The organism is Labrys methylaminiphilus subsp. lupini (assembly GCF_051161885.1).
Taxonomy (GTDB): Bacteria; Pseudomonadota; Alphaproteobacteria; order Rhizobiales; family Labraceae; genus Labrys.
The window spans coordinates 3893721-3950165 of record NZ_JBMDIH010000001.1; the positions used below are offsets into that span (position 1 = coordinate 3893721).

Genomic DNA, 56445 nt, shown 5'->3' on the forward strand with positions numbered 1-56445 from the left:
GGCTGTCGCCCCGGCCGAGCGCGATGCGGTTGCCCAGATTGTCGGTGAAGCTGGAGAAATCGACATGGGTCCAGGCGAGCTGCGCCTGCGGCACCACTGCCCAGCCCGAGCCGAGCTCGTAGCGCTTGCCAACTTCCAGGCTCGCCGCGCTCGACCAGCCCTGGTTGCGGCCGTTCTTGTTCGACAGGCTCGAATCGTACCAGGTGAACTGGCCGATGGCGTCGGCATAGAGACCGTCATGGCCGAGCCAGGTCAGGTTGGCGCCGATGCCATAGCCGTGCGTGGTGATCCGGCCCTTGGCCCGGGCTGCGCCCGTCACCGGGTCGTTGCTTACATCGATGCGGGCCGTCGAGGTGCCGATGATCGCATAGGCGCCGATGGTGAGGTCGCCCGCCGCGGTCTCCTTGGCCACGCCTTCATAGCCGGCCTGCAGGAAGCCGATGCTCTGATTGTAGGCCGAGCCCGTCCTGGGCGCGAAGGAGGAATACTGCCCTCCCATCCGCCCCCAGGCACCCTGGCCGATCAGCGCCGGCCCGCCCTTGGCATAGGCCATGGCTCCAGCGGGCGGCAGATTGGCCGCAACCGCGGCCGTACCATCGGGCCAGATGCGGTTGCCGGTGCGCTGCTGCAGGGTGCCGAGCGTCGCCTGCGCGAAGTTCGACAGCACGTCCGCATAGGGCAGGGCCGTCTGGCTGTTGGGCGATAGCTTACCGGTCGAGCGCAGATACCAGTTCTGATTGCCCGCATCGGCGCCCACGCCGCCGAGATAGAGGTTGTAATCATAGGCGCCCGCCGCCACGGCAGCGCCGAGGCTGAAGGCGCCGGCCTGCGAGGTGCCGCCGACCTGGATGACCTCGATGCCGTTGGCCGTGGTCGCCGCGCCGGGGCCGGCGGGGCTGGTGGTGTTGTGGATATTGAGCGTCGTCGTCCCAGAGACATTGCCGTTGACGATCAATTTGTCGGTCGGGGAATTGTCCGAGGCCAGATAGGTGTTGAGCTCGAGCGTACCGCCATTGCCAACATAATCTCCGGCCACCGTCAGGGTTGTGGCTGCCAGACCGCCTTTCAGATTGGTAGCGACAATGCCGGCATTGGTCAGTGACTTCACGGTCTGGTTGAAGCCATTGGCATCCAGCGTGGCGGCCGTGACATTGACGTCGGAATTCGGGCTGAAAGCACTGGCGGCCCCCGCCTGCAGCATGCCGGCCGAAACGGTGGTCAGGCCGTAATAGCTGCTCTGCCCCGTCAGGACGGTGGTGCCGCTGTTCATCTGGTTGACGGCGAGCTTGTAGTCCGGCGAGGCGCTGGTCATCGCCGGCGTGAAGATGATGTCGTCGGTGTGGTTGAAGTTGATCGTCGCGCCAGTCTGGGAATAGCTGGTGACCTTGCCGGCCGTCAGGTTCCCGGCGAGGCCGCCCGTGCCGATATTGATGGTGCCGGTGCCATTGGGCGAGAAGCCGCCGCCGACGCCGACCGTGCCCGTGACGGAGGCAAGACCGCCATCGGTGAGGTTGACGACGCCGGTGGCGCCGCTATTGCCGACCGACATGTCGCCGGTCACGGCCAGGGACGAGCCCGTGCCGGTGACGGTGACGGTACCGTCGGAGCCGTCAAAGCGGGCGATCGTGGTGTTGCCGCTGGTGACCTTGGCGCCGTCCTCGATCGTCAGGCCGGCCTTGCCATTGTCGCCGACGACGAGGGTGCCGGTATTCTCCCAGCTGGAGCCCGCGCCGGAGACCTTGACCGTGCCGTTGGAGGCGACGCCCGTGTTGCTGACCAACTGGCCAAGCGTCGCGGAGGCACTCTTCAGCTTGCCGCCATCCTCGACCGTGAGGCTTGCGGTGCCGAGGCGTCCGACGATCAACTCGCCGGTCGTCGTCCAGCTCGAGCCCGTGCCGCTCACCGTGGCGGTGGTGTCGGAGCCTTCGTAATAGCTCAGATGGGTGATGCCGCTCTCGATCGCGCCGCCCGCCGTCACATCGACGGTGGTTGTGCCGTACAAGATCGAGAGCTGGTTCGACGCCACGAGCTTGGAGCCCTCGCCCGTGACGTTGATCGCGCTCGGCCCGTAGCCATTGTAGCAATTGACACAGAAGAAGCCGGTTTCGGCCTGGCCACCATCCTCGAGGTTGAGTGTACTCGATTCCATCGTCAGGCCACTGGTGGCGGTCCATTTGGAGCCGGTGCCAGTGATGGTCACGAGCGAGGGCGTGCCGGCGTAGCCGATGGAGCCGGACGTGGTGTTGACCTGGCCGGCGTCTTCGATGAGGAGCGATGCCTGGCCGCCCGGCGGGCCATTGGGATTGTAGTATTCTCCGCCGACCGTCACGCTGTAGGAATCCCAGGCCGAACCGGCGCCGGTCACGACCATCGTCGAACCGGTGGCGCCGGGGCTGTTGGCGATCGTGACGAAGGAGGAACTCGAGGCCTTGGCGCCATTCTCGATGCGCAGCGAGCCCTGGCCGGCATCGCCGACGAACAGATAGGTACCGGCATCGAAGCTCGAGCCGCTTCCCGTCACCACCACCGAGCCGTTCGAACCGGCCTGCTGGCCTATGGTCGTCTGGGCAGGGGTATTCGGCGGATTAGCATTGGTGACGCTGCCGCCGTTTTCGATCCTCAGCGAGCCCGTGCCGGAGGCGCCAATCACCAGCGTGCCGTTCGATGTCAGGCTGGACCCGGTTCCCGACACGGTCGCGTTTCCGTTCGAGCCTGCAAAATTGCCAATGATAACGGTGCTGCCGGTGGCCTTGCCACCATCACTGACGTTGAGAGTGCCCTTGCCGGAGCCGCCGACGACGAGCGAGCCTGTCGACGTCATGGTGGAGCCCGTTCCGGTGACGGTCGCGATTCCCGTCGAGTTTGCGAGCTGACCTATAGTGGTCGAGCTGGCCTTGGTCTGGCCGCCGCCGCTGAGGTTGAGATTGCCGGTTCCGGAGCGGCCCACCGCCAGGACGCCGTTGACGTTGACGCTGCCGCCGGCAAGGACATTGACCGTTCCTGTATTGGGCATGCCAATGAAGAGGTTGCCCACATTCCACGGGCTCGGTTGCGTGCCGGGAACATCCACGGTCTGGTTGTTCACCACCGCGTTCTGAGCGTGCGCACCGTTCCAGGGAACCAGCGCGAGAAGGCAACTCGCCGCACCTGCGGCGAGCTTGATCGGTTGCTGTCTTCGCCCAGCAGGAGATGCGCTCGGAGAACCGAGAAGTTTCTTACGTCGAGTTGCCATTTTTTGAAGATTTGACCAGTTGGTGTAATCGCGCACATATCGAGGCTGGCGACATACGCGTATGTGCGATTCAGCACACGTCAGGGTTGCGTCACATCGATCTCAGGGGATGTTTAGCCTGCGCCGTCCGAAGTGCCTTGCCGTCCGCGTCCTGCTGCGTCGTTCAACATGCCGGATTGCAAGGGGGCAGCCTGAGAGGGCGCACTCGTGAACAAGCCGCATCCCTCGAAATGCCGATATCGAGTGAAGCCAGGTTCGACCGAATGGTCAAAGCACGCCAATACTTTTGACCCTCTGGCGGCACCGAGGGCGGCCTGATATCTACCATGAATCACCTTCTCGGCCCCTAGACCCATTGCTGCGACCACGCGCGTTACTTTACGCTGCTGTCGCGGGGCGAAGGCTGACGAGTACGGCCAGCTCCCTTGCGTCATAACGTAACGATATGCACTTATTCGCATAGGTTATGACAGGCCATATTCCAAGTTAGTTTCGGCCATAACACTAAAAAATAAATACTGAATGAAAATTCAAAATACAACACGCTGATATGGACATTAAAGTACATCACTCAGGATTCATATAGAGAAATTGATACAAAAATAGACAACCTGAGGACAAAATGCCAAATCTTTCTAAAGAAAATCTAATATACAGGACAAATCTTCTATTTGTTCTTCTTAATGTCCTCGAGAACGAAGGAATATCAAGAGAGCCTCTCTTGAGAGGAACGGGAATCAAACTGCACAACCCCTCCGGCCCTCAAGCCTATGTCTCGACGCCGCAGCTTCTCGATGTCATCCGAAGGGCCATGGCGATTTCGCCGCGCCGGCATCTCGGTTTGCGTTTCGGCCAGGCGGTAACGATGACCAATTATGGCCTCTACGGCCTGACGATGCTAAGCGCGCCTCGTTTGCGGGATCTCTTCGATTTCATGACACGGCATGATGCGGCTTCCGATGTGATCGTGAGATTCGCCTTCTCCGAAGGCCCCGCCATGGCTGCGATTTCCTTCCACCCTTCCTGCGACAGACATTTGGAGAGCGACCTCCATGTCTTTCTGGTCGAATACGCCCTGGGGGCTTGTCTCTCCTGCGGACGCGAGCTCTTGGGATCAGAATGGCCGATATCTGCCATCGAAATGACCGCGGCCAAGCCGGCGACCTCCACCGTGTATGGCGACACGTTCGGCTGCCCGATCGAATATGGACGGCCGGTCGATCGCATCCTGTTCCATCCATCCCTGCTCGATTTCGTGCCGAAACAGGGTTTCGCGCCGACTTTCGCCCTCATGCAAGGGCTCTATGAGGGCCAGCTCGATCCAAGCCTCCCGTCTCCGGCCATTGAGGCCCGGCTCCAGGCGATAATGATGGAAAGAGGGGCGGGTTCAGTCTCGATCGAACAGGCCTCCGGCTGGCTGGGCATGAGCTCGCGCACGCTTCGACGCCGGCTCACCATGGAAGGCACGAACTTTCGGCTCGTCATGAACAAGGTGCGCATGGAGCAGGCCGCCAAACTCCTCCTGGAATCGGATTTGCCGATCGGCAAGATCGCCGAGCGCCTGGGGTATAGCGATACGTCCAATTTCAGGCATGCCTTCCGCATGGGAATGAAAATCTCGCCATCCGTCTATCGGGCAACAGCCCGCCGATGACGCGTCGAGACGGCGCAGGCCCGGCTCGACCTCACTCGGCGATGGCATCTGCTACTAAATGGCAGAGTTCGCCGACCGCGCAAAAGAAGGCCGGCTGCGCACTTCCTGGGAGGATGTTTCCGAAGCCCCCCATCAGCCCCCTCGCCCCCCATGCGCGAGGATGTTAACGAGGCGCCCGAGCGGATCACGGAGAAAAAAACGCCTGACGCCCCAGGGTTCGTTGGCTGGGCCGTAGACGGTCGCGTAGCCGGCAGCCACGGCGCGGGCATGGACCTCGTCGACGTTATCAACTTCAATGGAGAGGTCCGGCACCGGCGTGCCGGAGCCGCCCTCGCTGGCAAGGCTGAGTTGGGGCGCCTGATGGCCCCGGCCGGCGAAAGTGAGTATCCAGCCGTGGTCCATCACCACCTCCAGCCCGAGCAGATCCTGGTAGAAGGCACGGGCCGCCTGCGGGTCGGCGGCGGCGAGATTGGCGACGATGCGCAGCACGGCCATGATTCCTGTCCTTTCCGGCAGTCGATCGAAACGAAGCTGCAGGTTGCGGTAGCACCCCTCATCCCCCTGCCGGGACCTTCTCCCACAAGGGGAGAAGGGAGGAAACACCGACCTTCCCACCCCATCCGCTCTTAACTCGCCCACTGCGTCCGTGCTAGCGTCCCGCCACAATGATAAGACAATTGGGAGCGTAGGGATGGGCGGGTCGAGCGTCTATGTGGCTGGTACCTTCGACACCAAGGGAACCGAGCTCAATTTCGTGGCCGATTGCATCCGTTCCCATGGGCTCGACGTCACCCGGGTCGACCTTTCCACCAGCGGAACGGCCAGCGAAGTCGAGGTGCAGGCTGCGGCGGTGGCGGCCAGCCATCCCGGCGGGGCCAAGGCGGTGTTCACCGGCGATCGCGGTTCGGCCGTCAGCGCCATGGCGCTCGCCTTCGTTCGCTTCATCGCCGGGCGGGACGACGTCGCCGGCCTGATCGGCCTCGGCGGCTCGGGCGGCACCGCCCTGGTGGCCCCCGCCATGCGCGAATTGCCGGTCGGCACGCCCAAGCTGATGGTTTCCACCGTCGCCTCGGGGAATGTCGCCGCCTATGTCGGCCCGAGCGACATCACCATGATGCATTCGGTGACCGACGTGGCCGGGCTCAACCGCATCTCGCGGGTGGTGATGACCAATGCCGCCAATGCCATTGCCGGCATGGCGCGGGGCCGGGCCGAGGCGGTCGCGGAGGCCGACGACAAGCCGGCCATCGGCCTCACCATGTTCGGGGTGACGACGCCCTGCGTGAACCAACTCGTGGCCGCTCTTTCCGCCGACTATGACTGCCTCGTCTTCCACGCCACCGGCATTGGCGGCCAGTCGATGGAGAAGCTGGTCGATTCCGGCCTGATCGCCGGCGTGCTCGACGTCACCACCACCGAGGTCTGCGACCTCCTGTTCGGCGGCGTGCTGGCGGCGACCGAGGACCGCTTCGGCGCCATCGCCCGCACGAAGGTGCCCTATGTCGGCTCCTGCGGCGCGCTCGACATGGTCAATTTCGGCGCGCTCGACAGCGTGCCGGAGCGCTATCGCGGCCGCAATCTCTATGTCCACAACCCGCAGGTCACGCTGATGCGCACCACGGCGGCGGAGAATGCCGAAATGGGCCGCTGGATCGGCGAAAAGCTCAACCAATGCGAGGGCGAGGTACGCTTCCTCATCCCCGAGGGTGGGGTTTCCCTGCTCGATGCGCCCGACATGCCCTTCCATGATCCCGAGGCCGATGCGGCCCTGTTCGCGGCGCTGGAAGCGACGGTGATCCAGACGCCGCGGCGCCAGCTCATCCGCGTACCGGCCGGGGTGAACGATCCCGTCTTCGCGCAGGCGCTCACGGCGAATTTCAAGAGCATTATTGGAGAGCATTGATATGGCGCACAGTGAGCGCGAGAGGATCCTGGCAAGGTTTCGCGGCATGATCGCCGAGGGACGGCCGATCATCGGCGGCGGCGCCGGCACCGGCCTCTCGGCCAAATGCGAGGAAGCCGGCGGTATCGACCTGATCGTGATCTACAATTCCGGCCGCTATCGCATGGCCGGCCGCGGCTCGCTGGCAGGGCTGCTCGCCTATGGCAACGCCAACGAGATCGTGGTCGACATGGCGCGCGAAGTGCTGCCGGTGGTCAAGCACACGCCGGTGCTTGCCGGCGTCAACGGCACCGATCCCTTCTGCCAGTTCGGTCCCTTCCTCGATCATCTCAAGGCGATGGGCTTTGCCGGTATCCAGAACTTCCCGACTGTCGGGCTGATCGACGGCAAGTTCAGAGCCAATCTGGAGGAGACCGGCATGGGCTATGCCCTGGAGGTCGACCTCATCCGCCTGGCGCGCGAGAAGGACCTCCTCACCACGCCCTATGTCTTCAATGCGGACGATGCCCGCGCCATGGCCAAGGCGGGGGCCGACATCATCGTCGCCCATATGGGCCTGACCACGGGCGGCTCGATCGGCGCCGACACCGCGCTCACCCTGGAAGGCTGTGTCGGCGAGATCAACGCCATCGCCGCCGCAGCGCGCGAGGCCTCACCCGATATCATCGTGCTCTGCCATGGCGGGCCGATCGCCGAGCCGGAGGACGCCCGTTTCATCCTGGCAAACTGCCCAGGTTGTCACGGCTTCTACGGCGCCTCCAGCATGGAACGCCTGCCGGTGGAAAAGGCGCTGGTCGCCCAGACCCAGGCCTTCAAGAACCTCAACATCAAAAAATAGGGAGCCCCCCATGGCCAAGGCCTATGCGAGCGCCGTGATCGATGCGCCGATCGAAACCGTCTGGACGATCGTGCGCGACTTCAACGCCCTGCCGGACTGGCACCCGGCCATCGCCAGGAGCGAGATCGAGGATGGTCGCAGTGCCGATGCCGTCGGCTCCATCCGCTCCTTCCATCTCGCGGACAGCGCCCATGTGCGCGAGCGCCTGCTGGCGCTCGACGATGCCGGACACACGCTCAGCTACAATTTCGTCAAGCCGGCCTTTCCGGTCGAAAATTATGTGGCTGTTATCCGCCTCATCCCCATCACCGACGGCAATCGCACCTTCGCTGAATGGAGCGCCAGCTTCGACGAGGCGCCCGCCGACGCCGGCAAATATGTCGAGATCGTTTCCAAGCACGTCTTCGCCGCTGGCTGGACGGCATTGCAGGCGAAGTTGAGGTGATCGGGGGGCTGGTCTTCAGACCAGCCTTCCCGGGCGACCTCGACATTGCCTGTCTGGTCTGATGGGCCTGACCGAAAAGTCTCGGGAACCTCGACCTTTGTCATCACCGGGCTTCGACCCGGTGATCCAGCGCTACAAGCCTCGATAGGTTGCGATGTCTGGATGCCCGGGACAAGCCCGGGCATGACAAGAATTGAGCTTTTCTTGGCCTCGTTGCGGGTTTCAAGTCAGTCTCTAAAGACCGGCCTCCAAAATTACTGCCCCACCACGTCCTCTGGCGCGGCCGCCATGGCAAAGGCGGCGGCAAGCAAAGCCTTGGTATAGTCCTCCCGCGGGCGCTCGAAGATCTCGCTGGCCGGACCGTGCTCGATGATCTTGCCGCCCTGCATCACCATCACCTCGTTGGCCAGCGCCCGCACCACCTTCAGATCGTGGCTGATGAAGAGATAGGCCAGCTTGTGGCGCTGCTGCAGCTCGCGCAGGAGGTCGACGATCTGGGCCTGGACCGACATGTCGAGGGCCGAGGTCGGCTCGTCCAGCACCAGGAATTTCGGCTGCAACACCATGGCGCGCGCAATGGCGATGCGCTGGCGCTGCCCACCCGAGAATTCGTGCGGATAGCGGTCCATCGCCTTGGGTTCGAGGCCGACATCGGCAAGCGCCCGGGCGACCGCCGCCCGTCGTCCGGCGGCGTCGAGCCCCCCGCCCAGCACCTGCAACCCCTCTTCGACGATCTCGCCCACCGACAGGCGTGGCGAGAGCGAACCATAGGGATCCTGGAAGACGATCTGCATCTGCTTGCGCAATGGCATCATCGCCCGCCGGTCGAGGCCCTGGATCGGCTTGCCCAGATAGGCGATCGGCCCCGTCGAGGAGATCAGTCGCAACAAAGCGAGGCCGAGCGTGGTCTTGCCCGAGCCGGATTCGCCGACGACGCCGAGGGTCTGGCCTTCCTTCACGGCGAGGCTGACACCGTCGACCGCCTTGACGTGGCCGATCGTACTGCGCATCAGCCCGGCCCGGATCGGGAACCAGACCTTGAGATCGTCGGCCGAGACGATGGTGCGGGCCTGCGCATCGAAAGGCGTCGCCCTGCCCTTGGGCTCGGCCGCCAGCAGCCGCCTGGTATAGTCGCTGGTGGGGTTGGCGAAGACTTGCCCCGTCGGGCCGGCATCGACGATCCGTCCCTTCAGCATCACGCAGACCCGGTCGGCCAGCTTGCGCACGATCGACAGGTCATGGGTGATGAACAGCATGGCCATGCCGGTCCTCAACTGCATCTCCTTCAGGAGAGCGAGGATCTGGGCCTGGACGGTGACGTCGAGCGCCGTGGTCGGCTCGTCGGCGATCAAGAGGTCCGGGTCGTTGGCGAGCGCCATGGCGATCATCACGCGCTGGCGCTGGCCGCCGGAAAGCTGATGGGGATAGGCGTCGAGGCGTTTTTCCGGATCGCGGATGCCGACCTGGGTCAAGAGTTCCAGCGAACGGGCGCGCGCCGCCCGCTTCGACAGGCCGCGATGCACGCTGAGGATCTCGCCGACCTGCCGCTCGATGGTGTGGAGCGGGTTGAGCGAAGTCATCGGCTCCTGGAACACCATGGTGATGTCGGCCCCACGCACGCGTTGCAGGGTCTTTTCCGGCGCGCCCAGGAGATTCTCGCCGCGAAACAGCACTTCGCCCGAGGGGTGGGAGGCAGCGGGATAATTGAGAAGCTGCACGATCGACAGGGCCGTGACCGATTTGCCCGAGCCCGATTCCCCCACCAGCGCCAGGGTCTCGCCCTTGTCGAGACTGAAGGAAACCTTGTCGACCGCCAGTTCCGGCTGCCCCTCCGTCCGGAAAGCCACGGAGAGGTCGCGAACCTGAAGGAGCGGTGCAGAAGAAGCCATGGCCAAGGCCTAGCGCAGAATCAGGGCGGATTGAATCGGATTTTGTTCCCGGCTGCGCTCGCATACTGCCCTCGTGCAAATGCAGCGCGCGGGAGACGGCAAGAGCGGACGGGACGTTCGCTCTTGCCCCCGGGAAATCAGCCCCCCTTGCCATCCTTGGCGAGGGCGTAGGCCACCAGGGCATTGGCGTGGCCATGGCCAAGCTTGAATTCGTCCTTCAGCCAGCCGACGATTTCCATATGCTTGGAGCCGCGCTTGCCCTCGATCAGCGCCAGCCAATGCGCGATCGGCTGGCCATATTTCTTCTCGATGGAGGGAAAATAGGACGCGGGCCCTTTGACCGGCTGCCGGTCGGGCGTTTCAAGGCTCATAGTCGGTCTCCACGAATCGACGGGCGTTCAGAAGTGATATGCCCTGCTCCACATTGCAAGACAGGCCCCGATCATCAGCTCTGGCCGGCTTGTCCGAGCCTGGAGCGGGCACGCCGGGCCATCGCCTCGGAGATGATCAGCGCACCGAAGGCGAGCACCACCGAGACCAGGGTCAGGCGGATCACGGTATTGTCGCCATTGGGATCCTGCAGCGCCGTATAGATCGCCGCCGACAGGGTCTGCGTTTCGCCGGGTATGTTGGAGACGAAGGTGATGGTCGCGCCGAACTCGCCCAGGGCCTTGGCGAAGGCCAGCACCATACCGGCGATGATACCGGGAATAGCGAGAGGCAGCGTTACCGTGAGGAAGGAAAAGAAGGGATTGGCGCCGAGCGTGCCGGCCGCCGATTCGAGCCTGGGATCCACCGCCTCGACGGCGAGGCGGATGGCGCGCACCATCAGGGGAAAGCCCATCACGGCGCAGGCGATGGCCGCGCCGGTCCAGCGGAAGGCGAAGACAATGCCGAGCTTCGACGCGAGGAAAGAGCCGATCAGGCCGTTGCGCCCAAGCAAAATCAGGAGGACATAGCCGGTGACCACCGGCGGCAGCACCAGCGGCAGATGGACAAGAGCGTCGAACAGCGCCTTGCCGGGAAAGGCCCGGCGAGCGAGGACCCAGGCGGCGGCGACCGCAAAGGGCACCGAAATCAGCGTGGCCAAGCCGGCAATCTCGAGGCTGAGCCACAGGGCCGTCCATTCTTCAGGCGAAAGCACGCCCCCATTCCTCCGCCTAAAGCATTTTTTGAGAAAATGCGTCGAAACAAAGAGTTAGGGTGAAAGCGCGACTTTGATGAATCGCACTTTCACTCTATGGCACGCGGCCCATCGACATCAGGCCAACCGATGTCAGACCTTGGGCCTGCGCCCGAATACGCTATATTCTCCTGAATAGGGCGGTTCGCCCGTAATCGCAATGACACCTGCTTGAGAGCCAAGCGCGCTTTGCTCCCGCCCTGTGCTTGAGGAGACCGATCATGTCCGGCCCACCCGCGATCCACCTCAAGATCAGCTTCGGCGAGGACGCCCGGCTCGGCCCGGGCAAAATGGACCTGCTGGAGGCGGTGAAACGGGCCGGCTCGATCTCGGCGGCGGGCCGCGAACTCGGCATGTCCTATCGCCGAGCCTGGCTGCTTCTCGATGCGGTCAACACCATGTTCGGCCAGCCCGCCATCGAGACCTCGGCCGGCGGCAGCCATGGCGGCGGCGCCCGCCTCACCGCCTTCGGCGAAAACCTGCTCGCCGCCTACCGCTCGGTGGAGACCGAGACCGCCAGGCTGGCCGAACAGGCCTTCGCCGATCTGGTGCCGGCAATCAGGGCGCAGGCGCGGGCCTGACCGGCAAGAGGCTGGTTCTCCGCCTCCGCGTCTCAGCGCGCCGCGGCGGCTCCGGCCGGCAGCACCGTCAGCTTCCAGACATTGCCGGGCTTGAAATAGGTCTGGGCGAAAGCGCGGATATCGGCTGGGCCGACCTTGTCGTAACCGTCCCGGCCGGCGCGGATCAGCTCGAGGCGCCGCGGATCGGTCTGGCTGCCGCTTACCTTGCCGAGCCAATAGTCGTTTTCCTGCTGCCGGCGCCTGATCGTCTCGATCTTGGGCGCACGGGCACGAGCAAGTTCGTCGGGCGAAACGTCCTTCTCGATGAGATCAGCCGCGATCTTGTCCACCAGGGCATAGAAGGAGGCGACCTTGGCCGGCGTGGTCTCGACCATGGCATAGACATAGCCGAAGCCCGGCAGGGAAGAGGACAGATCGACTGAGCCCTGGGGAGAATAGGTCGCCCCTTCGGCAATGCGGAACTCGTCGATCAGGCGATTGACCAGGATCGAGCTGGCAAGGTCGGCCGTGAAGCTGCGCGGAATGTCCGACAGCATATCGCCCACCGGCATGGCGACCAGGACGGCGGCATTGTCCGGGCGCCCGGAATGGCTCTGCACGACCGGCTCGGCCTTGATGGCCGGAAAGGCCGCAGCAGCGTCGGCGGCCGGCGTCTGCGGCACCGGGCGGGGCGGCAGGGCACCGAAGGTCGCGGCGACCTGACGGATGGCCTCATCCACGCCGACATCACCGACAATGGTGATGTCGAGAGCGCCCTCAGCGAAGACCGGCGCGAACAGGGCCTGAAAATCGCCGGCCTTGGCCGCCAGCAATTGCGGGCGGTCCGGGAAGGTCCAGCGCGGATCGCCGGAGTGGATCAGCCCCTGGAAGTCCCGGCTGACCACCACGCCGGCCGTCGCCTCATATTGCGGCAGATTGGCGAGATAGAGCTGCCGGATACGCTCGAAGACCTCCGGCCGCCAGGCGGGATCGGAGGCATAGGCGGCGAAGATCTGCAATTGGGTGGCAAGATCGGCCGGACGCGTCGTGCCCTCGAACTTGAAGGCACGGTCCTCCAGGGAGAAGCCGACGCTGGCGATCTTCGACGCCAGCACCTTCTGCATATCGTCATAGTCGATCGCCTTCAGGCCCGAGAGCTCAACCGCCTGGGCGGTCCAGGTCGGGATCGGGCGGTCATGCGGCAGATCGAGCCGGCCCCGGCCGATATCGACACGGACCTGGATCTCGTCGGCCCTGAACTTCGTGGGCTTGACGGTGAGGCGCACGCCATTGGCAAAGCGCACCATGGTCAGGCCGAGATCCTCCACGGCACGGCGCTCGGCGACGTCGCCCGGCGTGCCGAATTTGGTGTAGGGCCAGACCACCTCGGCGGCATCGGCCGGCGCGGTCACGGGAACGGCCTGCGAGCGTGCATAAGCCTTCTCGACCGCGGCCGGCTCCGGCGGCTCGGCGCCCTGCAGCACAAGGCGCGGACCGCTGCCGGAGAGCACCGCCTGAACAGCCTTGTCGACCTCGGCGGCCGTCAATCCCTTCACCATGCGCTCAAAAAGAACGAGATCGTCGGCAGGCGAGGTGAAGACCTTGCTCTCGTCGACGCTGCTGGCGAGCATCGCGGCGAGATCCGGGCTGGTGCGCGTCGCCGCACCATCGGTCAATGATTGCAGGGCGGAACGATATTCCGCCACCTCGCGGTCGACCTCGGCCTGGCTTGTGCCGAACTGCACGAGACGGCGCTGTTCCTGATCGAGCGCGGCCAGGCCCTTGTCCCAGGCACCGGTTTCGACATCGGCGGACAACAGGCCGGCGCGGGCCGATTCGTAGAGATCCTGCAGGCCGACATCAGCCGCGATGAAGGGCGCATTGGCCTTGCGCGACAGGGCCTGGAGACGGCGCTTGAGCACCGACAGGCCAACATATTCGATCGCGCTCTGGCGCCGCTTGGCATAGCTGTCCGGCGCGGCGTCGAAGGGGCGGATCCAGGCCAGGTAGATCTTGGTGTTCGCGCCCGGAACCTTGACGACGTCGGCACCGACGCCGCGCTTGAGAGGCTGGCCGAGGTCGGGCTCGGCCACGGCCGGGCCGACGGGCTTCCAGTCCTCGAAGCGCCGGCGGATCTCCGCCTCCATGGCGGCTGGGTCGATGTCGCCGACCACGAGCAAAGTGGCACGGTCCGGACGGTAATTGGCCTGGTAATAGGCGCGCAGCCGCTCGATGGGGGCGGTGCGGATGATCTCGGTCTTGCCGATTGGCGCGCGCTCCGGCACGCGCTGTCCGGCGAGGAGGACGTTGAACAGGCCCATGATGCTGCGATAGCCTGGCGTGTCGCGCAGGCGCTCCTCGGAAAGGACGACGCCGCGTTCGCGATCGAGGGCGGAGGCGCTGAGCGTGAGTTCGCTCGCCGTCTCGCGCATCAGCATCAGGCCGGTGGAGACGGTATCGGCATCGACCTCCGGCAGGTCGAGCGCATAGGTTGTCTCGTCATAGCTGGTATGGGCGTTGGTGTCGGCTCCGAAGGCCAGCCCCTTGCGCTGCAGGATGCGCACCATCTCCCCTTCCGGCACCCGGGTCGAGCCCTTGAAGGCCATGTGCTCCAGCATATGGGCGAGACCCCGCTGGTCGTCGGCCTCCTGCAGCGAGCCGGATCCGATACGCAACCGGATGGCGGCCTGCCCCGCCGGCGTGGTGTTGCGCATCACCGCAAAGCGCATGCCGTTGCCGAGCACACCGAAACGGATGCCGGCTTCGGGCTTCAGGTCGCTATCGGCCTGAGGCCAAACAGCGATCTTGGCTGCAGTCTCGGCTCGGACGGGAAAGGGGGCGACGGACAGGCAAAGCAGGGCCGCCGCGATCAGGTGGCGGGCGGGCCGGAGGCGCAAGATGGAATGGGGCAAGCAGGATCTCTATGGGGGAGGAACAGATTTCGCCCGCGCACCATAGAGCAAAACGCGTTTAGACGGAAACGCTTGTTTGCTCTAACTCCTTGTTTCGACGCGTCTTTGCGATTCTTGGCGTAACCGCCAAATCGCAAAACGCTCTAGCGTCATTCCCCAAGGTTGCGGCAACCCGGCGGGTCGGCGCGATAGCCAGCTGCCAGCCTCACCATCGGCCACGGGAATATTTCATCAGGCAGACATGCTTGGCGTATTTGCTGGGCGCGATGACGACTGGCGGCGTGCTGCCGTAGGCCTTCCCAGTTTCGATGTCCGGATCGTCCTTATAGAAGCCGCTCTTATAGCTCGTGGTGCAATCACCGAATTTGTTGCAAACCTCGAGCTTGGTACAGATGATCGCCTCGCTCTGCTCGTAAATGTAATAGGTCGCCTCGGAATAGGGCGGGCGCGGATAATTTTCGGTGCGGATGGTTACCTGCCCCGCGTCCCTGCCGAAATCCTGTGCGGCGGCGGCCGGAATGCCACCAGCAAGGCAAGACGAGACCATCAAAACAAAGCCCGTCAGATTGCGCATGGACCACCCGCCTCCCTTTTTGATCCTTCCAGCCCTATGGCCTTGGCGGACAGCCGTCAACGGACTGGTACACCGGCACGAAGCCCCAGAGGTGGGAAAGCGAAGACGATGCTCGAACACGTTCCGGGCAAGCGCAGAAACAGGTGTTCATAGGCACCAGCCCTGTGGACGGAATTCCGGATACCTTACCCTCCCCTGGAGGGGTGGGTAAGGTCAGCGCCTGTGCACGAGGACGTTCGCACTCGCTGGCAATCTTGTGCGGTGATGCGATCAGACCGAGACCGGCCTCACCGGGCCCTTGCCGCGCTTGGAATCCAGCGGAATCGGATCGTTGGCACCGCCCGGGCTCGGCTTGTGCGGCGCCAGATTGGAGCGGATGAAGTCGGAAATGCGCGGAGCGATCTCGGAGCGGAAGCGCGAGCCGTTGAAGACGCCATAGTGCCCGACGTTCATCTGGGTGTAGTGGGCGCGCTTGTCGGCCGGCAGGTTCACGCACAGGCCATGCGCCGCATGGGTCTGGCCGTGGCCAGTGATGTCGTCGTTCTCACCCTCGATGGTGAAGAGCGCGGTGTTGCGGATGGCGCCCGGATCCACCGGCTTGCCGCGATGGGTCATCTCGCCCTTGGCCAAGGCATATTTGATGAACACGGTATCGACCGTCTGCAGATAGAACTCCGCCGTCAGGTCCATCACCGAGAGATATTCGTCATAGAATTCGCGATGCTTCTGGGCGCTGTCGCCGTCGCCGCGCACCAGATCGAAATAGAGCGTCTTGTGGGCGTCGAAATGGCGGCTGAGATTCATGGTCATGAAGCCGGTCAGCTGCAGGAAGCCGGGATAGACGTCGCGCATGAAGCCGGCATTGGGGAACGGCACCTTGGTGATGACGTTCGAACGGAACCAATCGACGCCCTTCTCCACGGCGACGTCGTTGACCTTGGTCGGCGAGAGGCGGGTGTCGATCGGGCCGCCCATCAGCGTCATGGTCAGCGGCGCATAGGGGTCGTTCTCCGCTTCCATGCGGGAAACGGCGGCCATCACCGGTACCGAAGGCTGGCAGACGCCGATCACATGGGTGTCGGGGCCGAGCACATGCAGCATCGAGATGACATAGTCGATATAATCGTCGAGATCGAAACGCCCCTCCGACACCGGCACCAGCCGGGCATCGATCCAATCGGTGATGTAGACCTCGTGATTGGGCAGGAAGGCCTCGACCGTGCCGCGCAGCAGCGTGGCGTAATGGCCCGACATCGGCGCCACGATCAGGAGTTTGGGATCCGGACGGCGATTGCCGCGGATGGCGCGGGAAAAACGCAGGAGATTGCAGAAGGGCCGCCGCCAGACGACTTCCTCATGCACGGCCACGCGCTCGCCGCCCACCAGCACGTCCTTGATGTCGAAGGCCGGCTTGCCGTAGCGGCGCGTCACGCGCTCGAAGACCTCGCAGGCTGCCGCAACCGACTTGCCCCAGGTGGTCATAGAAAAAGGATTGCCCGGATTTTCAAAAAACGCCCGGGTCGCGTCGGAAAAAGCTCTAGTCGGGCCCAGCGCCGCATGCGTCGCTTCGTAGATGGTGTAGACGGGCGCGGAAATCGCGCCCAACCCCATCATGCCCCTAAGTTCTTCAAACATAGCACCACCAAACTACAGGATTGCAGGTCCGTCGCCGAATGCTCGTCACGGATTTGTCATAGCAGCATTATTGCGACGCAACAAATATTCCGGAGTGTAAAAGCGATATCGTCAACAATCTGATACCGGCAGCGATCAGGAAGCCTATGCTGCTTCGACACCATCAAGGGAGACTGAAATGCCCACCCAGCCTGCTGTCGGCCTGACCTCGCGCGAGGGCCAGCCGGATCTGTCCGGCCTCGCCGCCACGCTGGACGAGGTTGCCGATCTCGGTCTCGCTTTTGTCGAGCTGCCGGCCTACCACTACGACCTCGTGCTGGCCGGGCGCCCGATCGGCTCGCGCGTCGCCGAATTCGAAGCCATATGCCGCGACCGTCCTTTCGGCTTCACCGTGCACGGCCCGCTGCCGATCAACTTCATGGCACCGCCCGCGCTGCTGCCGCGCTTCCTGGACACGACCAAGGCTTTCATCGAGATCGCGGCCCGCATCGGCGCGCCGCATCTGGTCATCCATGCCGGCATGATGCAGGCCGACGAGCGCCACGACGCCGAGAATGCGGCTGCCCGCCAGCGCGACTACCTCCATCGTGCCGGCGAGGCGGCGGCCGCACACAAGGTCGTGCTATGCGTCGAAAACCTGTTCGATTTCGGCCCCTATGCGGCGACGCCCAGCATTGCGCGCCTGGCCGAGGAACTCGCCCTGATCGACCACCCGCATGTCCGGGCCACCTTCGATTTCAGCCATGGCTACATCCATGCCAGCCAATATGGTTATGACTTTCTGGAGGAGGCCAAGGCGCTGGCCCCCTTCGCCAAGCACCTCCATTTGCACGATTCCTTCGGCCAGCCCGACCTGCCCTGGGTTTATGACAGCGCCGAGGCCAATGCCTTCGGCCTGGGCGACCTGCATCTGCCGCTGGGCTGGGGCAGCCTGCCCTGGGACGCTCTCGCCGAGCAGTGCAGCTTCCCCGCCGACGTCATCGCCATCCACGAACTCAATGAGCGTTTCTGGCGAGACCGGCGCGAGGCGCTCGACAATGCGCGGGGGTTTCTGGGACAAATTCGCACTGCGGGATAGGCTCCCCGGGACCGTTCTCGTCCCGCCTATCCTGGAAGCATTACGTTTGTCGGACAGGAAAGGCGGACGAGACGTCCGCGGTCCCAGCGTTGGCGTCTCTTGCGCAAACCTTGGCGGCGTCGCGCAGGAAGCGGTGCGGGTGGGATCGCGGACAACAGCCACATTGAGCGGCGCTCTATGTGGCGGCGACGTCCGCTCTTGGAACTCCCGTGCAAGCAGGCAAAGCGCCCCTGTCGCATTCTGCATCGTGCCTGTCGCGACAGGTCACGTCCGTAAACGGGGCTGGCCTAACATCCCCGCGACAGGGAGGAAGCACCGTGAATACCGACGTCATCATATCCTGCGCGATCACCGGGGCCGGCGACACCGTCGGCAAGCACCCGGCCATTCCGGTCACGCCCAAGCAGATCGCCGACTCGGCCATCGAGGCGGCCGAGGCGGGCGCCGCCATCGCCCATCTGCATGTCCGCGATGTCGACACCGGCAAGGCCGGCCGCAAGCTCGAACATTATCGCGAGGCCGTCCAGCGCATCCGCGATTCGGGCGTGGATGTGGTGATCAACCTCACCGCCGGCATGGGCGGCGACTTCTTCTTCGACCCCGCCAATCCGCGCACCGGGGGCGCGGGCACCGACATCGCCAATGCGGCCGAGCGCGTCGCCCATGTCGAGGAACTGAGGCCCGAGATCTGCACGCTGGATTGCGGATCGGTGAATTTCAGCGACGGCCTGTTCATGGCCACCGGCGAGACCTTGCGCGAGATGGCCGAGCGCATCCAGGCCGTCGGGGTAAAGCCCGAGATCGAGTGCTTCGAACTCGGCCATATCTGGCAGGCCAAGGATCTGATCAAGCGCGGCCTGATCGACGCGCCGCCGATGTTCCAGCTCTGCCTCGGCATCCCCTGGGGCGCGGAGGCCACCACCGAGACCATGGTCGCCATGCGCAACCATCTGCCGCCGGGCGCCAATTGGGCCGCCTTCGCCATCGGCCGCATGCAGATGCCCTTCGTGGCCCAGTCCATGCTGCTGGGCGGCAATGTCCGCGTCGGCCTGGAAGACAATATCTGGCTCGACCGCGGCGTACATGCGACCAACCAGTCGCTCACCACCCGCGCCAAGGAAGTGATCGAGCGTCTGGGCGGGCGGGCGCTCACGCCAGCGGAAGCGCGCGACAAGCTCGGCCTGAAGAAGCAGAAATGAGCCGGGTCACTACCCCTAACGAGGGCAAGCCCTTTGCGGGCTGGGATTGGGCCAAGCCGATCCCGGCCCCGCTGGCCCTGCACCGCACGCCGGTGGTCGAGGCGTGGACCGACTATAACGACCACATGACGGAGAGCGCCTTCCTCTTGGTGTTCGGGGATTCCTCGGATGTCTTCTTCCGCATGATCGGCGTCGACGAGGCCTATCGCGCCGCGGGTTCCTCGATCTACACCATGGAAACCCGCATCCATAATCGGCGCGAGGCCCATATCGGCGATCCGCTGGCACTGACGCTCCAACTCATCGACCACGACGCCAAGCGCCTGCACGTCTTCCATGCCATGACCAACGAGGCTGATGGAGCAGTGCTCGCCACCGCCGAGCAGATCCTGGTGCATGTCGACATGCAGGCCGGGCGTTCCTCCCCCTTCCCGCCAGAGATCGCCGAGCGCATCGCGGCGATCGCCGGGGCCCACGCAGACCTGCCGGTGCCTCCGACGGTAGGCGTGCCGCTCGGGATCAGGCGGCGATAGGGGCGCAGCTCTCGCGATACCATCCCCCTATGGCATAACAGCCTTCTCCAGGAAGTGGGGAAGTCCGCCACATCTTCGAAACGAAGATGTGGCTGTTCATTGCGAAGCAATGACGGATGGGGTGTGGCGGGCAGTGCGCCATGCATGACGCGATGGCGGGACGGGCCGCGCAAGCTTACTTGGGACATAGCGCTGCCCGCCACACCCGACCCGACTTCGTCGGGCCACCCTCCCCACTTCGTGGAGAGGGCTTGTCGCGCCTTATTCGGAAAAGTTGCAGATCACGCGACAGCAAAAAGCCGGGCGATGAGCCCGGCTTTGGCAGATTCTGGCAAGAGCGCCGCTGCTTACTTCGGCAGATCGATCGGCTTTTCGCTCTTCGAATTGAGATAGGCCAGGATGTCGGCGCGGTCCTGCGGCTTGGGCAGACCGGCGAAGGACATCTTGGTGCCCTTGGCGAAAGCCTGCGGGCTCTTGATGAAGTGATAGAAATCGTCGGGCGTCCAGGTCTCGCCCTTGTCGTGCAGCGCCTTGATGGCATCGGAATAGGCGAAGTCCGTCTTGTGGCCCTTCGGCCCGCCGATCACACCGAACAGGTTCGGACCCACGCCGTTCTTGCCGGTCTGGTCGTCGGTATGGCAGGCAGCGCACTTCTTGAAGATGGCGGCGCCCTTCTCGACCGAGGCCTTGGCGACCAGCTCGGCCAGCGGCGGATCCTGGGAGGCAGCAGGCGCCTCGGCAGTGGTGGCCGGCGCGGCGTCGGTGAGCTCATAGCCCGCCTTCTCCGGTTTTTCCTGCTTGAAGATTTCCTCGGCGACAATGCCCAGACCCAAGGTCAGCATCAGCGTGCCCAGGACTGCGCCGGCAATCTTGTTCAGTTCAAACGATGACGACGAACTCATCCCCGGCTCCGACTCGAGATAGACTTAGCGAAATAGACGCGACCAAAGGCAAAAGATGCCCCCGCACCTGATTGCCCCAAACACAAACTCCGGCAGCCACTCTGTCAAGCGGCAAACCGCATGGGACCCTCTATCCGGTTTGACCCGTAGTTTGCAACTCGTATAAATCGCGCGCGCTTGCTACTTTTCGCCGCCCCGCTCCGGAAGCGGCCGTTCAGAGGCTGTTGTGAACCATGGATAGGATTTTGACGTGAGCGATTTTGTTCGAGGTGAAGGAGTTCGAGGACGCAAGCCTTGCGGCTTGCTACGTCTGCCACAGGCAAAGCCCGTGGCTGGAACGACGCACTCGTCGAGCAAAAGCGACACTGCAGGTGGCCAGCCTTGACCTCATCAAAACCCTATCCATGGTTCACAACGGCCTCTAGGTGAATTTCCTTGTCTCATCCCCTCATCCTGATTCCCGCTCGCATGGCCTCGACCCGCCTGCCGGGCAAGCCACTCGCCCCGATCGCAGGGGAAGCGATGATCGTGCATGTCTGGCGCCGGGCGTGCGAATCGCGCCTGGGCCGGGCGGTGGTGGCGACGGATACGGCCGAGGTCGCCGACGCCGTGCGTGCCGCAGGCGGCGAAGCAGTGATGACGCGGCCCGACCACCCCACCGGCTCGGATCGCATCTACGAGGCTTTGAGCGCTATCGACCCCGAGGGCCGGCACGACACCATCATCAATGTCCAGGGCGACCTGCCGACCATCGAGCCGGAATCGATCCGCGCCGTGTTCGGGCCGCTTGCCAACGAGGCTGTGGATATCGCCACCCTCGCCGCCGTGATCACGCGCGAGGAGGAGAAGACCAATTCCAGCGTGGTGAAGGTGGTGGGCACGCCGATCGAGCCCGGCGTGTTGCGGGCGCTCTATTTTACCCGCGCCACCGCCCCCTGGGGCGAGGGCGACCTCTATCACCATATCGGCCTCTACGCCTATCGCCGCGCCGCGCTGGAGCGCTTCGTCACGCTGCCACCGGCACCGTTGGAGCAGCGCGAGCGCCTCGAGCAATTGCGGGCGCTGGAAGCGGGAATGCGCATCGATGTTGCGATCGTTCCCGCCGTGCCGCTAGGTGTCGATACACAGGAAGATCTCGAACGCGCCCGCGCGATTCTCGAAAGACATTAAACTGATGACCGAGTCCAAACTGAAAGTTTCGTTCCAGGGCGAGCCTGGTGCCAATTCTCATATCGCCTGCATCAACGTCTATCCCGACGCCGAACCCTTGCCCTGCCCGACCTTCGAGGACGCCTTCAATGCGGTGTCTTCCGGCGAGGCGGAGCTTGCCATGATCCCGATCGAGAATTCGGTGGCGGGGCGCGTCGCCGACATCCATCATCTCTTGCCGACCTCGGACCTGCATATCATCGGCGAATATTTCCTGCCGATCCACCATCAGCTCATGGCGGTCCCGGGCGCGAGCCTCGACACCATCCGCACGGTCCACAGCCATCCCCAGGCCCTCGGCCAATGCCGCATCACCATGCGCGGCCTCGGCCTCACGCCGGTGACCGAGAGCGACACCGCCGGCGCCGCCCGGCTGGTGCGCGACTGGCAGGATCCGAGCAAATCAGCCCTCGCTTCCACGCTGGCAGCGGAAATCTATGGCCTCGAGGTCCTCAAGCCCGACGTCGAGGACGAGCCCTACAACACCACCCGCTTCGTGGTGCTGTCGCGCGAGCCGGATTGGGTGCCCATGGGCAAGGGGCCGACGGTGACGTCGCTGATCTTCACGGTACGCAACCTGCCGGCCGCGCTCTACAAGGCGATGGGCGGCTTTGCCACCAACGGCATCAACATGACCAAGCTGGAAAGCTACATGGTCGGCGGGCATTTCTCCGCCACCCAGTTCTATGCCGAGGTCGACGGCCATCCCGAGGAGAAGAACCTCAAGCGCGCTTTGGAAGAACTCGGCTTCTTCTCGACCAAGATGCGCATCTTCGGCGTGTTCCCGGCCGATCCGGCCCGCGACGACCACGCGCCACCGGCGGAGTGAACGGAGCGCGGACATCCTGTCCGCCTCTTGCTCTCCATCACGCGCAGCGCTTCCAAGAGGCGGACAGGATGTCCGCGCTCCAACCTCACGGCACCACCGCGCCGCCCTTCTCCGCGAATTCCTTCAGGAGGTGATGGGCGATCGCCATCGGCCTGGGCGCACTGAAGCCCAGAGGATGCTCGTCGATCAGCATCTGGACCACCTCTTCGCGCGTAAACCAGCGCGCATCCTCGAGTTCCTTGATGTCGACATTGATGTCGCGGCCGACCGCCCGGGCAAAGCAGCCCACCATCAGGGAGGAGGGGAAGGGCCAGGGTTGCGAGGCGAAATAGCGCACATGCGAGCAGGCGATGCCCGATTCCTCCAGGACCTCGCGCCGCACGGCATCCTCGATGGTCTCGCCGGGCTCCAGGAAGCCAGCCAGCGCCGAATACATCTTTTCCGGAAAGCGGGTCTGGCGACCCATCAGGCAGCGATCGCCATCGATAGCCAGCATGATCACCACCGGATCGACGCGGGGAAAGTGCTGGGTGCTGCAATTGGCACAGTCGCGCCGCCAGCCACTGGACGTGATCCGGGTCTCCTGGCCGCAATTGGCACAGAAACGATGACGCTGGTGCCAGTCCAGCACTTCCTTGGCCGTGGACAGCTCGCCGAGAATGCCCGGCGCCACCAGGCCCCGCATGGCAAGGGAGCGCAGGTCCATCGCCTCGACATCCGTGCGCCAGGCGAGTTCGTCGGCCAGCCCCTTGTCGAAAGCCTGTGCGAACACGGCACTGCCATCGGACTGCAGGCCGAGGAAGACAATTTGCCGGCTATCTTTGAAAGATTCGATCTCCTCGCGATCGAACAGAGCCTCATGGGCGCCGTCGCGAATGCGCAGAAGCGGGATGTCGCCCGAGAAGGCAAAGAACCGGCATGAGGAATGGGCCAGCTTGTCCGCGATGAAGGCTTCGTCCTCGCGCTGACCCGAGGCGCGATCGAGTGGATTGACCGAATAGGCGATGGCGGCGGAACGATCGAACAGAGTATGCAGTGTCATGGCAAATTTTTCCGGCAAGATCTTCATGAAATCGACAGTAGCCTGCGAAGCTGGCTAATCAAATCGGCGGCGACAGCTTCCGCATAAGGCCGTGCAGGCACCTGCCCCCAGACGGGTTTCGGCCAGGCGGGGTCGCCCTTGAAACGGGCGATGACGTGGATATGAAGCTGCGGCACCATATTGCCAAGGGCGGCGACATTGAGCTTGTCGCAGCCCGTGAGAGCCTTCAGCGCCTGAGAGACCGCGGCGATCTCCTGCATCAGCACGGTTCTATCAGCCTCGTCGAGCTCGATGATCTCGCTGATATCGGGATGTTTGGGGATGAGGAGAAGCCAGGGGAAGCTGGCATCGTTCAACAGGCGCAGATGCGACAGGGCAAGGTCGCCGATGGCGATCGAATCGCCTGCAAGCTGGGGATGGAGGGTGAAGGCGGGGGACATGGGCTTTCCGGGTGCGCGGACGTCTCGTCCGCTCTTCCTAACCCGCAAATGCGCCGGTTCCAAGGGTCGGCGGAAAGAGCGGGCTGGAAGCCCGCGCACCCGGAAGTTATCCCATCACCATCAAGAGGTCCTTGGCGTCGATCTGGGCGCCGGGCGAGACCAGAACTTCGGCGATCTTGCCGTCCTGGGGAGCATGCAGCGCGGTCTCCATCTTCATCGCCTCGATGGTCAAGAGCACGTCGCCCGCTTTGACCGCCTGCCCCGCCTTCACCGCCACGGTGGAGATGGCGCCCGGCATCGGTGCGGCGATATGGGCCTCGTTGCCGTCCTCCGCCTTGCGGCGCGCCTTGACGCTGCCGGCAGCCAGGCGGTTGGGCACCTTGATGATACGCGGCTGGCCGTTGAGCTCGAAGAAGACTCGAACCTGCCCTTCCTCGTCGGTCTCGCCCATCGTCTGCAGGCGGATCACCAGGGCCTTGCCGCGCTCGATTTCGATGGTGAGTTCGTCGCCCGGCGCCATGCCGTAGAAATAGGTCGCGGTCGGCAGCACCGAAACGGGCCCGTATTTGCGGGCGGTGACGGCATAGTCGGTGAAGACCTTGGGATACATCAGATAGGAGGAGATCTCGTTGCCCTCCACGGCGCGGCCGATCTTCTTCTCCACCTCCGCCTTCAACGCCGGAATGTCGGCCGGCGGCAGCAGCGAGCCGGGGCGCACGGTGATCGGCGCTGCATCCTTGAGGATCTTCTTCTGCAGGGCGGAAGGCCAGCCGCCCTCGGGCTGGCCGAGATCGCCGTGCATCATCTCGACGACGGAGGCCGGGAAGGCGACCTCGCGGGCGGGATCGGCGACATCCTCCGGGGTGAGGCCCTGCGCCACCATCATCAGCGCCATGTCGCCGACCACCTTGGAAGACGGCGTCACCTTGACGATGTCGCCGAACAGATCGTTGGCGGCGCGATAGGCTTTGGCCACCTCGTGCCAGCGCGTCTCCAGGCCGAGGGAGCGCGCCTGCTCCTTGAGATTGGTGAACTGGCCGCCCGGCATCTCGTGCAGATAGACCTCCGACGCACCGGCCTTCAGGTCACTCTCGAAGGCGGTGTATTGCGTACGCACCGCCTCCCAATAGAAGGAGATCTGGCGGATCGCCTCCGGATCGAGGCCGGGATCGCGCTCGGAATGCCTGAGCGCCTCGACGATGGAGCCGAGGCAGGCCTGGGACGTCGTGCCAGACATCGCATCCATGGCGGCATCGACCGCATCGACACCAGCCTCGATCGCCGCCAGCACGGTGGCGCCGGCAATGCCCGAAGTGTCATGGGTGTGCAGGTGGATCGGCAGGCCGATCTCCTGCTTGAGTTCGCTCACCAGCTTGCGGGCCTGGGCCGGCTTGAGCAGACCCGCCATGTCCTTGATCGCCAGGATATGGCAGCCGGCCTTTTCAAGCTCGCGCGCCATGCGGACGTAATAGGCCAGGTCGTATTTCGAGCGCGAGGCGTCGAAAAGGTCGGCCGTATAGCAGATAGCGCCCTCGGCCAGCTTGCCGGCCTCCAGCACGGCGTCAATAGACACCCGCATATTCTCGACCCAGTTCAGGCAGTCGAAGATGCGGAAGAGGTCCATGCCGGCATCGGCTGCCTGCTTGACGAAGAGCCGTACGACATTGTCGGGATAATTGGTGTAGCCGACGCCATTGGCCCCGCGCAGCAGCATCTGGGTGAGGATGTTGGGCGCGCGTTCGCGGATCAAAGCGAGACGCTCCCAGGGATCCTCGGTGAGGAAGCGCATAGCGACGTCGAAGGTGGCACCGCCCCAGCATTCGAGCGAAAGCAGCTGCGGCAGGCCGGCGGCATAGGCCGAGGCGACGCCGGCGATGTCGTAGGTGCGCATGCGCGTGGCCAGCAGCGACTGATGGGCGTCGCGCATGGTGGTGTCGGTGACGAGGACGCGCTTTTCCTCCTTCATCCAGCTCGCGAACTTCTCCGGGCCCAGCGTGTCGAGCAGCTGCCTGGTGCCGGAGGCAGGCCTCACCTTGAATTCGGGCGCATGCGGCGTGCGCGCCTCGGCGGGCGGCCGCGCTCGGCCGCGCGCCTCGGGATGGCCGTTGACGGTGACGTCAGCGATATAGGTCAGGAGCTTGGTGGCGCGGTCGCGGCGCTTGGCGAACTGGAACAGCTCGGGCGTCTCGTCGATGAAGCGCGTGGTGTACTGGTTGGAGCGGAACTTCTCGTGCGCCAGCACCGCCTCCAGGAAGGGCAGGTTGGTGGCGACGCCCCGGATACGGTATTCGCGCAAGGCGCGGGTCATGCGGGCGATGGCTTCCTGCGGGGTGGAGGCCCAGGCCGTGACCTTTTCGAGCAGCGGATCGTACCAGCGTGTCACCACCGCGCCGGAATAGGCGGTGCCGCCGTCGATGCGGATGCCGAAGCCCATGGCACCGCGATAGGCGGTGATGCGGCCATAGTCCGGGATGAAGTTGTTCTCGGGATTCTCCGTGGTCAGCCGGCACTGCAGCGCATGGCCGCGCATGAAGATGTCGTCCTGGGCGGGAATGCCGGTCTCCAGCTCGCCATCGGCACCGATGACGCCGATGCGCCCGCCCTCGGCGATGCGGATCTGGGCCTTGACGATGTCGAGATCGGTGACGACCTCGGTGACGGTGTGCTCGACCTGGACGCGCGGATTGACCTCGATGAAATAGAACTTGCCGGTATCGGCATCCATCAGGAACTCGACGGTGCCGGCGCCGGCATAATCGGTGCCGCGCCCGATCTTGAGCGCCGATTCGCACAGGCCCTGGCGCGTCTCCTCGTCGAGATAGGGCGCGGGCGCGCGCTCGATCACCTTCTGGTTGCGGCGCTGGATCGAGCAGTCACGCTCGAACAGATGCACCAGCGTGCCGTTGCCGTCACCGAGGATCTGCACCTCGACATGGCGGGCGCGGCGCACCAGCTTTTCCAGATAGACCTCGTCCTTGCCGAAGGCAGCCTTGGCCTCGCGCTTGGCGGTGAAGACGGCATCGAGCAGCTTGTCCTCGCTCTCGATCGGGCGCATGCCACGCCCGCCGCCACCCCAGGAGGCCTTGAGCATCACAGGATAGCCCACAGCCTGCGCCGCCGCCTTGATCGCTTCGGGATCGTCGGGAAGCGGGTCGGTCGCCGGCATCACCGGCACGCCGACCGAAATGGCGAGGTTGCGCGCATCGACCTTGTTGCCGAGCGTGCGCAGGGTCTTGGGGCTGGGACCGATGAAGACGATGCCGGCGGCGGCGCAGGCTTCGGCGAATTCCGGGCTCTCCGACAGCAGGCCGTAGCCGGGATGGATCGCATCGGCCCTGGCTTCCTTGGCGACGCGGATCACCTCGTCGATGGAGAGATAGGCCTCCACCGGTCCCAGATTCCTTTCAGACCCCTTGCCCTTGCCGATCTGGTAGGCTTCATCAGCCTTGAAGCGGTGCAGCGAAAGTTTGTCCTCCTCCGCATAGACGGCAATGGTGGAGATGCCGAGTTCCGTGGCGGCCCGAAACACGCGGATGGCGATCTCGGAACGATTGGCGACGAGCAGGCGGCGGAAGGACGGTCGCATGAGCACTCGCGGTCTGGAGGGGAGTTGGGAATTTATGTTGCAATGCGAAGAGTGATGCACATTCTTTCCCACATCGGCAAATCCTACTCGCTCCACCAGCGATGAAATGTCGACGTTCGCCGTTTTGTTCGCTTATTTGTTCACAAGGACGAACGAGCCTGCCCTTCGTTCGTGATGGAGCAAACGTCGATGGCCTACTTGACCCCATGGCGCGGCATCAGGATCGACGCGACACCCCAGGGGGAAGCTCCCATCGCCATCAGGCAGGCCTGGATCGGCCTGACCCTGCCGCTGTTGGAAACGGCGCCGTCGGAGCCGGAGACGATGATCGTCGAAATCGGGTTTCGCAATCCGGCCGGCGTCCTCAGCCTGCTGAAGCAGCGTTTGGGCTTCAAGCCGCCGACGGCAATTTGGCAGGCCTATTCAGTGCAGGCCGCAAGCGCCTTGCGCCTGCTCGATAACCATTCCCCGCAAGCCGCTCGATGGTGGCAAAGAAATACGCCCTGGCTGTTCGAGCCGGCCCAGGTCCTGGCGTTCAACGCGGATTGTTGCGAACTGGTCTTTGTGGACAGGCTCCCCGCCAACGAGCCGTGACGGCCTGCAGGCCATCATCCCTTACCGCAAAAAGGCGGAAGCCCCACCGGGGGCGGGGCTTCCTACGGGCTACCGGGCTGGTGTTGGGGTGCAGGGTCCGATAACCCGAATTCGGGCTCAGTAGCAGACCCTCACGCGCTTCCAGAAGCCGCCGTAATAGCCGTCGACCCAGCGCTTCTCGATGTGGCAGCGGCGATAGTAGACGGGGCGGTAATCGTCGTAATAGCCGCCGCCATAATAGCTGTTGTTGTAGGCGGAGCCGGCGAGCAGCCCACCCAGCAGGCCGATACCGGCACCAGCGGCGAAGGCGCCACCACGGCCATAGCGGGCTTCGGCGGTGCCAGTGGTGGCAATGGCGGTGCCTGCCAGTGTTGCGGCAACCAGGGCGCCGGTCAGGATTTTCTTCAACATCGTCTCGTTCCCATTCTTGTCTTGCGCGGGCTGCGCTTGCTTTGATGGGATGACAATGCCACCGCCGCCCCGGCCTCTCCGTGCGATTCGTCACGGGATGCAACCGATGCGTGTTCGGGCGTGCGGGGGATCTTGCAGGCGCTGATTGCCCTTCATCGGCGGCAACGACATAGTAGCGGGCATGAGCAGAGAATCGAACTTACGGGCGCCCCGATCTTCAATCCTCGATTGGAAGGATGGGCCATGATCGACAAGCTCGAATTCCTGATCGCTCTCTCCCGCGAGCACCATTTCGGCCGGGCCGCCGAGATCTGCGGGGTGACCCAGCCCACCCTCTCGGCCGGCATCAAGCAGCTCGAAGGCGAACTCGGCGTCCTGCTGGTGGCGCGCGGCTCGCGCTTCCAGGGCTTCACCCCGGAGGGTGACAGGGTGCTGGAATGGGCCCGGCGCATCGTCAGCGACAGCCGCGCCATGCGCCAGGAGGTCGAGGCGCTCAAGCGCGGCCTCAACGGTCACCTCACCATCTCGGTGATCCCGACGGCGCTCTCCATGGTTGCCTCGATCACCACGCCCTTTCGCGCCCGCCACCCCAACGTGACCTTCACCATCCTCTCGCGCCCCTCGACCACGGTGCTGCAGGAGTTGGAGGACCTGGCCATCGATGCCGGCATCACCTATCTCGACAACGAGCCGCTGGGGAAGGTCTCGACGGTGGAGCTCTATCGCGAAAGCTATTGCCTGCTCACCGACGTCAATGGCGAATTCGCCGGCCGCAACACGGTGAGCTGGGAGGAGCTCGGCCATGTGCCGCTCTGCCTGCTGACGCCCGACATGCAGAACCGGCGCATCGTCGACCACCTCCTGCGCAATGCCGAGACGCCGGTGGCGCCGACCCTGGTTTCCAACTCGATGCAGGTGCTGCTCTCGCATGTGCGCACGGGGCGCTGGTCGAGCGTAATGCCGGCCATCCTGGTCGAGATGCTGGGCGCCGGCGACCATGTGCGCTCGATCCCCATCGTCGAGCCGCAAGCGCATCACAAGGTCGGCCTGATCACACCCAAGCGCGAAACCCAGACACCCCTGGTCGCCGCCCTGATCGCCGAAGCCAAGCGCTACGCCATGCAAATGGGATGAAGATCATGCGCTTCGCCGCGCCGTTATCGTGTATCCGTGCCGCTTGATGTTCAGAGGTCACCACGACCGTAACGGTGCGGCGCAAATAGGTTACCCTGCAAGCCTGACCCTCGCTGCACTGGCCAAATACCCGCTACGGGTTTCGCCGCGTGCCTTGGCCGCTCGATCGATACGATCAAGCAATCCCTCATCGATCGAGATGTTGATGCGGACGGGTTTGGACGGCAAGTCGACAGGAACCAGGACCAGCACTGCATCCTTGCTCCACTCCACGAATTCGGGATCCACCCGAAGTTCGGAGAGCTCACGGAGCAGAGGAAGCGCCTCGCCATCCTCGACCATACCCTCGACATGCAGAGCCAATGCCTGCCGCCCTTTGGCAATCGCCTCTTCCGCCGAGCCTCCACCCGATACGGCGCCGGGGAAATCAGGGAACGAGATGCCATAAATTCCATTCTCTTCATGGATCAATGCGTATGCCAATGCCCTCATCACACCCTCCTTGGTGGTCCGAAGAAGGAGTGGGAGTTCACCACTCCCACCCCGCCTGCTTGAATATCGACCGGAGCGTCCCGGTTGGGATCTCCCTTACTCCCATGTCAACCGTCACTCTTCCGGGCCGGCCGGACCGGGTGAATTGTTGGTGGTCACCCGGCCCTTTCCGTTTCAGCTCCCAACCTTCTTTTTTGAGGCGGCTGACAACCTTTCTCGGTGTCATCGGGGAGCGCTTCACATTCATGTCGTCGCGCCTCATCTGAGGATTGTGTATTGATACACACAATTTAGGCCAACGTCAACGATAAATGTGTATTGGTGTGTATTTCTTGCTGACCGTATCGAGGCAATTGCAGAAAAACATGCCGGATTGCCCCCATGGGGTGTTTCATTCACGATACCAGGGCCGAAATTGGAAGATGACTCTATCGATCGTTGGCGGCGTCAGCTTTGAAGCACAACGCCAAACCAACGGGATGAAATCCCGCCAGAACCCCGCTTCGGTCGCGCTCGGGTATCCCACAACATCGCGCGTTTTCGCTTTCAACCGGGATTTCTTTGCATCTTCCTGCCCGACGCGCTATCGGCATGGCCAAATCGATTGGACTAGGCTGCCCGCAATGAAGTTCACGCTTTCCTGGCTCAAGGATCACCTCGAAACCTCAGCCACGCTCGACGAGATCGTCGCGACCCTCACCCGCATCGGCCTCGAGGTCGAGGGGGTGGAGGACCCTGCCAAGAAGCTTTCCGGCTTCTCGATCGCCTATGTCGTCTCGGCCGAGCAGCATCCCAATGCCGACAAGCTCCGGGTCTGTATGGTCGATACCGGCAAGGGCGATCCGGTGCAGGTGGTCTGCGGCGCCCCCAATGCCCGCACCGGCATGAAATCGGTATTCTCGCCGCCCGGCACCTATATCCCGGCCAAGAACATCACGCTCGCCATCGCGCCGGTACGCGGGGTCGAGAGCCGCGGCATGTTGTGCTCGGAATTCGAGCTCGAAATCTCCGACGAGCATGACGGCATCATCGACCTGCCTGCCGACGCGCCTGTCGGCATGCCCTTTGCCGAATATGCCGGCCTCAACGACCCGGTGATCGACGTGAACCTCACGCCGAACCGGCCCGACTGCACCGGCGTCGCCGGCATTGCCCGTGATCTCGCCGCCGCCGGCCTCGGCAGGTTGAAAACGCCCGCGGTGCCCTCCATCGCCGGCGAAGGCCCCTGCCCCGTTACGGTGACGCTCGATTTCGGCGACACGCCCTCGCTATGCCCCGGCTTTGCGCTTCGCTTGGTGCGCGGCGTCAAGAACGGCCGCTCGCCCGTGTGGATGCAGCGCCGGCTCAACGCCATTGGCCTGCGCCCGATCAGTGCGCTGGTCGACATCACCAACTATGTCACCTTCGACCGCGGCCGGCCGCTGCACGTCTTCGATGCTGCCAAGATCGAAGGCAACCTCACCGTCCGGCGCGCCCGCGAGGGCGAAAACATCGTCGCGCTCGACGGCAAGACCTATGTGCTCAATGACAGCATCTGCGTGATCGCCGACGACAAGGGCCTGGAGTCGATCGCCGGCATCATGGGCGGCGAGCATTCGGGCTGCGACGAGAACACCACCGATGTGCTGATCGAATCGGCGCTGTGGGAGCCACTCAACATCGCCCGCACCGGACGTGCGCTCGGCATCAACACTGATGCGCGCTATCGCTTCGAGCGCGGTGTCGATCCCGCCTTCATGGTACCGGGCGTCGACCTCGCCACTCAGCTCGTGATTGAATTGTGCGGCGGCAAGCCGACCGAGACCCTCGTGGTGGGCGGCGTCACCCCCGCACCCGAGGTGTTGGATCTGCCGGCCCACGAGGTTGCACGCCTGACGGGGCTCGCGACCAGCCTCGCCGAAAGCGCCGACATCCTCGAGCGCCTCGGCTTCGGCGTCATCCGCAAGCCGGACGCGCTGGCGGTGACAGCGCCGAGTTGGCGCCCCGACATCGAAGGCAAGGCGGACCTCGTCGAGGAGGTGATGCGCATCGTCGGCGTCGATTCCATTCCGGTGACGCCGCTGCCGCGCGAGGCCCACGTGCCGCAGCCCGTGCTCACCGTGCTGCAGAAGCGCACCCGCCTGGCCAAACGGAGCCTCGCCGCGCGCGGCCTGATGGAGGCCGTGACCTGGTCCTTCATCGCCAAGGCCCAGGCCGAACGCTTCGGCGGCGGCCAGCCGACGCTGTCGCTCGCCAACCCGATCGCCGCTGATCTTTCCGACATGCGCCCCAGCCTGCTGCCCGGCCTGATCGCGGCGGGCCAGCGCAATGCCGATCGCGGCACCAGCGACGTCGCCCTGTTCGAGGTCGGCCAGATCTTCCGCGGAGATCGGCCGGAAGACCAGAAGATCGCCGCCAGCGGCATCCGCCGCAACCAAGCTCGTCCCGACGGCTTCGGCCGCCACTGGTCGGGGCCGGCAAGCGCGGTGAGCGTGTTCGACGCCAAGGAGGATGCCCTCACTTTGCTGGCCGCCCTCGGCGCGCCGGTCGCGAGCTTCCAGATCGTGTCGGGAGCGCCGTCCTGGTACCATCCCGGCCGTTCGGGCACGATCCAGCTCGGCCCGCAGAACATCATTGGCTGGTTCGGCGAACTGCATCCCTCGGCCTTGGAGGCGCTCGACGCCGATGGGCCGGTGGTCGGCTTCGAGATCATCCTCGACGCCCTCCCGGTGCCCAAGCCCAAGGCGACCAAGACGCGCGGCGTCCTGGCCCTCTCGCCCTTCCAGCCGGTCACCCGCGACTTCGCCTTCCTGGTCGCACGCAAGGTCAGGGCCGCCGACATCGTCAAGGCGACGCAGGGCGTCGACAAGAAGCTGATTTCAGGCGTGTCGATCTTCGACATCTATGAGGGCAAGGGCATCGCCGAGGATCAGAAATCGGTCGCCGTCGAGGTGGTGCTGCAGCCGCAGGACCGCACGCTGACCGACGTCGAAATCGATGCCGTTGCCGCCAAGATCATCGCCGAAGTCGGCAAGAAGACCGGGGCAACGCTGCGCGGGTAAGGCAGGCGCCACGAAGGCAGCCTCCAAGGTGTTGTGAAAGAGAAAAAGGCGGACCCAATTGGGCCCGCCTTTTGTTCGAACTGCATGCCAGCGCGTTCCGGATCGAAGCGCAGGGCCCGACGCTTGCAAATTATTGTTGTCGCATCGTTTTTACCGAAAACCGCGTCCACTTTTCGGTATGGTCGGTCAGGCTTTGCCACCGGCATACAGAACCGCCTGCAGAAACAGCGCCATCTGCAGGGCGATGAACTTGTCGACGAGTTCGAACAGGCTCCCATGGATCTCGATCGCCCGCCCGCCGGGGGCATGCAAGGTGACATAGCCCTCCTCGGCCGCATCCTCGAGCAGGCGGCGGACATGGACACGCGAGACGCCGAAGCAGTCGGCAACGGCGCCATAATGGAAATGGACGGTACGGTCCTTCAGGATCTCTCCCGGCATTTCCGTCGCAATCAGCTTGAGCAGGATTTCGAACCCGGCATCGCGCGCCATGAACAGCCGCATCTCGGGCACGAGATCGACCAAGGTGCCATGCATCAGGAAATAATTGCTGCAATAGCGAGCCAGCGCGCCGAGGAAGGCATCGTCGATCTCCACCCGCCTGACGGCGTGATCGACACGCTGCAATTGCGCGAGTGCCTGCAGATAGGGCGTGATGATCTGCTTAGCGATGGTGATACCGGCGCGGGTTGCCTCCAGCCGCTTGATGCGCTTGTCGCGCAGATCCTTGGTCTGACGCAGATAGCCCGCCTGGCGCAACAGGTTCAGCATGGCCCCGATGCGGTTGTGCCCCGCCAAGGCGTGCACGGTGCAGAAAGTCTGGACATCCGCCACCGTGACGCCCGCGGGCGGATCATTGGGCGAGGCGGCAAAGTGGCGGCTCAGCACATAGGCGCCCACGATCAGGCGGATTTCATCCGTCGCCATATGGATGAGCGGCAGATTGGTCCTGAGAATGGAAACGTAGCGACGCGCGAACGTGCTCCGCGCGGCCTTGAAGCCGGTATGCGCTCTCAGGGCCTGGGCGTCTGCAAGGACGGCCGACTGGTAGTTCGGCAGCGGAACGCTGACAGGGTTCTGCAAACCGAAATGGCTGACATTATGAATCTTGGCGCACTCCGATAGAGATCCTGCGCTTCTCCAAGACAACTCGCTCAATCACCACCCCTTTTTGCATGGGATTTTGGCGTCACAACTGAGGACAAGCAAGAAGACGCCCCGGATCGGCTGGGCGTTCACTCACGCCGCGACAACACCGTTGCAGCTGCATAGTTCCTATCATGTCGGTAGAAATTTAAAAGATATTTTCTTCTAAGTGTTTGACTACGAATACCTAATGCCTTGTCATTGCGACCTATACCTAACTGGGAGGGATGTCTAATACTTAAGTACTACGCACAGTGCAAATAGGAAACGCTTTCACAAGACGGAAAATATTTCTTCCAATACACCTCTCAAGACACCAAGATAAACTGATGTCTAAATAAATTTATTTGAACAAAATCATATTCTAAAACAGCATTTCCTTCAAAGACACGCATGACTTAGGTGTCTTCCCAGAAGTTTCCCCACGCCTTCCCGAGAGGCAATTTGATTTCAACGTCATGAAAATCATACTGCGAAAGGCTTGCCGAGGCCGGGACAACGACGTCACCATGAATTAGACGTTCTCGAAGGCTGCGACTTCGCCGTGGCCGCTCGCCTCATCGCTGCATGGAAGAGCGTCCGGCTGCATCATGGTTACTGTTTGGTTATAACTCGCGCCTAGAATCACCACGATTCCGGCCTGTATCTCGCGTCAGCGAGGTGCAGGGCCGCTCCCATTCATCCCGCACGGGTGCCATGCGGCCGCATCGGCGCCCGATTCTCGCGAAGGCATCCCATGACCCTGGCCAATATTCTGGAAGCGATCATCCTAGGTGTGGTCGAAGGCCTGACCGAGTTCATCCCGGTTTCCTCGACCGGCCATCTCCTGCTTGCAGCCCGCTACCTGAAATTCGAGGGTGACGATTCCTTCGTGATCCTCATTCAGCTCGGCGCCATCCTCGCCTTGCTCGCCGTCTATGCCGAGAGGCTGTGGCGCATCGCCACCGCTTTGCCGAAGGACCGGGAGGCCCAGCATTTCGTCCTCGGCGTGCTGGTTGCCTTCCTGCCTGCCGTGGTCCTCGGCGTGCTGCTCGAGCACAAGATGAAGCAATATCTCTTCAACGTGCCAGTGGTCTGCTACGCCCTGATCGCGGGCGGTTTCGTCCTGCTCGCCATCGAACAGTTCAAGATCGAGAAACGCTTCTCCAATTGCTATGTACTGCCGCTGCCGGTCTATCTGAAGATTGGACTGTTCCAGTGCCTGTCGATGATCCCCGGCGTTTCGCGCTCGGGCTCCACCATCGTCGGCGGCATGCTGCTCGGCCTCGACAAGCGCTCGGCGGCGGAATTTTCCTTCTTCCTGGCGATGCCGACCATGGTCGGCGCCTTCGTTTATGAGTTCGCCAAGTCCTACAAGACGATGACGACCGACAATCTCGGCCTGACCGCCATCGGCTTCGTCACCGCCTTCATCTCGGGTTGGTTCGTGGTGAAGACCCTGCTGGATTTCGTCTCCAAGCGCGGCCTTGCTCTGTTCGGCTGGTGGCGCATCGTCGTCGGCGTGATCGGCCTCTTGGCCTATTACACGATGGGTTGATTGCACGAGGGGCTGAGCGCGAGCCCGCAGCAAAAAGGGCCGGTCTCCATAGAGACCGGCCCTTTTCTTGTTCAGATCGCCGTCGCCGGCCGTCAGGCCACCTTGTTCTCGAACTGGCCGGACTTGCGGAAGCGCCACAGATAGCTCGGCACGATCGCTTCCACCGTCGCCGGCTGGATACCCAGCCCCTCCAGCGTCAGGCCGTCCTTCCCGGCCTCCTCGGACACGATATTGTCGTGGCGCAGCAACGTGACCTGATCGCGCGTCAAAGGCGGGGTGAACAGGCCGAGCGACAAAGTCCGCGCCAGCTCGAACAAGGTCGCCTGCACATTGGCGATGGCGAAGGGCATCGGCACAAGCAGGCGTTTGCGATTGGCCGTCTTGAGCACATATTCGAAGATCTGGCGCAGGGTCAGCACTTCCTGGCCGCCGAGTTCATAGGTCGCGCCGGGCTTGAGGGCGCCTTCGGCGCCACGTGCCAGCACCTCTGCAACATCGCCGACGAAAACCGGCTGGAACTTGGTCTCGCCGCCGCCGATCAACGGCAGCACGGGCGACATCCGCGCCAGCCCGGCGAACTTGTTGAAGAAATCGTCATCCGGTCCGAACATCACTGAGGGACGCAGGATGATGGTGTCTTCGAAGGCAGCGCGGGCAGCTTCCTCACCCTTCAGCTTGGTCTTGGCATAGACTGAGTCGGAGCCCGCATGCAGGCCGAGGGCCGAGACATGCACAAAGCGCTGCACGCCGGCGGCCTTGGCGGCGCGGGCGATGGCACCGGGGCCGAAAGCCTGCACGGCATCGAAACTGTTGGCGCCGCGCTCATGCATGACGCCGACGAGGTTGACCACCGCCTCCGCGCCCTCGACGGCGGCGGCGATCGATGCGGGATAGCGCAGATTCGCCTGGACGCCGTGGATCTGGCCGACGGCACCGGCCGTCATCAGATATTGGGCGAGATCCGGACGGCGCACGGCCACCCGCACGCGGAAACCGCGCTTGGCGAGCGAGCGCACGAGATTGCGGCCCACAAATCCCGATCCACCAAAAACCGTGACCAAGCGATCGCTGACTGGCGCCATTTGCTAGAAACCTTCAAGAATGGACGTATCGGGTTTTCCTTAGCGCGGCAGGCCGGGACTGTATAGAGCTGCCGACGCTTTCCATGGGGTACTATGCGATCCTGCCCTGGATGCCCATTGCCAAAGCCTTTGCGAGTGGTCGGAATCACCTGGAATCGCAAAGACACACCGAAACAACAAACAAGCGTTCAACCATCACCGCGCCGGGCTCAGGGGATCACAGCGATCGCAGCCAGTCATGGCCGGGATGGGTAGCCTCCAAGCAGGCCCTGAGCCATTGGCGCTCCGCAGCCTCCAGCTTCGGCAGGGCGTTGCGGAAATCGACCTCGTCCTTGTCGCGCTGATATTTGGCCTTGAACAGCAGGACGGCGGCCGGCTTGAGATAGGGCAGGCCATCGTCCGTCATGCCGATCATCTCGGCCCGCGGCCTGGTGATGCCAGGATCTCTCTTATAGACCCAGATATGCGGGGTTCCCGGCTCGAGCATCATGTCCACGCGCCAGCATTGCGCCGCCTCGTCCCGGCACCAGATCTGGAAAATGCCGTCCGGCGGCTCCTGGTTATCCGGCAGATGTTCGACGATCCCATCGCCTGCCGTATAGAAGCGCATGCCCGCCAGGGTATTCCGGAACAAGGCAAGATCGCCACCCAGGACGGTGAATTCGAGATCCTCGTGATCGCGGGTCTGATGCCCATGCCAGAGGTCGAGCGCCCAGCCTCCCACCACGCACCAGGGCTTGGGCACGCCCCCTATCCGCCGGGCCAGTTCGGCGGGATGCCAGGCGCGCCAGGTCTCGAGTGCCACGCTGTCCTCGGTCCTCATCAAGCCCCCCGCATCCTGCCTGCTTCCCGTCCGGCGCCAGCCCTACGACGCCTTTCCGGCCGATACAATCCAGGCAGAGACAATCCGCTTTGGGCTACCCCGCTTTGGGCGCTAAGGTCTGATACCGCCGGCGCGATCGCGAGCGTGGCGGGACAGGAGAATGATGACCGCCTCTGTATTGCCGCATGACGGCCTCGGCCTCGATACGCTGCGCCTGGAAACCCTGATTCGCTTGCGCTGGATGGCGATCGCCGGCCAGTTGGTCGCCGTTCTGGGCGTGCGCTACGGCCTCGGCTTTCCCGTGCCGCTGCAGGCCTGCCTGCCGCTGATCGGCGTCTCCATTCTGGTCAATCTCGCCTTGCGGCTGCGCTACCCGGCGACCGAACGCGTCGATCCGGCCCGTGCCGCGACCCTGCTCGGTTTCGATATCGTGCAGCTTGCGGCGCTGCTCTTCCTCACCGGCGGCCTGCAAAATCCCTTTTCCTTCCTCTTCCTCGCCCCGGTGATGATCTCGGCGACCTCGCTGCCGCCTCTGATGACCCTCGCGCTGGGACTGCTGGCCATCGGCTGCGCCTCCCTGCTCACGGCCTGGCATCTGCCGCTGCCCTGGTTCGAGGGCCAGGCGTTCGACATGCCGATGCTCTATGTCATCGGCATGTGGTTCTCGGTGCTGCTGGGCCTGGCCTTCATCGGCGTCTATGCCTGGCGGGTGGCCGAAGAGGCCCGCCTGCTCTCCAACGCGCTCGCCGCCACCGAGCTGGTGCTGGCGCGCGAACAGCATTTGTCCCAGCTCGACGGCATGGCCGCCGCTGCCGCGCATGAATTGGGTACGCCGCTCGCCACCATCGCGCTGGTGGCCAAGGAGCTGGAGGTCGCCGCGCCGCCGGAAGGCGATTTCGCCGACGATATTCGCCTGCTGCGCAGCCAGGTCGAGCGCTGCCGCGAGATTCTGGGCAAGCTCGCCTCGCTGGGCGACGATGGCGGCACCCCCTTCGCCCGCCTGCCCCTGCCGCTGCTGATCGAGGAAGTTTCCGCACCGCATCGCGATTTCGGCATCGCGATCTCCGCCGAGTTCCAGGGCCAGGAGGAGGACGCCCCCTCGGCCCCGCGCAATCCTGGCATGCTCTACGGCCTCGGCAATATCGTCGAGAACGCGGTGGACTTCGCCAAATCCAGGGTGAGCGTCACGGCGAGCTGGGACGCCAAGACGGTGACTCTCATCGTCGGCGACGATGGTCCCGGCTTTCCTTCCGAAATCATGGGGCGCCTCGGCGATCCCTATGTCACCCAGCGCCGTCCGCGCCTGCCAGGCCAACCGGGCGGCGGCCTCGGCCTCGGCTTTTTTATCGCCAAGACCCTGCTGGAGCGTTCCGGCGCAGCGATCGCCCTGGCGAACCGCCCCTGGCCGGAAAGCGGCGCCATCGTCAAGCTGGAATGGCCGCGAGATACCTTCGAACGCTGAGGCTCGGCTTCCACACCGGGACCCGAAATGCGCAGCGACCGGCGCCCCGGCTAAATCTTGCAAGACCACGTTTAGACCTGGACAAGCTTTGTCCGATGATCCTATGCCACTGCATTCTCCAAATTATTTGTATGACCTTTCGTTCAAGAAAATGCATCGAAACAAAGACTTAATGAAAATTTGCGCTACTATGGTCCTGCACTTTGCTCATCGAGCCGTGAGGAAACCCTGGCGAAGGTCGAGATCAGCCGGATGGCAACAGCGAGGATTGGCGGCACTTGCGTCTTGGTCCGCGAAACGACACGGCGGACTGCCAGTCTTCATCTCGCCACGGTGCGGCGAGGACGTGGGGCCGGCAGACAGGCCGCTCTCATCGGCGTCCCGCAAGCTCCGGCGATCGAGTTCTTTTCGCTCGCCCCAAGCGCTCGCGCCGCTCCCCCGGCCATGATCCATAATAATCTCTGGGGATTGCAATCGCCGCATAACCGAATAAACGATAGCGGGCTGTCGCCAGTGAAATTTCTTCACTTTGCCGCTATAGTCCCCACTGTGGCGAACTGTCGCGCCAAAGGAGGCGATCGGGTCTTCGATCCAAAGAGCCTGACCTCAGGCACTGGAGGGAGCAGGAGGCTCGCGCTGAATTGGCGAGACGCATTCCCTTCACGCGAAACGGAGCCCCTTCGCTCGAACAAGGATTAGGTGAGTCTGCATTATGGTTGCCCCCGAATTTCCCGATCGTTCGCTTCTTCTCGTCGATGACGACAAGGCGTTCCTGCAACGTTTGGGCCGAGCCATGGAAGCCAGGGGCTACACCGTCACCACGGCCGACACGGTCGCCGAGGGACTGGCGCAGGTGGAGGGCTCGCCGCCCGCCTTCGCCGTGATCGACATGAAGCTCACCGACGGCTCCGGCCTCGACGTGATTTCGCGCCTGAAGGTCAAGCGGCCCGATGCGCGCGGCATCATCCTCACCGGCTACGGCAACATCGCCACCGCCGTTACCGCGGTGAAACTGGGTGCATTCGACTATATCGCAAAACCAGCCGATGCCGACGACATCCATGCGGCGTTGATGGCCGATCCCAGCCACAAGCCGGAATTGCCGGAGAACCCGATGTCTGCCGACAGGGTGCGCTGGGAACACATTCAGCGCGTCTACGAACTGTGCGGCCGCAACGTTTCGGAGACGGCGCGGCGCCTCGCCATGCACCGGCGCACCTTGCAGCGCATCCTGGCCAAGCGCGCCCCGCGCTGATCTGGCACGCCCCTTCCCTCTCATAAGAAACTTCTAAGCGCCGGCCGGGTCCGCATGCTCCCGGCGGCGCTTGCGCTTCCGCCCGCATCCGGCTAGCCCTTGGCGAATCCTGGAGCAAAGCGCGTTCAAGCATGAACGCTCATTTACTTCAGTTCTTTGGTTCGACGCGTCTTTGCGATTCTTGCCGATCCCGGCAGATCGAAAAACGCTTTGGGGAGTGAATCATGAAGACGAGAGCGGCTGTGGCATGGAAGGCGGGAGCGCCTCTGACGGTCGAGACCATCGAGATCGGCGGCCCCAAGGCGGGCGAGGTGCTGGTCGAGATCATGGCCACGGGCGTGTGCCATACCGATGCCTACACCTTGTCGGGGGCCGATCCGGAAGGCCTCTTCCCGGCCATTCTCGGCCATGAAGGCGCGGGCATCGTGCGCGAAGTCGGCGCCGGCGTCACCAGCCTGAAGCCGGGCGACCACGTCATCCCGCTCTACACGCCCGAATGCCGCCAGTGCAAAACCTGCCTGTCGCAGCGTTCCAACCTGTGCACCGCCATCCGCACCACCCAGGGCAAGGGCGTGATGCCCGACGGTTCCAGCCGTTTCGCCTGCGACGGCGGCGAGGTCTTCCACTATATGGGCTGCTCGACCTTCTCGAACTTCACGGTGCTGCCGGAAATCGCCCTCGCCAAGGTGCGCGAGGACGCCCCCTTCGACAAGATCTGCTACATCGGCTGCGGCGTCACCACCGGCATCGGCGCGGTGATCAATACGGGCAAGGTCTGGCCGGGCGCCAATGTCGTGGTGTTCGGCCTCGGCGGCATCGGCCTCAACGTGATCCAGGGCGCCCGCATGGTCGGCGCCGACAAGATCATCGGCGTCGATCTCAACCCGGCCAAGGTCGAGATGGCCAAGAAGTTCGGTATGACCCATTACGTCAATCCAGCCGAAGTCGGCAGTGACAAGGTGGTGCAGGCCATCGTCGACCTCACCGGCGGCGGCGCCGACTTCTCCTTCGAATGCATCGGCCTGCCGGTGACCATGCGCCAGGCGCTGGAATGCTGCCATCGCGGCTGGGGCGAATCGATCATCATCGGCGTGGCCGCCTCGGGTCAGGAGATCTCCACCCGTCCGTTCCAGCTCGTCACCGGACGCGTGTGGAAGGGCACCGCTTTCGGCGGCGCGCGCGGCCGCACCGACGTGCCGAAGATCGTCGACTGGTACATGGAGGGCAAGATCGAGATCGACAGCCTGATCACCCACACCATGCCGCTCGACGAGATCAACACGGCCTTCGACCTGATGCATGAAGGCAAGTCGATCCGCTCGGTGGTCACCTTCTGAAGACCGGCTTTCAGGCCCCCGCTTCGACAAGACGCAATGACCGATCCGCGCTCCGTCTCCACGGGCGCGGATTTTCCTTATCCGCTTCATCTAACTTTACAAACGCCTGGACGGCGCGAAACCTCCGGTCACTAGGCTTCATCATCCCGCAGTGCCCCGGCATTGCCCTTGCGGTGCCCCCTGGCGCTGCTCTTGCAGTGCCTCCCGGCACTGCCCTTGATGGAGACTGACATGAGTGAAAGCCCGAATGCTCCCGTTCCCGCACGCCGCTGGCCGCGCGTGCTGGTTCTCGGCGGCGCCATGGCAGCCGGCATCGCCCTCGGCGCCGGCGGATTGGCTGCCGCCGCGGTGATGGGTGGTGGTGGCTGGCATCACGGCCCCCGCCTGGAGCGCATCCAGAATTTCGTGCGGATGTCGCTCGATTCCGTGGCCGCGACCTCCGAGCAGGAGGCCAAGGTGCACGACATCGTCGCCGCGGCCTATACCGACCTGGCGCCCAAACCCGAAGACAGGGCGGCCTTCCGCAAGCAGGCGATCGACCTGTTGCGGGCGCCCACCATCGACAAGGCGGCGATCGAGAAATTGCGCAGCGATTTCGTGGCCCGGACCGACGCCAAGTCCAAGCGCTTCGTTGAAGCCGTCCTCGCCACCGCCGACGTGCTGACGCCCGAGCAGCGGGCCAAACTCGCCGAACGGGCCGATTTGTGGAGCCCGCGCGGCCCGATGATGGGTGGCCATCGCGAACACCATGACGGACAGGGCCGGCCCGAACGGCCGGCTGATGACGGCAAAGGCGGCGACAACGGCGACAATTGAGGCGCCTCCTGGAGCAAAGCGCGCTTGGCGCCAAACGCCGCTTTACCTAACTCCTTGTTTCGACGCGCTTTTGCGATTCGTGGTCATTCCATCCAATCGCAAAACGCTTTAGGATCGACGCAGAATAACGGCCGCTCGCTCGGACGTGTCGCAGTCATGAATTGGGTTCCAATCCATGACTGCGACACGTCCGGGAGCGGCCGAACGGATTTTCTCTATCCCGGAGCGGGCAGTGGCCGTGGAACGTATCCTGATTATCGACGACGACACCCGGCTCGCCGCCATGCTGGGCGATTATCTGGCGGCCGCGGGTTTCGACGTCGATCACAGGCCCTCGGGCGCGGAAGGGCTCGGCGCCATCGAGCGCGACGGCTACGATGCCGTGGTGCTCGACATCATGCTGCCTGATTTCGACGGCTTCGAGGTCTGCCGCCGCCTGCGCATGCGCTCCAACATCCCGGTGGTGATGCTGACCGCCCGGGGCGACGATACCGATCGCATCGTCGGGCTCGAGATCGGCGCCGACGACTATCTGCCCAAGCCCTTCAATCCGCGCGAATTGCTCGCCCGCCTGCGCGCCGTACTGCGCCGGCGCTCGGCACCGGCCGAACTCGACAACCAGACCCTGCGCTTCGGGCGCCTCACCATCGATCGCGGCTCGCGCAGCGCCCGCATCGACGGCGAGGAACGCGCCCTCACCAGCCATCAATTCGATCTGCTCCTGGCGCTGGCCGACAATGCCGGCAGGGTGCTCAACCGCGAAAGGCTGATGGATCTGGTGAAGGGCGAGGAACTCGACGTGTTCGACCGTTCGATTGATGTGCATATCTCCCGCATCCGCGCCGCGATCGAGGACGATGCCAAGCATCCGCGCCGCATCCTCACCGTGCGCGGCGCAGGCTATGTCTTCGCCAAGCGCCAGGATGCCGATTAAGTGACGCCGATTGAGTAGAAACCAGCCTATAAGGGTCATAACGGTCGCGGACTGCCGGCCACGTTCCATCGCCCGGTGGAGCGGCGAACACCGGCACGGCAGAGCAAAGCGCGTTCGGGACCATCATATCGTGTGCGCCCATGCCTAAATTCTTTCGCAAGCGTCTGTTCTGGCAGGTCTACCTCACGCTGCTCGCCTGCCTCGTCGTGCTGGCTCTGCTGGTCGGTACGCTCTGGCGCATGGCCGGCGATACGGCGGGCGAGCGCTGGGGCGCTTTGCGCGTCCGGCTCACCGACGAGCTGGTGCGCTTCCAGGAACGCACGCCCGAGGACCTGCCCACCGAGATCCGCAAGCTCAGCGAGGAAATGGGCGCCTCGATCTCCGTCTACAGCAAGGAGCGCGTGCTGATCGCCTCGCGCGGCTTTCCGATCGCCCTGCCGGCCGGAGACGACGATGTTCCGCAGCGCTGGCTCGACCATGTCGTCCGCCTCGATTTGCCGGGTGGGCGCACCGTGCTCGCCCAATTGCCGAGGCCGCCGAAGCCGGGGCTGCGTGTCCTGTTTCTGGTCCTGCTGGTCGCCGGCGGCGTCGGCATCGCAGCCTGGCCGGCCACGGCTCGGCTGACCCGACGGCTCGAAACGCTGCGTGCCGGCGTCGAGAGCTGGGGCAGCGGTGCCTTGAACCGGCGCGTGGCGGAACAGGGAGCCGACGAGGTCGCCATGGTGGCCCGCAGCTTCAATGGCGCCGCCAGCCGCATCGAGGCGCTGGTCAATTCCCAAAAGGCCCTGCTTGCCAATGCCAGCCATGAACTGCGCTCGCCCCTGGCAAGGCTGCGCATGGCGGTGGAGATCGGCGCCGACAAACCCAGCGTGGCGGTGCGCGAGGAAATCAACAAGGACCTGCAGGAGATCGACCAGCTGGTGGAGGAGATCCTGCTCGCCAGCCGGCTCGACTACGCCGCCGCCACGCCGCTCGAAGGGGCGCCGGTCGACCTGCTGGGCCTGGCGGCCGAGGAAGCCGCCCGCACCGGCGCCGCCGCCGATGGCGAGCCGGTGGAAATCCGCGGCGATGCCACGCTGCTGCGGCGGCTGATGCGCAACCTCCTGGAGAATGCCGGCAAGCATGGCAAGCCCCCGGTGGAGATCACCATCGCCAGCGAGAGAGGAAGGGCCCGTATCGAGGTGTGTGACCGCGGCCCCGGCATTGCCGAGAAAGAGCGGGATCATCTGTTCGAGCCGTTCTATCGACCCGCCGGCCGCAGCGAGATCTCGGGCGGCTGGGGGCTCGGCCTGGCGCTGGTGCGCCAGATTGCCGGGCGCCACCGCGGATCGGTGCGCTGCGAAAGCCGCGAGGGCGGCGGCAGCCGTTTCGTGGTGGAACTGCCGCTGGCGTGAACGAGTACGGTCTGTACCGTCACACGGCCCCCTCACGCATACGCATGGGTGCCGAAGCGTCGGGCCAGGAAATCGGCCGCCTTCATGACGCCTTCCGGCGAGATGGTATGATCGAGGCCAGGCTCGATGAAGAGTTCGGTCTCGACACCCTCGCGGTCGAGGCGCTCGGCAGCCGCCTCGCTTTCGCACGCGGGAATGATCCTGTCGTCCTCGCCATGAACGAGCAAAGCCGCGCTTCCCGTCGCCGGCGCCAGGGGATCCGGCGTCGCCAGCCTGGCGGAAAAGGCGACGACCGCCAGCGGCCAACGGCCGGAGGCAAGCGCATCGAGCGCCATGATCCCACCCTGCGAAAAGCCCGCCAGCGCCACACGCCCGGGCGTTTGAGAAAAGCCATGCCTGTCGATCACATCCCGCAGGGTTGCGTCGAAGGCCGTGCGGGCGGCGACAATGCGGCCGCCACGGTTCTGCGCGGTCACGCCAGCGACGCTGAACCATTGCCGCCCCATCCCCCCGGCATCGAAGGCAAAGGGTGCGTCCGGCGCCGCCAGCACGGCGCCCGGCAGCATCTCGCGCCAGATATCACCCAGATGCATCAGATCGCCGCCATTGCTGCCGACGCCGTGCAGGAGGATGATCAGATTGTTCGTCATGCGGCCTTGGCCTCGGCGGTATCCAGGCCCGGCAGATCGGGGCCGACAGGCACGATGCCGCCCGGATTGAGCGCGCGGATCGAATAATAGCCGCGCTTGATGTGGTCGATGCTGACGGTCTGGCGGATCCCCGGCACGGCGAGCATGGCTGCGAGATAGGCCGAAAGCGCGGGATAATCGGCCAGCCGCCTGAGATTGCATTTGAACAGGCCGTGATAGGCGGCATCGAAGCGCACCAGCGTCACGAACAGGCGAATATCGGCTTCGGTCAGGCCGGCGCCGAGCAGGAAGGGACCGCCAGCCGCCAGGCGCTGTTCCAGCCGGTCGAGCATGGCGAAAATCTCGCGGAAGGCGGCTTCATAGGCTTCCTGCGTGGTGGCGAAACCGGCCCGATAGACGCCATTGTTGAGGCTGGGATAGATGGCCTCGTTCAGGGCGTCGATCTCAGGACGCAGATCCTTGGGGTAGAGATCGATATCGCCGCGGGCAAGGGAGCCGAAACCATCATTGAGCATGCGCAGTATGTCGGCGGACTCGTTGTTGACGATGGTGCCGCGCTGCCTGTCCCACAGCACCGGCACCGTGGCGCGGCCGGTATAGGTGGGATCGGCGCGGGTGTAGACCTCGTGCATATAGGTCGCGCCATTGACCGTATCGGGCGTGGCGCCGGGATAATTGCCGAAACGCCAGCCCTGCTCGGTTGTGGTCGGTTCGACCACGCTGACGGAGATGACGTCATCGAGGCCCTTGAGCCTGCGTCCGATCAGGGTGCGCGAGGCCCAGGGGCAGATCAGTGCGACATAGAGATGATAGCGCCCCGCCTCGGCCTTGAAGCCGGCCTCGCCAGTCGGTCCCGCGCGGCCGTCGGGCGTGACCCAATTACGGAATTTCGAGACCTGACGCACGAAGCCGCCCTGCTTGTCGGTCGCCTGTACTGGATGCCAGTCGGCGCTCCATTTTCCGTTGACCAGCATGGCTCAACCTTTTCGGGTGACGATGGAGAACGATGTTCCCCACGGGTCGTGCAAGGCGAAGCCGCCTGCCTTCTCCCTGGTGGCAACGCCGGCCGCCTGGACTCGGTTCCTTACGGCGGCAAGGATCTCCGCATCGGCCGCGATCATCCTCACTTCGGCCAGACCCGTCGAGGGAAAATCGCGCTGCCCCGCCCCGCGGCTGTTCCAGATATTGGCTGCGAGATGATGATGATAGCCGCCTGTCGCAAAGAAGCTGGCGCCGGGGTAGCGAGCCGTGAGATCGAAACCGAGCACACCGCCGAAGAAGGCATCCGCCGGCTCGGTGGCCCCGACCTGGAGATGCACATGGCCGACGATGCCGCCGGCGGGGTAGCCCTGCCAGCGTGTCGTACCGGCTTCGGCGATCACGTCCTGCACATCGAGGCGCTCCGTTGACATCGTCACCGTGCCGCCGTCGATGGTCCAGGCGCTACGCGGACGGTCGGCATAGACCTCGATGCCGTTGCCCTCCGGATCGGCCAGATAGATCGCCTCGCTGACCAGGTGGTCCGAAGCGCCCTGGAGCGGCAGCCGCGCTTCGACGGCATGCCTGAGCCAGCGGCCGAGATCCGCCCGACCGGGCAGCAGGAAGGCCGTATGGAACAGGCCGGCCTCCCGAGTCGAACGCCGTCGGGCCTGCGGGTCATGCCGCAGCTCCAGCAACACCGTGTCGCCGGTTCCGAGCCGGCGCAGGCCAGCTTCCGACGACACCGGCTGCAGGCCGATCGCCTGTTCGTAGAAACCGCTGACCGCATCGAGGTCATGCACGGTCAGGCTGACCGTGCCGATGCTGAGGGGAGCGTCACTGGCTGACATGATATCCTCCGGACGAAGGCTGGTTGGCTCGAAAGGCTCGGTTCTAGTGGGGGGTGCCGCGCGAGGGCGTTGGCCGCAATGCCAGGGCACCGTCGCCGATCAAGGCGAGCGCGAGAAGGCCGGCGATCCACAAGGCCAGGAATTCCCAACCGCCATTGGGATTGGTGAAGAAGAAGCCGGCCGGGCCGTGCACTGTGGCGATAGCGCCCGCCAGCACCGGAATCAGGGCCAGGGCCGCCAGTCGCGGCCAGACGCCGAGGATGAGGGCAAGGGCCCCGATGACCTCCCAGGCGATGGTCACATAGGCCAGTGCCGGCGGCAGGCCGAGCGAGCCGAAGAACTGGGCCGTTCCAGCCGGCGTGAACACGAAGATCTTGAGCCCGGCATGGGCCAGGAACAGGACGCCGAGCGCAAGGCGGAGCAGCAGGGCGGCATAGGGAGCGGTGCGGGTGTCGGACATGGTTGTCTCCAGGCAAAGGGTTTGCTGTCCTTAATCTGCACCATTTCCATTGCAGAGATTATCCTCGCCAAGGATAGAATATTCCTTCCATTCCAGAAATTATATCACGACCAACCCTGCTCCCAGGGCGGTCTGCCGCGATAGCGCTCGGCCAGGAAATCGACGAGGACGCGGATCTTGGCCGCCAGATGGCGGCCGGGCGGATAGAGGGCATACGCCCCGAGCGACCTGTCTTCGAAGGCGCGGAGCAGCGGCTTGAGCCGGCCGGCCCGCAACGCCTCGCCGGCCAGGAAGCTCGGCCCGCAGGCGACGCCAAGCCCGGCCTCGGCCGCTTTGAAGCTGGCCTCCCCGTTCGAGAACTGAAGCCGCCCCTTGACCGCCACCTGCAAGGTGGCCTTGTCAGTCATGAACTGCCAGGTCAGCGGATCGTGAAAATTTGTATCGATGATGCATTCATGGCGCGCCAGCTCGTTGGGATGGAGGGGTTCGCCATGCTCGGCGAGATAGGCCGGCGAGGCGGCCGCCACGACGCGGGTCTCGCAAAGCTTGCGGGCGATCAGGCTGGAATCGCTGGGATTGCCGATGCGAATAGCCATGTCGAAGCCCTCGTCGACCAGGCTGACCACGCGATCGGTGAAGCCGACATCGAGCTGGATGTCGGGATAGAGTTTGGCGAAGGCGACGAAGGCCGGCGCCAGATGCATGGTGCCGAAACTGAGGGGCACCGACAGCTTGATGCGCCCCGCCGCGAGGCTGGAGGCGCTACGGACGGAGGCGTCGAGGGCATCGAACTCTTCCAGGACGATCTTGATGCGTTCGTAATAGGCGCGGCCGATCTCGGTCGGCGACAAAGCCCGCGTGGTGCGCTTGAGCAGTTGCACGCCGAGATCAGCCTCCAGCCGCGACACCAGCTTGGAGGCCTGGCCCGAACTGGTGCCGAGCCGGACCGCCGCCCGAGAGAAGCTGCCGGCCTCCAGCACTGCCACGAACATGCGGTCGCATTCGAGCCGTTCCATGTACTATTTCCGATCTGGAGATAATAGCGCCCGTTTTAGCTCAAAAACCTCCGCCCCGGAAAGAAATCGGGGCTGAACTAGGAAAATACCGCTATCGAATGAAGCGCGACAATCCTTCCGGTTTCGGGGAAGCTGGGCCGGCAAAGCCGGGCCGGATGGAGGCGGATGGGGCGGATGGGGTCGGATGGCGCTAATGGGTCATGATAGAGCACTCGCAACGCCACTCTCCCCCTTCCGTCGCTGCCATGCAGCGACACCTTCCCCAAAACCGGGGAAGGATTGTCGTGCCCAATTCGGTGTGCCGTTATCTTTGTGCACGATACCGCCCCTACGGCGACACACCCGCCTCTTCCACCTCCTCGACGTCCACGCCGACCCAAAGCCCGATGAAGGCCGAGGGGGAGCCGATGAAGGAGCCCGCTATCGGCACTGCCTGATGCGGCTCGCGCACGGCGGCGATGCGAATCAGGCGATCGGATGCCACCAGGCCATTGGTGGGGTCGAACTCGATCCAGCCGATATCCGGCAGATAGACTTCGGCCCAGGCATGGGTTGCCCCCGCCCCCTGCAGGATGGGCGCACCCATTTCGGCCGGAGGATCGAACAGGTAGCCGGAAACGAAACGCGCTCCGAAGCCGAGCAGGCGGGCGGCGGCGATGAACAAAGCCGCGAAGTCGCGACAGGCTCCACTCCGGCTGGCGAAAGTGAAGGCGGGATCCTGGGTCGACTGTTCGAAACGGGTGACATAGCTGAACTCGCCATGGATCTCCTGGCACAGGCCGGTCAGCAGGTCGCGCGCGCCACCCGGATGGCGCTTCGGGGCACCGGCGATCCAGAGCCTGAGCTCATCGGGATAATCGTCGGCGGAGGCGAGCATGGCGGCGCCGAGATCGATGGCCTCGTCAGCCGAATAGGTCACGGGAAAGGGGGCTTCCCTGCCGGTCAGATGGGCCGTCGGTGCAGCCGAGGCGAAGCGCTCGATCTCGAGGTGGCTCTCGATCGACAATTCGCTGGCCTGTCCCGTGAAGACCCCCGTGCAGACCTCATTGCCGAAAACATCGTAACTCCAGGCGAAATCGGCTGGCAGCGAGGTGGTGAGGGTGGCCGAGATCAGCCTCATCTCATGGCTGTCGCGTGGGCGCAGCATCATGCGATGCGGGCCGAAGCTGACCTGTTCGGCATAGCGATAGGTCGTGCGATGGCTGACGATCAGGCGTTTCAAGGCATAACTCCCTTCGAGCGACGGATTCGCTCCAGTCGAGAAGATGGACGAGGCGAAAAAATAGGGTATGACCGAAACAAGCCGGCGACAGTGGAAACTCTCGCCGGACGATTGGCGTTTGTGATTCAGCAGTCTTGCATGGATTGCAAAAGCGCATCGAAACAATGCGTTGGAGCAGGCAAACGTTCCGCCGCTGTGCGGCTTGCTCAAGGTGTTTAGTGATTTGACGGAATCACTTCAAATCGCAAAGACACGTCGAAACAAAGAGTTAGAGCAAACGAGCGTTTCCGTCTAAACGCATTTTGTTCTGGAGAACAAGGAGTGACGATGGCAGGGCCGCCAGGCATCAAGGCACGGTCGCAGGGATTCGCCGATATTTTCGATCGCTCCACCGGAGGCGCCCTCACCCCGCTCAGCGTGGTGATCGAGAAGGTGTTGAGCCCGGTCCGGGCGGTGATCGAAGGTCGCGAGACCCTGATGTTCGGCACCAATTCCTATCTCGGCCTCAATTTCGATCCCTCCTGCATCGAGGCGGCCAGTACGGCGCTGGCGAGCTTCGGCACCGGCTCGACCGCCTCGCGCGTCGCCAGCGGCAACCAAGCCCTGCATATCGAGCTCGAAAAAGCGATTGCCGAACTCTACGGCCGGCGTGACGCCGTGGTGTTTTCCACCGGCTTCATGGCCAATCTCGGCGCCATCGGAGGGCTGGTGCGTGAAGGCGATGCCGTGGTGCTCGACGCCCATTGCCATGCCTCGATCTTCGACGCCTGCAAGCTGTCTGGCGCGAAAATCCTCACCTTCAAGCACAATGACGCCGCCGATCTCGCACGCGTCATCGCGGCAAGCGACATCGCGCCGAGCCGCACGCTCGTCATCGTCGAGGGCCTCTACAGCGTGCTCGGCGATGTCGCCGGCCTCGAAGCGATCAGCGCCGTGACCTCGGAAACCGGCACCGTGCTCCTGGTCGACGAGGCCCATTCGCTCGGCCTCTACGGCGCCAGGGGCCGCGGCGTTGCCGAAGCGCAGGGCGTGGAGGACAAGGTCGACGTGATCGTCGGCACCTTCTCCAAGAGCGTCGGCGTGGTCGGCGGCTATTGCGTCACCAATGATCCGGCCTTCCGGGCCCTACGCTTTGCCGCGCGCAGCTATCTCTACACCGCCTCCCTGCCGCCGCCGGTGGTCGCCGCCGCCAGGCAGGCGCTTTCGATCATCGCCGGCGACAGCGAGCGCCGCGCCACCGTCACCAAACGTGCGGAGGCCCTGCATCGCGGCCTGACCGGCCTCGGCCTGCCGCCTCTGGCCCCGCCTGGCCCGGTCGGCGCCGTGCGCATGCCGGGCATCAAGGCCGGGTTGGAGACCTGGACCGCCCTGTTGCGCACTGGGCTCTATGTCAACATGCTGATCCCGCCGGCCACACCCAATGGCGAGGTGGTGCTGCGCTATTCCGTCTCGGCCGCCCACAGCGCCGCCGATATCGAGGCCGCGCTCGACATCATCGCCACAGCCGGCCGCCAGACCGGGGTGCTCCGGCCGGCAGCTTGAAATGGCGCGCTCTCGCAGTCACGACCTCGCGCATTCCTGCAGGTCTGAAGACTCACCCTCTGCCGCGGCAGGCTGCCGGCCGCCTTTTCGCCGCCAGCGCAGCGCGGCCCAAGCGAGGGCAATGACGGTGGCCGACGTGACGGCGAGCAGCAGGATCATGCTGGCTCGATAGCCGGCGACGAACAGGCTGGCGGCGAGATCCTGCGCTCGAACTGGGTCGATGCCGCTGCCTGCCAGCAGGGCGGCCGCCCTGTCCGGCTCGCTCACCACCCTGTCGGCGAGGCCTGCCGCCGCAGCCGGCAAGTTGCCGGCGGCAATCTCGAACGCGTTTTCCGCCGCCAGGCGATAGACCAGGGTGGCGAGCACCAGGCCCAGCGCCCCGCCGACATTATGTAGCGTCCAGCTCACACCGATGGCGGTGCCGCCGAGCCGCGGCGCGACGGATGACAGCGCGGCGACCGTCGAGGGGCCGAGGATACAGCCCCAGCCGAGCCCCATCGCGGCGAAGGCTGCGATGACGAGGCCGAGCCCGCTGCCAACCGAGAACAGGGCCTGCAGCCCGGCGGAGAGTGCCAGCAGCGCCAGACCGGCGATGAGCAAGGGAATGGGGCCGCTGCTGTCGGCCAGCCTGCCGACGCTCGGGGAGACCAGGGCGACGAGTGCCGTCGCCGGCAGCAGCAGGAGGCCGGTGATGAAACTGTCATGCCCGCCGGCGACGGCAAGGTAGAGCGGCATCAGGAACAAGGCGGCGGCATAGAAAAAGCCGAGGCAGATGGTGGTGAGGCACACCAGCAGGAAACGGCCATTGCCGAGGAGGCCGAGCGGCAGGAGTGGTGCCGCGCCGCGGTGCTGGACCAGGCCGAAGACGGCCAGGATCGCAGCCGCGGCGGCCAACAGCGCGAGGATGACGGGCGAGGTCCAGCCCCAGTCGAGCCCCTGCGAGAGCGCCAGCAGCAGGCAGGACAGGCCTGAGATCAGCAATCCCGCGCCCCACCAGTCGATGCCCTCATTTGTCTCGGCTCCACGCGACTCCGGCACGCGCGGCAGGCAGAGCACGAAGCTCAGCACCAGGAAGGGCACGTTGATGAAGAAGACCCAGCGCCAGTCCAGGAGCCCGACCAGGATGCCGCCGGCGATCGGGCCGAGAGCCAGCCCCGCCCCGCCGCCGGTCGAGACGATGCCGACAGCCCGGCCGCGTTCATGCTCAGGGAACATGTCGGCGACGATCGCCGTCGAGGCGGTGTAGAGCACCGAGGTGCTGGCGCCCTGGATGAAGCGAAACAGCACGAGTTCCCCGATCGAGCCGGCAAAGCCCGCCCCGAGCGAGGCGAGGGCAAAGACCAGCATGCCGCCATAGAGCACGCGCCGCCGGCCATAATGGTCGGCCAGCCTGCCGCCGAGTACCAGGAAGGCCGAAAGCGCCATCACGAACAGGGTGATGACCCATTGCGTTTGTCCGAGCGAGGCGGCGAGGCCCCGCTGGATCTCGGGGATGGCGGTGTTGACGATGGTGAGATCGGTGCAGCCCACGAAGCTGGCGATGCTGATGCCGACAAGGGCGATCCAACGCGAGCGGCTGCCTTGTTCCAATACTCCGTTGCGCGCCATGGCAAGCCTCTCCGAACGATCATGAACCGGCCCAGGCTACGGCAGAACCATGATCTCGAATTGCTCCTTCTTTTCGATTGATTAGCGAAATTATTTCGCCAAATTGACAGGATGGTTTCGAGCGAGCGATTTCATGCCATCCGGGCCTTCCTGCAGGCGGCCGAAGCCGAAAGCTTCAGCATGGCCGCCACGCAGCTCGGCCTCTCCAAATCCACGGTGGGCAAGGCCATCGCCAGGCTGGAGGAACGCCTGCAGGTGCGCCTGTTCCAGCGCACCACACGCAAATTGGCGCTCACCGATGCCGGCCGCTCCTTCCGCGACAGCTGCCAGCGCGCGCTGGACGAGCTGGCACGCGCCGAATCAAGCCTCGCCAGCCACGCCAACGAGCCCGTCGGCAGGCTGCGGATCGCCCTCCCGGCCCTCTTCGGCCGGGACCGCGTCATGCCGATCCTGCTGGACCTCTTGCAGCGCCACGAAATGCTGGAAATCGAGGCCTTGTTTTCCAGCCGCCATGTCGACTTCATCGAGGATGGCGTCGATCTTGCCGTACGCATCGGCGAATTGCCGGATACGATCAGCCTGACCGCCCGCCGCCTGGGAACGCAGCGCGTGGTGACCTCGGCCGCCCCGTCCTATCTCGACAGGCATGGCCGCCCCGGCCATCCTGGGGACCTCACCAGCCACCAATGCATCGGCATCCTGTCCGACGACCACGTCCTGCCCTGGCGCTTCCTGGACGGAAGCAAGCGGCTGACGCTGCCGGTGCGCGGCCGGCTGCGAGTCGGCCAGATGCAGGCTGCCCTCGCCGCCGCCTGCGCCGGCACCGGCCTGGCCCAGCTGCCGCATTGGCTGGCCGCCGAGGCGATCGTGGCCGGCCGGCTCGAAATCGTCCTCGCCGCCTTCGAAGCCCCGGGCCTGCCGGTGCACATCGTCTGGCCATCCGATGCCGTGCTCTCGGCCCGCCTGCGCGTCACCATCGACGCCCTGGCGGCGGGCCTCGCCGGCCCGATCTCGTCTTGAACAGGGGCCGGAACCTGCAATCCTCCGGATGCGGCCCCAGCGCCGGGCTGATATGGAAACGATGATTTCCCAATCGAATCACGCCCACCTGATCGAATCACGCCCACCTGTAAGCCGAAAGACGCCCGATGAATCCGCACGACGGATCGACCGACCCGAATGCGCCGGCTACGCCGTCAGCGTCGAACGACCGCAAGCTCCCGGCCGGCATCTGGGCACTCGGCTTCGTCTCCATGCTGATGGATGTCTCCTCGGAGATGATCCATGCATTGTTGCCGGTCTATATGGTCGCTGTCCTCGGCACCTCCACCCTGGCCGTCGGCATCATCGAGGGCATTGCCGAGGCGACGGCCTCGATCACCAAGGTGTTTTCGGGCGCGCTCAGCGACTGGCTCGGCAAGCGCAAGCTCCTGGCTGCAATCGGCTATGGCCTCGCCGCCTGCACCAAGCCGATCTTTCCGCTCGCAGCCTCGCTCGACTGGCTCATCGCGGCCCGTTTCATCGACAGGCTCGGCAAGGGCATTCGCGGGGCGCCGCGCGATGCGCTCGTCGCCGACCTCGCGCCGCCGCATCTGCGGGGCGCGGCCTTCGGACTCAGGCAATCCCTCGACACGATCGGGGCCTTTTCCGGACCGCTCATCGCCATCGGGCTGATGTGGCTGACAGCGAACCATTTCCAGGCGGTGTTCTGGGTCGCGGTGATCCCGGCCTTCGTCGCCGTCGCCCTGATCCTGGTCTTCGTCAAGGAGCCGCCACGGCCCCAAGGGCTTCGGCGCGTGCGCATGCCGCTCCACCGCGACGAACTCGCCCGTCTGGGCACGGCCTATTGGTGGGTGGTGGCAGTCGCGACGATCTTTACCCTGGCGCGTTTCTCCGAAGCCTTCCTGATCCTGAAGGCCCAGTCGATCGGCCTGCCCCTGGCCCTGGTGCCCATCGTGCTGGTGATCATGAGTCTGGCCTATTCGCTCTCGGCCTATCCCGTCGGCATCCTGGCCGATCGCATGGACCGCATCACCCTGCTGGTCCTCGGCCTCATCCTGCTCATCGCCGCCGATCTCGTATTGGCCCTGGCTCCGGGAATCACCAGTGTCGGCATCGGCGTGACGCTGTGGGGGCTGCATATGGGCTTCACGCAGGGGCTGCTCGCCGCCCTGATTGCCGCGGCGGCTCCCGCCGAACTGCGCGGCACCGCCTTCGGCGTCTACAACCTCGTCACCGGCCTCGCCCTGCTGGTGGCCAGCGTGATAGCCGGCCTGATCTGGGAGATGGTGGGCCCCGGCGGCACCTTCCTCGCCGGCGCCGGCTTCGCGACGCTCGCCATGGTCGGCCTGCTCCTGGTCAGGAGCCGGCTCGAAGTGCCCTGAGGCACGCCATCAAACGACCTTCGGCGCCGCGGTGGATTTCGGCGTGCGCACGAACTCGCTGCGTTTCCTGAAGATCACCTCGCGCTGGGCCGGGCCGATGACGGCGCCAATGCGGAAGAGGTCGCGGGAAACCTGGGCAAATTCGCGCAGGAAGTCGAAAAGGCTGGTCTGTCCCGGACGCAGCGACAGGTTGCCGGCTCGCAGGAACACGAAGAGGGCGGCATAGCCGATCAGGAGCTGGCTGATCAGGAGGCCAGCCAATTCCCAGCGCAGCGGCACTCCGAGCACGATCGCGGCGATGCCGGCCGGCAAGGCCACGGCCCAGGCGAGGCCCGACCACCAGACCCCCAGATGCATCGCCGCCTTCAGACGATCGCCCAACGATAGCGAGCCGTCGCCGAGGATCGGGCAGAGCAGGCGCAGCATCACTTCGCCGAAGCCCTTGGTCCAGCGCTGCTGCTGGCTCATCCAGGCCTTCATCGTCTCGGGAAGCTCGCCGGGCACCGGTACGCTCATCAGGAAGGAACCGCGCCGGCCGATGCGCCAGGCCCGGTAGGACAAATCGAGATCCTCGGCCAGCGTGCCGCCGCGCCAGCCGCCGGCCGCCTCGATGGCCTCGCGGCGCCAGACGCC

The 56445-nt window shown here is 64.5% G+C and carries 49 protein-coding genes (2 of these 49 running past the window's edge); 23 read left to right on the forward strand and 26 right to left on the reverse strand.

From position 1 onward, the window contains the following. Positions 1-3085, reverse strand: the 5' portion of a protein-coding gene (locus ACN6KF_RS18425) for an autotransporter outer membrane beta-barrel domain-containing protein (RefSeq protein WP_434958237.1). The gene continues 317 nt to the left of window position 1, outside the view; only the first 3085 of its 3402 coding nucleotides appear in the window; the start codon lies at positions 3083-3085; the stop codon falls past the left edge of the window. Between the two features lie 769 nt (positions 3086-3854). Between ACN6KF_RS18425 and ACN6KF_RS18430 the strand changes: the two genes are divergently transcribed. Next, the gene (locus ACN6KF_RS18430) at positions 3855-4886 is read left to right on the forward strand and encodes an AraC family transcriptional regulator (protein WP_434958238.1); all 1032 of its coding nucleotides are present in this window, start codon (positions 3855-3857) and stop codon (positions 4884-4886) included. A 132-nt stretch (positions 4887-5018) separates the two neighbouring features. Here the strand turns inward: ACN6KF_RS18430 and ACN6KF_RS18435 are convergent, their stop codons facing one another. Next, positions 5019-5381, reverse strand: a complete 363-nt coding sequence (locus ACN6KF_RS18435; RefSeq protein WP_434958239.1) for a VOC family protein — start codon at positions 5379-5381, stop codon at positions 5019-5021. A gap of 196 nt (positions 5382-5577) precedes the next feature. On the opposite strand from ACN6KF_RS18435, the gene ACN6KF_RS18440 reads away from it, so the two are divergent. The 3 genes from ACN6KF_RS18440 to ACN6KF_RS18450 are packed head-to-tail and all read left to right on the forward strand — an operon-like array spanning position 5578 to position 8072. Then, positions 5578-6789, forward strand: a complete 1212-nt coding sequence (locus ACN6KF_RS18440; protein WP_434958240.1) for a Tm-1-like ATP-binding domain-containing protein — start codon at positions 5578-5580, stop codon at positions 6787-6789. A 1-nt stretch (position 6790) separates the two neighbouring features. After that, a complete protein-coding gene (locus ACN6KF_RS18445) occupies positions 6791-7627 on the forward strand; it encodes a phosphoenolpyruvate hydrolase family protein (RefSeq protein ID WP_434958241.1) in 837 nt (278 codons plus the stop codon). Positions 7628-7637: 10 nt separating this feature from the next. After that, positions 7638-8072, forward strand: coding sequence for an SRPBCC family protein (locus tag ACN6KF_RS18450; protein WP_434958242.1), 435 nt, complete (start codon positions 7638-7640; stop codon positions 8070-8072). 254 nt (positions 8073-8326) lie between these two features. Here ACN6KF_RS18450 and ACN6KF_RS18455 read toward each other — a convergent pair whose 3' ends face one another. The 3 genes from ACN6KF_RS18455 to modB form a co-directional block, all read right to left on the reverse strand. After that, on the reverse strand, positions 8327-9961 hold the full coding sequence (locus tag ACN6KF_RS18455) for an ABC transporter ATP-binding protein (protein WP_434958243.1): 1635 nt from the start codon (positions 9959-9961) through the stop codon (positions 8327-8329). A 137-nt stretch (positions 9962-10098) separates the two neighbouring features. Next, positions 10099-10332 carry a DUF4287 domain-containing protein gene (locus ACN6KF_RS18460; RefSeq protein WP_434958244.1) on the reverse strand — a complete coding sequence of 78 codons (234 nt, stop codon included), beginning with the start codon at positions 10330-10332 and terminating at the stop codon, positions 10099-10101. A gap of 74 nt (positions 10333-10406) precedes the next feature. Further along, positions 10407-11105, reverse strand: coding sequence for a molybdate ABC transporter permease subunit (gene modB / locus ACN6KF_RS18465; RefSeq protein ID WP_434958245.1), 699 nt, complete (start codon positions 11103-11105; stop codon positions 10407-10409). Between the two features lie 260 nt (positions 11106-11365). Here modB and ACN6KF_RS18470 point away from each other — a divergent pair, with 260 nt between their 5' ends. Beyond that, complete coding sequence (locus ACN6KF_RS18470; protein ID WP_434958246.1) at positions 11366-11725, forward strand: winged helix-turn-helix domain-containing protein; 360 nt, start codon at positions 11366-11368, stop codon at positions 11723-11725. A gap of 32 nt (positions 11726-11757) precedes the next feature. On the opposite strand, the gene ACN6KF_RS18475 is transcribed toward ACN6KF_RS18470, so the two are convergent. From ACN6KF_RS18475 to ACN6KF_RS18485, 3 genes are all read right to left on the reverse strand, one after another. Continuing rightward, positions 11758-14616: a M16 family metallopeptidase gene (locus ACN6KF_RS18475; RefSeq protein WP_434958247.1), complete on the reverse strand. Its 2859-nt coding sequence runs from the start codon at positions 14614-14616 to the stop codon at positions 11758-11760. A gap of 205 nt (positions 14617-14821) precedes the next feature. Continuing rightward, positions 14822-15190 carry a hypothetical protein gene (locus tag ACN6KF_RS18480; RefSeq protein ID WP_434958248.1) on the reverse strand — a complete coding sequence of 123 codons (369 nt, stop codon included), beginning with the start codon at positions 15188-15190 and terminating at the stop codon, positions 14822-14824. Between the two features lie 270 nt (positions 15191-15460). After that, on the reverse strand, positions 15461-16804 hold the full coding sequence (locus ACN6KF_RS18485; protein WP_434958249.1) for a polyhydroxyalkanoate depolymerase: 1344 nt from the start codon (positions 16802-16804) through the stop codon (positions 15461-15463). Positions 16805-17003: 199 nt separating this feature from the next. Between ACN6KF_RS18485 and ACN6KF_RS18490 the strand changes: the two genes are divergently transcribed. The 3 genes from ACN6KF_RS18490 (at position 17004) to ACN6KF_RS18500 (ending at position 19635) form a co-directional block, all read left to right on the forward strand. Beyond that, on the forward strand, positions 17004-17903 hold the full coding sequence (locus ACN6KF_RS18490; protein WP_434958250.1) for a sugar phosphate isomerase/epimerase family protein: 900 nt from the start codon (positions 17004-17006) through the stop codon (positions 17901-17903). Between the two features lie 317 nt (positions 17904-18220). After that, the gene (locus ACN6KF_RS18495) at positions 18221-19102 is read left to right on the forward strand and encodes a beta-keto acid cleavage family enzyme (protein WP_434958251.1); all 882 of its coding nucleotides are present in this window, start codon (positions 18221-18223) and stop codon (positions 19100-19102) included. Further along, the gene (locus tag ACN6KF_RS18500; protein ID WP_434958252.1) at positions 19099-19635 is read left to right on the forward strand and encodes a thioesterase family protein; all 537 of its coding nucleotides are present in this window, start codon (positions 19099-19101) and stop codon (positions 19633-19635) included. Before ACN6KF_RS18495 ends, ACN6KF_RS18500 begins: the two co-directional genes overlap by 4 nt. A 347-nt stretch (positions 19636-19982) precedes the next feature. Here the strand turns inward: ACN6KF_RS18500 and ACN6KF_RS18505 are convergent, their stop codons facing one another. After that, on the reverse strand, positions 19983-20537 hold the full coding sequence (locus ACN6KF_RS18505; protein WP_434958253.1) for a c-type cytochrome: 555 nt from the start codon (positions 20535-20537) through the stop codon (positions 19983-19985). Positions 20538-20972: 435 nt separating this feature from the next. Between ACN6KF_RS18505 and ACN6KF_RS18510 the strand changes: the two genes are divergently transcribed. Next, positions 20973-21707 carry a 3-deoxy-manno-octulosonate cytidylyltransferase gene (locus ACN6KF_RS18510; RefSeq protein ID WP_434958254.1) on the forward strand — a complete coding sequence of 245 codons (735 nt, stop codon included), beginning with the start codon at positions 20973-20975 and terminating at the stop codon, positions 21705-21707. A 4-nt stretch (positions 21708-21711) separates the two neighbouring features. After that, the gene (locus ACN6KF_RS18515; RefSeq protein ID WP_434958255.1) at positions 21712-22575 is read left to right on the forward strand and encodes a prephenate dehydratase; all 864 of its coding nucleotides are present in this window, start codon (positions 21712-21714) and stop codon (positions 22573-22575) included. Positions 22576-22660: 85 nt separating this feature from the next. Here ACN6KF_RS18515 and nudC read toward each other — a convergent pair whose 3' ends face one another. The 3 genes from nudC to pyc all read right to left on the reverse strand — a co-directional run bounded on the left by nudC (position 22661) and on the right by pyc (position 27643). After that, on the reverse strand, positions 22661-23617 hold the full coding sequence (nudC, locus tag ACN6KF_RS18520) for an NAD(+) diphosphatase (RefSeq protein ID WP_434958256.1): 957 nt from the start codon (positions 23615-23617) through the stop codon (positions 22661-22663). Between the two features lie 23 nt (positions 23618-23640). Beyond that, positions 23641-24057: an HIT family protein gene (locus ACN6KF_RS18525; protein WP_434958257.1), complete on the reverse strand. Its 417-nt coding sequence runs from the start codon at positions 24055-24057 to the stop codon at positions 23641-23643. A gap of 106 nt (positions 24058-24163) precedes the next feature. Continuing rightward, positions 24164-27643: a pyruvate carboxylase gene (gene pyc, locus ACN6KF_RS18530; protein WP_434958258.1), complete on the reverse strand. Its 3480-nt coding sequence runs from the start codon at positions 27641-27643 to the stop codon at positions 24164-24166. A gap of 189 nt (positions 27644-27832) precedes the next feature. Here pyc and ACN6KF_RS18535 point away from each other — a divergent pair, with 189 nt between their 5' ends. Then, positions 27833-28237: a hypothetical protein gene (locus ACN6KF_RS18535; protein WP_434958259.1), complete on the forward strand. Its 405-nt coding sequence runs from the start codon at positions 27833-27835 to the stop codon at positions 28235-28237. A 117-nt stretch (positions 28238-28354) separates the two neighbouring features. Here the strand turns inward: ACN6KF_RS18535 and ACN6KF_RS18540 are convergent, their stop codons facing one another. Beyond that, positions 28355-28648 carry a hypothetical protein gene (locus ACN6KF_RS18540; RefSeq protein ID WP_434958260.1) on the reverse strand — a complete coding sequence of 98 codons (294 nt, stop codon included), beginning with the start codon at positions 28646-28648 and terminating at the stop codon, positions 28355-28357. A gap of 243 nt (positions 28649-28891) precedes the next feature. Here ACN6KF_RS18540 and ACN6KF_RS18545 point away from each other — a divergent pair, with 243 nt between their 5' ends. Then, a complete protein-coding gene (locus ACN6KF_RS18545; RefSeq protein ID WP_434958261.1) occupies positions 28892-29782 on the forward strand; it encodes a LysR family transcriptional regulator in 891 nt (296 codons plus the stop codon). 90 nt (positions 29783-29872) lie between these two features. Here ACN6KF_RS18545 and ACN6KF_RS18550 read toward each other — a convergent pair whose 3' ends face one another. After that, entirely contained in the window at positions 29873-30274 is a 402-nt protein-coding gene (locus ACN6KF_RS18550) for a type II toxin-antitoxin system HicB family antitoxin (protein WP_434958262.1), read from the reverse strand. 37 nt (positions 30275-30311) lie between these two features. Then, the gene (locus ACN6KF_RS18555) at positions 30312-30536 is read right to left on the reverse strand and encodes a type II toxin-antitoxin system HicA family toxin (protein WP_434958263.1); all 225 of its coding nucleotides are present in this window, start codon (positions 30534-30536) and stop codon (positions 30312-30314) included. 361 nt (positions 30537-30897) lie between these two features. Here ACN6KF_RS18555 and pheT point away from each other — a divergent pair, with 361 nt between their 5' ends. After that, entirely contained in the window at positions 30898-33315 is a 2418-nt protein-coding gene (pheT, locus tag ACN6KF_RS18560) for a phenylalanine--tRNA ligase subunit beta (protein ID WP_434958264.1), read from the forward strand. 186 nt (positions 33316-33501) lie between these two features. Here the strand turns inward: pheT and ACN6KF_RS18565 are convergent, their stop codons facing one another. Next, positions 33502-34473: a hypothetical protein gene (locus ACN6KF_RS18565; RefSeq protein WP_434958265.1), complete on the reverse strand. Its 972-nt coding sequence runs from the start codon at positions 34471-34473 to the stop codon at positions 33502-33504. A gap of 724 nt (positions 34474-35197) precedes the next feature. Here ACN6KF_RS18565 and ACN6KF_RS18570 point away from each other — a divergent pair. Beyond that, a complete protein-coding gene (locus ACN6KF_RS18570) occupies positions 35198-35998 on the forward strand; it encodes an undecaprenyl-diphosphate phosphatase (RefSeq protein ID WP_434958266.1) in 801 nt (266 codons plus the stop codon). Positions 35999-36090: 92 nt separating this feature from the next. Here the strand turns inward: ACN6KF_RS18570 and ACN6KF_RS18575 are convergent, their stop codons facing one another. Continuing rightward, positions 36091-37080 (reverse strand): complex I NDUFA9 subunit family protein, encoded by a 990-nt coding sequence (locus ACN6KF_RS18575; protein ID WP_434958267.1) that lies wholly within the window; start codon positions 37078-37080, stop codon positions 36091-36093. A 217-nt stretch (positions 37081-37297) separates the two neighbouring features. Beyond that, on the reverse strand, positions 37298-37903 hold the full coding sequence (locus ACN6KF_RS18580) for a nucleotidyltransferase domain-containing protein (protein ID WP_434959704.1): 606 nt from the start codon (positions 37901-37903) through the stop codon (positions 37298-37300). 160 nt (positions 37904-38063) lie between these two features. Here ACN6KF_RS18580 and ACN6KF_RS18585 point away from each other — a divergent pair, with 160 nt between their 5' ends. The 6 genes from ACN6KF_RS18585 to ACN6KF_RS18610 all read left to right on the forward strand — a co-directional run bounded on the left by ACN6KF_RS18585 (position 38064) and on the right by ACN6KF_RS18610 (position 45101). Then, positions 38064-39365 carry an ActS/PrrB/RegB family redox-sensitive histidine kinase gene (locus tag ACN6KF_RS18585; RefSeq protein WP_434958268.1) on the forward strand — a complete coding sequence of 434 codons (1302 nt, stop codon included), beginning with the start codon at positions 38064-38066 and terminating at the stop codon, positions 39363-39365. A gap of 712 nt (positions 39366-40077) precedes the next feature. Continuing rightward, positions 40078-40620 (forward strand): ActR/PrrA/RegA family redox response regulator transcription factor, encoded by a 543-nt coding sequence (locus ACN6KF_RS18590; protein ID WP_068290777.1) that lies wholly within the window; start codon positions 40078-40080, stop codon positions 40618-40620. Positions 40621-40844: 224 nt separating this feature from the next. Continuing rightward, positions 40845-41957: an S-(hydroxymethyl)glutathione dehydrogenase/class III alcohol dehydrogenase gene (locus tag ACN6KF_RS18595; protein WP_434958269.1), complete on the forward strand. Its 1113-nt coding sequence runs from the start codon at positions 40845-40847 to the stop codon at positions 41955-41957. 231 nt (positions 41958-42188) lie between these two features. Continuing rightward, entirely contained in the window at positions 42189-42773 is a 585-nt protein-coding gene (locus ACN6KF_RS18600; RefSeq protein ID WP_434958270.1) for a Spy/CpxP family protein refolding chaperone, read from the forward strand. A 232-nt stretch (positions 42774-43005) separates the two neighbouring features. Continuing rightward, entirely contained in the window at positions 43006-43707 is a 702-nt protein-coding gene (locus ACN6KF_RS18605) for a response regulator (protein WP_434958271.1), read from the forward strand. 140 nt (positions 43708-43847) lie between these two features. Then, positions 43848-45101, forward strand: coding sequence for a sensor histidine kinase (locus ACN6KF_RS18610; protein WP_434958272.1), 1254 nt, complete (start codon positions 43848-43850; stop codon positions 45099-45101). A gap of 32 nt (positions 45102-45133) precedes the next feature. Here the strand turns inward: ACN6KF_RS18610 and ACN6KF_RS18615 are convergent, their stop codons facing one another. The 6 genes from ACN6KF_RS18615 to ACN6KF_RS18640 form a co-directional block, all read right to left on the reverse strand. Beyond that, positions 45134-45751: an alpha/beta hydrolase gene (locus ACN6KF_RS18615; RefSeq protein WP_434958273.1), complete on the reverse strand. Its 618-nt coding sequence runs from the start codon at positions 45749-45751 to the stop codon at positions 45134-45136. After that, positions 45748-46725 carry a glutathione S-transferase family protein gene (locus ACN6KF_RS18620; protein WP_434958274.1) on the reverse strand — a complete coding sequence of 326 codons (978 nt, stop codon included), beginning with the start codon at positions 46723-46725 and terminating at the stop codon, positions 45748-45750. Before ACN6KF_RS18620 ends, ACN6KF_RS18615 begins: the two co-directional genes overlap by 4 nt. A gap of 3 nt (positions 46726-46728) precedes the next feature. Further along, positions 46729-47580 carry a VOC family protein gene (locus ACN6KF_RS18625; RefSeq protein ID WP_434958275.1) on the reverse strand — a complete coding sequence of 284 codons (852 nt, stop codon included), beginning with the start codon at positions 47578-47580 and terminating at the stop codon, positions 46729-46731. A gap of 43 nt (positions 47581-47623) precedes the next feature. After that, positions 47624-48040 (reverse strand): DoxX family protein, encoded by a 417-nt coding sequence (locus ACN6KF_RS18630; RefSeq protein WP_434958276.1) that lies wholly within the window; start codon positions 48038-48040, stop codon positions 47624-47626. A gap of 104 nt (positions 48041-48144) precedes the next feature. Beyond that, the gene (locus tag ACN6KF_RS18635; RefSeq protein WP_434958277.1) at positions 48145-49056 is read right to left on the reverse strand and encodes a LysR family transcriptional regulator; all 912 of its coding nucleotides are present in this window, start codon (positions 49054-49056) and stop codon (positions 48145-48147) included. 328 nt (positions 49057-49384) lie between these two features. Beyond that, the gene (locus ACN6KF_RS18640) at positions 49385-50278 is read right to left on the reverse strand and encodes a transglutaminase family protein (RefSeq protein ID WP_434958278.1); all 894 of its coding nucleotides are present in this window, start codon (positions 50276-50278) and stop codon (positions 49385-49387) included. Positions 50279-50605: 327 nt separating this feature from the next. Between ACN6KF_RS18640 and ACN6KF_RS18645 the strand changes: the two genes are divergently transcribed. Then, positions 50606-51820 (forward strand): aminotransferase class I/II-fold pyridoxal phosphate-dependent enzyme, encoded by a 1215-nt coding sequence (locus ACN6KF_RS18645; RefSeq protein ID WP_434958279.1) that lies wholly within the window; start codon positions 50606-50608, stop codon positions 51818-51820. A gap of 18 nt (positions 51821-51838) precedes the next feature. Here ACN6KF_RS18645 and ACN6KF_RS18650 read toward each other — a convergent pair whose 3' ends face one another. Next, positions 51839-53428 (reverse strand): MFS transporter, encoded by a 1590-nt coding sequence (locus ACN6KF_RS18650; RefSeq protein WP_434958280.1) that lies wholly within the window; start codon positions 53426-53428, stop codon positions 51839-51841. Between the two features lie 111 nt (positions 53429-53539). On the opposite strand from ACN6KF_RS18650, the gene ACN6KF_RS18655 reads away from it, so the two are divergent. Continuing rightward, positions 53540-54448 (forward strand): LysR family transcriptional regulator, encoded by a 909-nt coding sequence (locus ACN6KF_RS18655; RefSeq protein ID WP_434958281.1) that lies wholly within the window; start codon positions 53540-53542, stop codon positions 54446-54448. Between the two features lie 233 nt (positions 54449-54681). Then, on the forward strand, positions 54682-55812 hold the full coding sequence (locus tag ACN6KF_RS18660; protein WP_434959705.1) for an MFS transporter: 1131 nt from the start codon (positions 54682-54684) through the stop codon (positions 55810-55812). 9 nt (positions 55813-55821) lie between these two features. Here ACN6KF_RS18660 and ACN6KF_RS18665 read toward each other — a convergent pair whose 3' ends face one another. After that, positions 55822-56445, reverse strand: the final stretch of a protein-coding gene (locus tag ACN6KF_RS18665) for a glycosyltransferase family 2 protein (RefSeq protein WP_434958282.1). It continues 708 nt past the right edge of the window; 624 of the gene's 1332 nt are visible here — the last part of the coding sequence; the start codon falls outside the window, past its right edge; it ends in the stop codon at positions 55822-55824.

Excerpts from the sequence above, each read along its gene's own strand:
- ACN6KF_RS18625 (WP_434958275.1), bottom strand. The coding sequence starts at position 47,580 with ATGTCAGCCAGTGACGCTCCCCTCAGCATCGGCACGGTCAGCCTGACC.
- ACN6KF_RS18550 (WP_434958262.1), bottom strand. The coding sequence starts at position 30,274 with ATGAGGGCATTGGCATACGCATTGATCCATGAAGAGAATGGAATTTAT.
- ACN6KF_RS18490 (WP_434958250.1), top strand. The coding sequence starts at position 17,004 with ATGCCCACCCAGCCTGCTGTCGGCCTGACCTCGCGCGAGGGCCAGCCG.
- ACN6KF_RS18660 (WP_434959705.1), top strand. The coding sequence starts at position 54,682 with ATGCTGATGGATGTCTCCTCGGAGATGATCCATGCATTGTTGCCGGTC.
- ACN6KF_RS18635 (WP_434958277.1), bottom strand. The coding sequence starts at position 49,056 with ATGGAACGGCTCGAATGCGACCGCATGTTCGTGGCAGTGCTGGAGGCC.
- ACN6KF_RS18555 (WP_434958263.1), bottom strand. The coding sequence starts at position 30,536 with ATGAGGCGCGACGACATGAATGTGAAGCGCTCCCCGATGACACCGAGA.
- ACN6KF_RS18450 (WP_434958242.1), top strand. The coding sequence starts at position 7,638 with ATGGCCAAGGCCTATGCGAGCGCCGTGATCGATGCGCCGATCGAAACC.
- ACN6KF_RS18615 (WP_434958273.1), bottom strand. The coding sequence starts at position 45,751 with ATGACGAACAATCTGATCATCCTCCTGCACGGCGTCGGCAGCAATGGC.
- ACN6KF_RS18540 (WP_434958260.1), bottom strand. The coding sequence starts at position 28,648 with ATGTTGAAGAAAATCCTGACCGGCGCCCTGGTTGCCGCAACACTGGCA.
- pheT (WP_434958264.1), top strand. The coding sequence starts at position 30,898 with ATGAAGTTCACGCTTTCCTGGCTCAAGGATCACCTCGAAACCTCAGCC.
- ACN6KF_RS18515 (WP_434958255.1), top strand. The coding sequence starts at position 21,712 with ATGACCGAGTCCAAACTGAAAGTTTCGTTCCAGGGCGAGCCTGGTGCC.
- ACN6KF_RS18455 (WP_434958243.1), bottom strand. The coding sequence starts at position 9,961 with ATGGCTTCTTCTGCACCGCTCCTTCAGGTTCGCGACCTCTCCGTGGCT.
- ACN6KF_RS18655 (WP_434958281.1), top strand. The coding sequence starts at position 53,540 with ATGGTTTCGAGCGAGCGATTTCATGCCATCCGGGCCTTCCTGCAGGCG.
- ACN6KF_RS18585 (WP_434958268.1), top strand. The coding sequence starts at position 38,064 with ATGATGACCGCCTCTGTATTGCCGCATGACGGCCTCGGCCTCGATACG.
- ACN6KF_RS18505 (WP_434958253.1), bottom strand. The coding sequence starts at position 20,537 with ATGAGTTCGTCGTCATCGTTTGAACTGAACAAGATTGCCGGCGCAGTC.
- nudC (WP_434958256.1), bottom strand. The coding sequence starts at position 23,617 with ATGACACTGCATACTCTGTTCGATCGTTCCGCCGCCATCGCCTATTCG.
- ACN6KF_RS18620 (WP_434958274.1), bottom strand. The coding sequence starts at position 46,725 with ATGCTGGTCAACGGAAAATGGAGCGCCGACTGGCATCCAGTACAGGCG.
- ACN6KF_RS18440 (WP_434958240.1), top strand. The coding sequence starts at position 5,578 with ATGGGCGGGTCGAGCGTCTATGTGGCTGGTACCTTCGACACCAAGGGA.
- ACN6KF_RS18610 (WP_434958272.1), top strand. The coding sequence starts at position 43,848 with ATGCCTAAATTCTTTCGCAAGCGTCTGTTCTGGCAGGTCTACCTCACG.
- ACN6KF_RS18460 (WP_434958244.1), bottom strand. The coding sequence starts at position 10,332 with ATGAGCCTTGAAACGCCCGACCGGCAGCCGGTCAAAGGGCCCGCGTCC.
- ACN6KF_RS18525 (WP_434958257.1), bottom strand. The coding sequence starts at position 24,057 with ATGTCCCCCGCCTTCACCCTCCATCCCCAGCTTGCAGGCGATTCGATC.
- ACN6KF_RS18645 (WP_434958279.1), top strand. The coding sequence starts at position 50,606 with ATGGCAGGGCCGCCAGGCATCAAGGCACGGTCGCAGGGATTCGCCGAT.
- ACN6KF_RS18575 (WP_434958267.1), bottom strand. The coding sequence starts at position 37,080 with ATGGCGCCAGTCAGCGATCGCTTGGTCACGGTTTTTGGTGGATCGGGA.
- ACN6KF_RS18650 (WP_434958280.1), bottom strand. The coding sequence starts at position 53,428 with ATGGCGCGCAACGGAGTATTGGAACAAGGCAGCCGCTCGCGTTGGATC.
- ACN6KF_RS18600 (WP_434958270.1), top strand. The coding sequence starts at position 42,189 with ATGAGTGAAAGCCCGAATGCTCCCGTTCCCGCACGCCGCTGGCCGCGC.
- ACN6KF_RS18570 (WP_434958266.1), top strand. The coding sequence starts at position 35,198 with ATGACCCTGGCCAATATTCTGGAAGCGATCATCCTAGGTGTGGTCGAA.
- ACN6KF_RS18435 (WP_434958239.1), bottom strand. The coding sequence starts at position 5,381 with ATGGCCGTGCTGCGCATCGTCGCCAATCTCGCCGCCGCCGACCCGCAG.
- ACN6KF_RS18470 (WP_434958246.1), top strand. The coding sequence starts at position 11,366 with ATGTCCGGCCCACCCGCGATCCACCTCAAGATCAGCTTCGGCGAGGAC.
- ACN6KF_RS18485 (WP_434958249.1), bottom strand. The coding sequence starts at position 16,804 with ATGATGGGGTTGGGCGCGATTTCCGCGCCCGTCTACACCATCTACGAA.
- pyc (WP_434958258.1), bottom strand. The coding sequence starts at position 27,643 with ATGCGACCGTCCTTCCGCCGCCTGCTCGTCGCCAATCGTTCCGAGATC.
- ACN6KF_RS18445 (WP_434958241.1), top strand. The coding sequence starts at position 6,791 with ATGGCGCACAGTGAGCGCGAGAGGATCCTGGCAAGGTTTCGCGGCATG.
- ACN6KF_RS18480 (WP_434958248.1), bottom strand. The coding sequence starts at position 15,190 with ATGCGCAATCTGACGGGCTTTGTTTTGATGGTCTCGTCTTGCCTTGCT.
- ACN6KF_RS18590 (WP_068290777.1), top strand. The coding sequence starts at position 40,078 with ATGGTTGCCCCCGAATTTCCCGATCGTTCGCTTCTTCTCGTCGATGAC.
- ACN6KF_RS18630 (WP_434958276.1), bottom strand. The coding sequence starts at position 48,040 with ATGTCCGACACCCGCACCGCTCCCTATGCCGCCCTGCTGCTCCGCCTT.
- ACN6KF_RS18595 (WP_434958269.1), top strand. The coding sequence starts at position 40,845 with ATGAAGACGAGAGCGGCTGTGGCATGGAAGGCGGGAGCGCCTCTGACG.
- ACN6KF_RS18535 (WP_434958259.1), top strand. The coding sequence starts at position 27,833 with ATGGCCTACTTGACCCCATGGCGCGGCATCAGGATCGACGCGACACCC.
- ACN6KF_RS18580 (WP_434959704.1), bottom strand. The coding sequence starts at position 37,903 with ATGAGGACCGAGGACAGCGTGGCACTCGAGACCTGGCGCGCCTGGCAT.
- ACN6KF_RS18430 (WP_434958238.1), top strand. The coding sequence starts at position 3,855 with ATGCCAAATCTTTCTAAAGAAAATCTAATATACAGGACAAATCTTCTA.
- ACN6KF_RS18545 (WP_434958261.1), top strand. The coding sequence starts at position 28,892 with ATGATCGACAAGCTCGAATTCCTGATCGCTCTCTCCCGCGAGCACCAT.
- ACN6KF_RS18500 (WP_434958252.1), top strand. The coding sequence starts at position 19,099 with ATGAGCCGGGTCACTACCCCTAACGAGGGCAAGCCCTTTGCGGGCTGG.